The following is a 57,671-nucleotide window of genomic DNA, read 5'->3' as shown; positions in this document are numbered from 1 at the left end:
ATGCCATGGGGATTCAAAGCGTGGGCGGCAGTATTTGTTGTTGCTTGGATTGGTCAGTTTATTGGTCATAAAATCGAAGGCAAAAAACCCTCGTTTTTTAAAGATTTACAGTTTTTATTAATCGGTCCAGCATGGGTCGCCAACAGTTTGATGCAACGTAAATAATCATTAAATTGTCGCATCAGTTCTGCAAATATCCAATGTAGCTTTGCTGTCTTTACCCTTTATTCATAAAAAAACGCCACCCGATGCTTGGGTGGCGTTTTTTATGTGGCATATATTTTATTTAGGATACTTCCTAAAATAAAGCAATAGGCTACTTATCTTAAGCACCAAACACTTTCATACGCTCATCAAGTGGCTTGAATTCTTTATCACCTGCTGGCTGCTCAATCTTACCAAATACCAGTTGCGCTTTTAGTTCCCAATCTGCATCGATGTTCCAAGTGCTCGCGACTTTTTGATCGATCACTGGATTGTAATGCTGCAAGTTTGCACCGACATCAATGCTTGCTAGCGCCGTCCAGATGACGTACTGATGCATCGCGTTGGTCTGAGTTGCCCAAATTGGGAAATTATCAGCATATAAAGGCGCCGCTTCTTGCATGCCTCTTATCACTGCTTGGTCTTCAAAGAATAGTACGGTGCCAGCACCCGCTCTAAACCCAGCAATTTTGTCTTTAGTAGATTTAAACGCTTCTTCGTCACCGACGATGACGCGTAAGGTCTCTTCAGTCATATCCCACAGTTTGCGGTGCTCATCACCGAACAATACAACGACACGTGTGGATTGTGAGTTGAATGATGATGGCGTATGCAATATTGCATGCTCAACTACCTTGACGACTTCATCATTCGATACTGGCAGTTGGTCGCTAAGTGCGTAGATAGAACGGCGCTTTTCTGCTAATTGCTGTAAGCCTTTTAGTTCTGACATGGTACTTCTCCATATTGTTGTAGGAATGATTTGCTCTGGGTTGATAGACCTTGTCGATCTTGTGATCAACAAGTCGTTATAAAACAGTTTATTTATGTGGGCTATTATCGGAACAATTTACCTGAAACCCCATGTATTTTTTGTAAAAAAACTTAACGATGATGATTACCTTTGAAAAATAGATTAATAAATTTTTCGTGTTGATAATTAGCCTTTGAAGCCTTTGGGTAGTTCTGGTGCCACCAGACGCTGCATATTAGAATCCACTTCACCAAAACGCTCATGACCATTGTTCCAATCAATGACCGATTGCTTGAGCTCCTCTTTGTTGTCAGCGACAAAATTCCACCACAGTAATACTTGGTTGCTTAGAGGCTCCCCACCAATGAACATCAAACGTGTGCCCTTGTTTGCGACCAGCGTTATCGTTGTATCGTTAGAAACGTCTGTACGATGAAAACGTAATAACTGGTCTTTCTTGTATACTTGACCTTCAGACTCTAGCGCACCGACAACCACTAAAATACCGTACTCAAAGCTCGCCTCCAAATTCAGCGTGACGTCTCCATCTTCTAAAAAATGTACATCGATACCAACTATCTTTGAGTACTGCAACGTTGGCGCTTGATGGTGCTCACCAGATGCTGATTGATAACTACCCGTGGTCAGAATCAGCTCGACGTTGCCCTCAGTCCATGCTGGCAGCTCTGGGTAATGATGAAAACTGCGTTCAATCTGCTGGTCAGTGGGTAAAGCTATCCATAGCTGTATCATATTGATACTACGTGCAGCGACGCTTGAGTGAGCAACATCTGAGTCAGCATTGTCCAAAAAAACGCTTTGTTCTGTGTGGCTAATACCTTGCATCAGCCCAGTACCTGCGGTCATGAGGTTGACTTGGTTTTTGGCAATGACTTGCTCGCTACCCAAGCTGTCCTTATGTAAAATCTCACCATCAATCATCCAGCTAAACGTCTGTAGATTGGTATGGGGGTGGCGACCAACTTGAACCCCTAAATCATCTTGAGTAAACTCAGCTGGCCCTGCGTGATCCAAAAAGCACCATGCGCCAATCGGTTGTTTGCCTTTATTGGGTAATAGCCGTGCGATAGGAACACCACCAACCTCCGTTGATCGTGGCTCTAGAGTTCTAATCGTCATGTGGCACCTCTTGATCTGTATGCGGTTAGTCGAGCGAACGAACGATGCTACGGCGCTCATCCGTGATCTACATAGAAAGCGGCACTTCCATCACTAATACTGTTGCCGCCTCTTTCACTTCCATAGTGACGTCCTTAGTATCCCAAACCCCAAGGCCATCTCGAGTAGACAAAATGTTACCGTCTATCACGACTGTTCCTGCAATCACAAAAATATAAACACCATTATTAGGATTGTTTAGTTGGTAGGTCTGCGTCACGCCTTCATCAAACTCTCCCATACTGAACCAAGCATCTTGATGAATCCAAACCCCTGCATCATCTGCATTTGGTGATAGAACCTGATTGAATTCATTGGGCGTCATGATGGTTCCCATGTGCACTTGCTGATAGCGAGGAGCAACACTCATTTTATTTGGCATGACCCAGATCTGTAAAAATCTCACAGCTTCTTCACGACTGCCATTCATTTCACTATGAGTGATGCCTGTGCCCGCTGACATGACTTGGATCTCACCCGTCTCAATCATGCCCTCATTACCGATGCTATCGCCATGCGCAAGTTTGCCAGCTAGAGGAATGCTGATAATTTCCATATCACGGTGCGAGTGCTTGCCGAACCCTTGACCACCAATGACAAAATCATCATTGATGACACGTAACACCCCGAAGCCCATACGCTCAGGATTATAGTAATTGGCAAAACTAAAGGTATGACGGCTTTTTAGCCAGCCGTGATTGGCATCGCCGCGGGAGTCTGCTGCATGATAGATCGTTTTCATTATTTATCCTTAACTGTCCATACGTTTATTATCTATATATTTGTTATTAATTCACGTGATTGAACAATGTATCTATTATAATTGTTGACTATATAGAGATAAACAGACATAAGTGCAAATAACTATTCTTTTTATTAGAACAATAATGAGGCATCGATAATGGGACAGTTAGAAGACATGGCAATGTTTGTACGCATTGTCGAGGCAGGCAGCATCACTAAAGCCGCCGAACAATTAAATATTGCAAAGTCAGCCGTCAGCCGCCGCCTAAAAGACTTGGAGGCACGCCTAGGCACTCAGTTGATCAGCCGTACGACGCGCCACTCTCACTTGACACAAGCAGGTGAGCAGTATTATCAGCAGGTCAACAGTATCTTAAACGCGGTTGATGCCTTGAACGAGACTACCAATGATACGCCAACGCGCATTGGGGGTACGCTAAAGATGACCGCGCCATTATCGTTTGGTCTTATGCATCTGACTGATGTGATTGATGAATACGCCAATCAGCATCCAAACCTGAAGTTTGAATTGGATTTTTCTGATCGGCATGTTGATCTGATTGAAGAAGGATATGAGCTGGCTATTCGAATCAGAGAGCTACGAGATTCTAGTTATCAAGCAAAGCCGCTGGCACGGATTCGTTGCGTCATCTGCGCCAGCCCCGACTATTTAAAAAAAATGGGCACACCTGATACATTAGAAGATTTGGAGGAGCATGAGTTTTTGCAATACAGTCTTGGTCAAACAAACAATATAGAGCTGATTGACGCCCAAGGAAAAAAACATTATCACGCGATGAACGCCAAAATTAAAGCCACCAATGGTGAGTTTTTAACGGATTTGGCAGTAAAAGGACATGGCATTACCGTCATTCCAACTTTCATCGCTTATAAAAAGCTGGCGCGTGGCGAGCTAGTACCGATTTTGCAGCAGTATCAATTGCCAATACTAAACGCTTATGCCGTCTATCCAAAAAATCGGTTTTTATCGCAGCGTTGTCGTTATTTGATTGACTTCATTGCTGAGCGCTTTGGTGATCATCCGTATTGGGATGATTTTTGATAAGATTTGATTAAGCAAGGTTAGGGCGTGTTGAACATTCGACCATGGCACTGACAGCGACTATTTTTTAGGCGATTCGATGTTAAAAATAATAAGTTTAGTCATTCTAAGCGCTTATTTTTAACGATGAAGCGGCAAAAAAGAGTCCTGTCCCCTGCTTTTATCGTTGGGGCTGATGCTAAAATTGCCCCATACTGCGTTACAAATCTCGCTAAGGCATCTGCATTATCGTCGCTTTGTGCCTTGTCTGGAACCATTTTAGCGATCAGCAGTGCCTATTTGCGAATGTTCAACACGCCCTAATCTTTTACAAAGTATAGCGTTGCAGCTACTCTAAGAAACGATCTACTAGCAATAATTTCACGTTACTCGGTAATAGATGAGATTTCACCAATCAGCTTCTTAGTCTTATATCTTGCTTCTGCTAATGCCATCTTGCCTTGTGCCACAACGGTCAATACACATGGTTTGCCGATATAGTCTGTTTTGACAAATAGCATATTGCCAGACGTGGCTTCAACGATTGTGATATCGCACTTACCTTGTTTCATCTGGGCAGCTGATGAGTCGCTGAGCGCTGATAGCGTACTGCTCATCGCCGCAAACTTGTCAGATTGGTTGCTCAACTCTTTGATCGAGAAGCAGCTAATAGGAAAACCATCTGTGGTGCATAAGCTGACCAATACGATTTCTCTATTGGCCTCACACAACGCTTTCATGTGACCCAAAAGTGCTATTTTTGCAGGTGATTTTTCGTTTTGTGTAGTCATATCTAACATCAACCTTGATTGTTCAGGGTATTAAATAATGATAATAGAGACACAGCGGACTCTTTGTTTCTTGGATCTACATTGATCACAGGCGCGACTATATCGTGTTCCATCAGCATGACTCTGATCTCTTGTCCGAGCACAGCCACGCTTTGTTTATCGGCATCTTCGCAGTGAGTAATACCAACGATACAGGTCGTCTGCTTTTTTGCTGGTGCAAAAAAGTGTAGCAGTTTATCTAAATTTGCATAATCAGGCGTCTCGCCATGCTTGATTAAGATGAGCAAGCCCCACAAAGAGGAGTTGACAAATTCCCACAAAAAAGAAAAACGCTCTTGACCTGGAGCTCCATAGATACCTAGTGCCATATCATCAGATAAAGTAATTCTGCCATAATCAATACCGACAGTCGTGTACTCTTTACCAATATCGATACTCGATCTTGCCTCTGTCTCAAAAGGGCTGATTTCACTCAACGTCTTAACCATTCGAGTTTTTCCAGCGCCTACTTCACCAATGATAGCTAACTTCTGATAATTCAATTTTTTACCTCATTCCTAAGAATTTCTTGATCGCGCCATAAAACTTATTAGGCTTTTTTTCATTAACCTTTGGCTCGTCTAACGGCTGTGTCTCTGTCACGCTCAGTATACCTGATTGATCAAACCCATTGATTATTTCTGTGACTTGAGGAGAAGATCCAAACTCACCACTAGCGACCAATGTATCAAACGGATAAGGTTTTTTTGTCAGTTTGACACATAAATCCATAATCATTTGAGGATTACTGACATGATTTAGGTCAGGCCAAGCCAATAATTTGAGACTTTTACCTTTATAATCCTTTTGGGAGGCGGTCTTAGACTTGTGTATATCAAAAAATGGCTGAATACGTTTTGTTTGCTGCTCATCGAAACTGTTTAAGACAACGCTATTTTTTTCAATAAAATCATCAAAAAAAGTGCCTTGATCCACAAAGTCGAACACGCTGATGCCCCAATTACGAAAGCTACGTTCAGTTACACTTTTATTCAGAAAAACCCAGATATTTTCATGCCTAGTATCAGATGATATCTTAGCCATCAGTCTATCTACTTCAATATCAGGACCTTCCAGCACCTGAAGATACTGCCCTTCACGATAGGATATGATGCCTGTGATGTGTGACTGTGGATTGTGTTTACTAGAGACGCTAATAATGTCTGATAATCCACTAGGCATACGAATACTGCGATCTTTGATAGGCACTCTGCTGACGTATGCAATACATTTCATTTTGCCACCATTTGATAGAACATCTAAAATTTAATTAAGTTCTTATAACTATGTATAAATTAATAATTCGTTATATACATACTGTATATAACGAATTTGACCTTATTGTGTATCCTAGGTAATACATCAGATGTAATAAAGCAGAATCAATAAACTATAGTAGAACCTCAATAAAATTGATACAGCATAGGAAATGCGCTCGATTAAACGCTACTTTTCTTGCTTGCTGTGACTGCGTCTCCAGAGGCTGCGAAAAATAGCGTTTAATCTTGCTATACCATTTTATAATGGTTTCACTATAGTGACTGGCTCAATTGATTTTGGTCAAATTATATTTCTAGTTTGCTTTCGATTGACTGTACTTTACGGCGTGCCAATGCAAGGTTCGCTTTTGATTTATCAAGTACTAAGTAGATAAATAAATCTTCATGACTGGCTGTCGGACGAATGATGTGTAGCTGAGACTCTAGTGTGATCAACATATCTTCGATTTCACCTTTGATATCGAGTGATTTCATCGTTGCTACTTTTGCCTTTACAACTTGTGAGTTACCGGCAGCAGCCAGCTCAAGATCGACACCGCCACCAATCGTGCCTAACACCATACCTGACATATAATCCACAATGCAGGCACCCATCGCACCATCAAGATCCATTAACTCTTGTAAAGACTCATTGATATTTGACATACTTTTTCCTATTTTTCTGTGTTGAGATAATTCTCGATTAGAGACACTTGCACAATCGAGCAATATCAAATTATGTTAAGCTGAATTGACTATATAAACATTAGTATAACTTAAATATGCTTACTTGCACTTAAGGAATTATGATAATTGAATACGAATAATTAAATGTATTTTTAGGTACAGAAACTATAGCGTAATCGTAAACAAATTTCCGTAGTGACTGTTATTATATTCTATATACGGGGTCAGGTCACATTTCTACTCGACCATTCAAGGAGAAATAACGACCACTAGGTAGGAAAAATCATAATAATTGATAATGATTATATTTTAGAGCCTAGAAACTATGTTTTTGACGTTAAATGGTAATCACCCCAAAAAAATAATAACACTTAAAAGTAGAAGCTAACTGCTAAAATACCAGCAGGAGTTTTGATATGAGCAAACGAATGATTGAGACCCAAATAGTATCCATATTAAAAGAAGAAGACGCTGGGATACCTGCTAAAAAGCTGTGTCGTAAATACGGGATTGCTAGCTCGACTTTTATAATGAGGAACGTTACTAAAACAGTCTGGGAGACTGTTTTAGTAACGCAAGACGAAGCGATAGCGAAGTTAGATCCAAGTATGGCGGTATGGAAGCCTCTGATGTCAAACGACTAAAAGAGCTTGAAGAAGAAAACCGTAGGCTTAAACAGATGTATGCTGATTTAAGCCTTAAAGCGCAAATGCCCGAAGAGATCATAAAAAAGCTATAGCGCCTGTACCCGAGCGCAAAGTCTGGGCGCAAGAATTACAGGCGCAGTATGATGTCAGCATTGCAGTGAGTTGTCAGGTTGTCTGCATAAGTCGAACCGCTTACTACTATAAGCCTAAGCTATCTGATGATAGTGAGATTATTGATGTCTTAAACAAGCTTACTGACAAGCACAATCGTTGGGGTTTCCCAAAGTGCTTTAAACGCATACGTAAGCTTGGCTATTCTTGGAATCACAAGCGCGTACACCGTGTTTATACCGCGTTAAACTTAAACCTACGCCGTAAGTCTAAAAGACGGCTACCAGCACGTAACCCCCAGCCGTTAAGTGTGCCAAACGCATTGGGTCATACTTGGTCTATGGACTTTATGAGCGACAGACTACACAACAATATTCGCTTTCGAACCTTTAATGTGATTGATGATTACAACCGTGAAGTATAGTTGATCCAATTTGAGAGTGGTACAAGGCAGCCGAGTGCAGATGTATCTGTCATACTTCAAGCAAGGTTAACGCTGTAACGCTTTTATAGTGGATTGACTATATTAGGCATTGATATTGGTACCAGTATGCCTTCACTCCGAGTAATTCGTTACCTTGATCAACTAGCTGAGTGGCATGGCTATCCTAAGCAAATTCGTGTGGATAACGGCAGTGAGTTTACATCTAGCGTATTCACTGATTGGGCATCAGCTCATGGCATCTATATTGATTATATCGAGCCTGGCTGTCCTTATCAGAATGCTTTATTGAACGGTTTAATCGCAGTTACCGCAATGAGGTTTTAGACTGTTATCTTTTTAGTAATTTAAACGAGGTTAGTAAGCTGACTGAAGACTGGATCAAGGTTTATAACAACGAAAGACCCCATGATTCACTTAATGATATGACACCTGCTGAGTACAGGCAGGTGGCTTAATTATTCTACGATGATATTGTGTTAAGAATGGGGTATTTACAAAAGTACTCAAGTATTTAAGTTGATACGCCTAGTGCATAGCACCCATGACAGCTATTGCTATATTCTCTTCTTTCCATAGAGCGTCGATCTGTCCTTTATCTTCCATTATTTATCTAAAAAGTAGCGCTAAGTCGGATTTTACGCATAAAAAAAAGCCTCACTATAAAGTGAGGCTTTTTGCGCTTTTTCAAGCCATATTTGGAGCGGGAAAAGAGATTCGAACTCTCGACCCCAACCTTGGCAAGGTTATGCTCTACCACTGAGCTATTCCCGCTTATTATCGAATCATCGTGTTGTTAACAACCACTCCGTCTCGATAGGCTGGCTATTTTAGCAAATATTCTGTGGGTGTCAACACCTTTTTTAAAAATTATGGCTGATATTTCCAGTCCAGACCTTCGTTTTTGAGAAAATACCACATAAGCAATTGATTTAAAAACGGAATTTCTTTTAGAAAAATATAAATTATTTCATATTAATAATAGCACTTTGAGGTTTATCCTCTGACATTGATACCTACTACTTCGGTTAAACCCTATCAGTCCACAGTTTACCTTACGTCACGTTTGTAAAAGATTATAAATTTTTTTGCTATCACTAAAAGCAAAACGTTACTTCATTATGAACAATGTCTATTACACTTACAATCATACGCTCTATTGTTACTTTTCCTATCTTGGTTTTACTTGGTTAACATTATTATACTTATTTACAATGATAGCTTAAACAGGCTTTTACTGTCTTAGTAGGTGATTGGGCGTCGATAAAGAGCCATAAAAAATAGCGCCATTACTTGCTGCAACGCGATTTACTTTGTTTGATTTTTCTTTTTACCATTTATCGAGAGGATGCTTTTTATGAAAAAACTATTGACCACTGGTGTGATGGCGGCTTCATTGTCCGCGCTAACATTGACTGGTTGTACCAGTACGACCAATACTGGTGCCGTCGGCGTCGATCGTCAGCAGTTATTGTTGGTTTCTAGCGAGCAAGTACTGCAGTTATCTGCACAGAGCTACGCGAAGACACTGCAAGATGCAAGATCAAAAGGTGTATTAGATACCAATACCGCCCAATTGAATCGCTTGAAAAAAATTGCTAATCGTTTGGTTGGTCAAGTGGGTGTTTATCGTGCAGATGCAGCAAAATGGAAATGGGAAGTACACACGATCAAATCTGATCAGTTGAATGCTTTTGTTATGCCAGGTGGTAAGGTTATGTTTTACTCAGGCATTATTGACCGTCTGAACTTAACTGATGATGAGATTGCTGCGATCATGGGTCATGAAATCTCTCACGCATTACGTGAGCACTCACGTGAACGCATCTCACGCGAATACGCGACCCAAACAGGTATCGGTGTTGCTGCTAGTATCTTTGGTCTATCACAAGGTCAAGCGCAGCTAGCAAGCGTTGCTGGCGATCTAGGCTTGAGCCGTCCGCACAGTCGTACCCAAGAGAGCGAAGCCGATCAAATTGGTCTTGAGTTAATGGCGCGCGCAGGTTATAACCCGCAGGCCGCTATTACTTTATGGCGAAAAATGCAGCGTGCGAGCCAAGGCGAGCCGCCTCAATTCCTAAGCACTCACCCAACGAGCAGCAGCCGTATCGCGGAGCTACAATCATTGATGCCAAAAGTAATGCCACTGTATCAAAAGGCGCGTCGTTAACACGTGACTTAGCGTATTAAGCTACGACTCATGAAGTGCGCAAATACCAAAAAGCAAAGTACAGACTCTGAGCTGCGCTTTGCTTTTTTACTTTTATTATTTATGGTTGTCACAATTTAAGAGGTCTTAAAACGCGCGCTATACTGGTTTCTATGTCTGCTATAATGCCGATAGATATCATTTGCAGATTGCCTAATAGAATTGCGCAATATACATTGAAGGATTGTTATGAGCACTACACCTACCGCCGATGCACTTCATGCCAAGCTACAGGCTCTAGAGCCGCAGCACATTGAACTAATCAATGAGTCGATGGTCCATGCTGGCTATTTCGAAGGTAAAGAAAGCCACTTTAAGCTCACTATTGTCAGTGAGGCATTCGAGGGCAAGCGACTGGTCGGGCGTCATCAGCTAATATATGGATTGGTCACGCCTTTATTGACGTCACAAGGCGGTCAAGTACATGCCTTAGCCATTCATGCTTATACACCGACAGAGTGGCAAGGTCAAAGCCCTGACAGTCCATTATGCGCGGGTCAAAATAAATAGCTGACAATAAAATGTTTTAAATAAGCCCATATAATGCAGTTCTAGCAGGAGCAATATTCGATGAAACATCTACACATGCTGATGGCAGTACTGACCATTGTGCTGTTCTTATATCAGAGCTACTTAGTGCTCAGCGCAAATAGACGCGCGCCACGCGTGGTCAAAATCGCCACTCATATTATATATGCATTACTGATCGTATCAGGTGCGATCATGCTCATGCAACTGATGAGTGTTAATGCGCCTGTACAGTGGGTATTTGCCAAAATCATCTTACTTATCGCAGCGATTAGCTCAAGCATCAAAGCCTTTAATGCCCTTGCGACACCCACTCAGAGCAAAACAGGTATCCTAATTGCAGCTATCGCATATGTTGGCATTGTAATACTCGCCTTTGTCAAACCCGCCAACCTATTTTGATAAGGAATTGTCGTTGTAGCAGCGCTTTAATATTTTGAGTAAATATCGTATTGCTATCGCATAAGCAGGCGTTAAGACCGTAAAATATTTAACCATTTATATTTTTTCAATATCTTAAACATGCTATTTTTGCTATCTTAAATAGATATAAATGCAATTACTTAGCTTAATGGAGCCACTATGAAAACGTTTACCAAAGCGACACTACTGGCAACAGTTGGCGTTTTTGCGCTCTCAGGCTGTGCCTCTACGGGCAATGTCACGCCGCAATATGTGCCGCCCAGCACTTATCAAAACTATGATTGCCAAGCATTGAGCCAAGAATACAATCGCGTCAACCGTTATGTCGAAGCGGCGCGCAATGAGCAATCTACTTTTGCAGCGTCCGGCGTGGGCGTGGGGATTTCTGCAGGACGCTGGGGTATCTCTCCCAATATTAGCTTTGGGGTTGGCAAAAGCAATAATACCAAAGCGCGTGACGCAAAGTTATCGCGGCTCTATGGTGAGCGCGATGCGATTGTCCAATCTGCCCGTATTCAACGTTGTAGCTTTGCCAATGGCATCAAGATTTATGGTGAATAAGATTTAGCGATCTGCACTCTCGTTAAGATAGAATCGTGGCATAACAAAAAAGCCAATACGCGCTCAGCATATTGGCTTTTTATGGCTATAACTTTGATGAGTCATAATCTAATCTGAGTAATACTACTTTACTAAGCCCTACGCCTGCAGGCTTTGCACCCACTGGATGATTTGATTGCTTGGTAGTGCGCCTGACTGACGCGCGACTTCCTTACCATTTCTAAAGGCAACCATCGTCGGTAAGCTTCGGATATTATAAGGGGCTGCCGCTTGCTCGTATTTATCCGTCTGTACTTTGGCAAACACTACCTGCGGCAATTGACCAGCAGCCGTCTTGAACTCTGGTGCCATCATAATGCACGGCTGGCACCAGCTCGCCCAAAAATCTACGATGGTCAATACGTCGTTTTTTTGGATAACCTTATTGGCCGTTTGTGCATTAAGCTCATGCGGGCTTGCGGTCAATAATGATTGACTACATTTACCGCATTTCGGTGCAGCGCTTAGCCGTGCAGCCGGAACACGGTTGGTGGCCTGGCAATGCAGGCATACTAAATGAAAACTGTGTTCACTCATTATCTGTGTCCTATTTTAATTGTTCTGGAGTGTCTCGATCGGTTTGTATCAATAATTTTAGCATAGTCATTTATAGATAAGTGCCTACCCTACAGCGCGATGCGATATATCACATTTTTTAGTCATGACACGCTTTGATTTATTCACCAAGGACATTGATAGGTACTTTTAGATAGCGCGTACCGTTGTCCTCTGGCGCGGGAAAGTTCCCCGCATCAATATTCACTTGTACCGCTGGTATAATCAGACGCGGCATGTCCAAGGTTGCATCGCGGCGCTCACGCATTTGCACAAACTCTGCTTCGTTGATACTGTCTTTGACATGGATATTTTCTAATTTTTGGGCAGCAACGGTAGTCGTTGGGCAGTGCTGGCGACTCTCACGCGGATAGTCATGGCACAGATACATCACAGTATCTTCAGGGAGTGCGAGCAGTTTTTGAATAGAGCGATAAAGCGTCTTTGCGTCACCACCTGGGAAATCACAGCGAGCCGTGCCCACATCAGGGGCAAATAACGTATCGCCGACGAACACCACTGTTTTCTCATTATCAGCCGCCACATAGGCCATATCAGCACGAGTATGACCTGGCACATACATGGCTGTGATTGTAATACTGCCGAGCGCTAACGTCTCACCATCGTCTGTCAAAATATCAAACTGACTGGCATCGGTGCGGAAACTGGTATCAAAGTTAAAGATTTGCTTAAATATTTTTTGTACTTCAGTGATGTGCTGACCGATGACCAATTGTCCACCCAGGCTTTCTTTGACATGGATCGCCGCCGATAAATGATCCGCATGAGCGTGCGTCTCAATAATGTATTTCAGCGCCCAACCGCGCTCACGTACGAACTCAATGACCTCGTCAACGCTGCTTGTGCTCGTCCTACCTGATTTTGCATCAAAGTTTAATACTGGATCAATCATGGCACATAGCTGCTGCTCGACATCAGCCAGTACATGTGTGTAGGTTTCTGTGTCTCTATCTAAGAAAGAATGAACTTGCATGGCTGCCTCTTTGTCTATTTATGAGTGTTTGAGTGTTATGGCAATGTGGTTTTTATATTCAATTAACGCTTAAGTATGATATTGAGTCGTATATAATGATTGCTTATCATTACGATTTTTTTGTTATTACTAATATAGCAACTGCAATACATTTTATCAATTTATATAATGTAAATAATTATATCTTGCTATGTGGCGCGATATCATTGATAATCAACCCTATGTTATTGAAAATAATATGGCAGTGACTGCCCTATTATATAAGGAGCTTATTCTGGCTACTTCTATTTCATCAATGAGTACATCTACTCATAGCGCTAACCATGATACGTCCTCTGATAGCGCCGACTTTTCATCTATTGATCTTGCCAAACAAATGCAACAAGCATCGATGCAGGCCAGCCAATTACTAAAGTCGCTCTCTCATCCTGATCGCCTACTTTTACTTTGTCAGTTGACACAAGGTGAGTACTGCGTCGGTGAGCTTGAGGGGTTGGTTGGTGTTGGACAGCCAAGCTTGTCGCAGCAACTGGGTATCTTGCGTAAGGATGAGCTGGTTGCCACTCGCCGTGAGGGCAAGCAAATTTACTATCGTATCGCAAGTGATGATGCTTTAGCCGTATTAGATCTGCTTTATCAGAGATTTTGTGCCAAAACCGAATAATGCCGTACTCGCCTGACTGTTTTATACTGCTTTCTATCTTGGTGATGTATTGATATGTCTTCTATCGCTGCACGTCTGATTCCTACTTGGCTGCGCCAATACCAGCTCACAGCATTACCGACTGATCTGGTCGCAGGACTGGTGGTGGGCGTACTGGTGATACCACAAAGCCTAGGTTATGCGGTACTTGCTGGTCTGCCGCCCGTGTATGGTCTGTATTCTGCGATCGTGCCTGTACTCGTCTATGCTTGGCTTGGTTCTAGCAACGTACAAGCTGTTGGGCCCGTTGCAATCACTGCCATCATGACGGCCAGTGGTCTACTGCCTTATGCTGAGCAAGGCACAGAGCAGTATGCCCTGATGGCGAGTTTATTGGCATTAATGGTAGGGGCATTACTGTGGATTGCAGGGCGGCTAAAGCTTGGCTGGATTATGCAGTTTATCAGTCGCGGCGTCTCAGCAGGGTTTGTGAGCGGCGCGGCAGTGCTTATCTTTGTCAGTCAGCTGAAGTATCTGATGGCGATACCTATCGCTGGTAGCAGCTTGGTTGGCTATTTATCTACCATGCAGCGCTATGCCAGTCAGGTGCATCCGCTGACCTTAGTGATTGGTATTATCGCGTTTGTACTTTTGGTCGCTAACCGCTACGCGAGTCAATGGGTATGGCGAACATGGCTGTCATCATCGTATGCCAAATGGGCCGAACGTTTATTTCCATTGGTTTTACTGGGTATTGCTATCGTTCTAAGTATTCTATTGCACTGGAATTCGTTAGGGGTTGCGACCATTGGTCGTATCCCGCATGGTCTACCCAGCTTTACACTACCGCATATGACCGACCTACAAGAAGCGCTCAAACTCTTGCCGACCGCAGGATTGATGGCACTAATTGTTTTTGTCTCTAGCAGTTCCGTTGCCAGTACTTACGCACGCTTGCGCGGTGAGAGCTTCGATGCCAACCATGAGCTGACGGGTCTTGGTCTTGCCAATCTATCTGGCGGACTGTTCCAGAGCTTTGCGGTCGCAGGTGGCTTTTCACGCACGGCGATCAATGCAGATTCTGGAGCAAAGACACCCCTTGCCAGCCTTGTGACGGTGCTGGTAATGATTGCCGCGCTGATTGCCTTTAGTAATGCACTTGCACCCTTGCCTTATGCGTTACTCGGTGCAACCATCATGGCCTCTATCATTGGTCTGATAGATATTGCGACTTTAAAGTCTGCTTGGCAACGCGATCGCTTGGATGGAGCTAGCTTTTTGGCAGCGTTCGTCGGTGTGCTCATATTTGGGCTAAATACGGGTTTGGTTATTGGGCTAATGGTGTCATTCGCCAGTCTCATCTGGCAATCAAGTAAGCCACATGTCGCCATCGTGGGACAGCTGGGCGGTACCGGACACTTTCGCAATATCAATCGTCACGATGTGGTGACTTTTGACAATTTATTGATGCTGCGTATCGATGAGAGTCTGTTTTTTGGCAATAGTGAATCGGTACACCGCCGTATTCTAAATGCAATGCAGCAATATCCAGCAGCGCAGGAAATTATTTTGATCATGGCCGCGGTCAATCATATTGATCTGACAGCACAAGAGATGCTCAGTACCTTAAATAAAGAGCTTGCGCTGCAAAACAAGCGCTTACATTTTAGTTTTATTAAGGGCCCTGTCATGGATATCATCGGGCAGACCCCGCTCATTAGTGAGCTGTCAGGGCAGGTATATCTCAGTACGTTAGATGCCGTCGATGCCTTGAAAGACATTTAGCTGCGTCATTATTTTTGTACCGCGCTTTTAATCGCTACTGTCGTCTATCGTACAATATCGCTATGATAGAGCCTGTGTTATGCTAGATTGACTGAACATAGGCTAATGGTACATAAACACATATCACCCGTCGTTTCAGTCTCAACAATGCATGACCTTATTTTTATCATCTCTGCCACGAGCTCAATAATAAATATATATTAATAACGATAACTGAAGCTATTTATGACCAATGACCTAACGATTTATAAGCAAATTTATCCAAGCCAATGTATCAAAATTGCCGAGCTTGGCTATCGCTCAGTACTCAATATACGTCCAGACGCTGAGATCGAAACACAGCCTAACAGCTGTGATTTGGCAACTGCTACAAAAGAAGCAAACTTAACCTATCATCATCTACCATTCGATGATGAGCGCTTGAGTATGCTGACCGTAGAGCAGTTTGCTGAGTTTTATCATGCGATGCCAAAGCCCATATTGATGTTTTGCGGTACGGGCGCACGCGCCAAACTGCTGTATCAAAGCGCATTGATGCAGGGCTTGCTATAGTCATATTGCTCGCTTTGGCTCAATCATAAATGTATTTTACACCACCAACTCAACCAATAAAAAAGGAGCTCCTATGAGCCATGAAGTTAGCTTTACCGGACAGATCACCCCTGACCAAGTCCCTATGATTGCCGAAAATGGCTTTAAAACCATTATCAACAACCGTCCTGACGGTGAAGAACCAAATCAGCCAACCAGCGCAGAGATTGAAGCCGCTGCTAAGGAAGCAGGACTTGCTTATAAAGAGATTTCATTCTCAGGTAATGGCTTGACTCAGCACCATGTCGAAGCATTTGCAGATTTCTTTAACCAAGCTGAGCAGCCAATGCTTATCTTTTGCCGTACGGGTAACCGCTCAAACGGTATCTATGAAGCCGCCAAGCAAATGGATTTGTTAGACGACTAGCCTGTTATTAAGCTAATAAAACTTGCTAGCGCTAAAAATAAAAATGCCCATCCAGATTTTGGATGGGCATTTTTTGGGATATCATTTGAATGATAGAGATATCACGCAAGTTATAGACTGGTTAATTTTTGACATTGAGTACACAATCAGAAGTCACTGTGATCGTTGAATAGGATTTAAAAATGCAAAAACCACTACTGATTATCGGCAATAAAAACTACTCCTCTTGGTCGCTACGGGCATGGTTACTCTTAAAAGCGTTCAATGTTGACTTTGACGAGCAGCTGATTGAATTGTTTGATCCCTCAGCACGCCCAATACTTGAGGCGCATTCACCAACAGGAAAAGTCCCTGTATTGGTCTACGGTGAAGGCAATGAAAAAGTCACTGTTTGGGATACGTTAGCCATTGCGATACATATTGATGAGTACTTTACGGATATCAATATTTGGACAGGCATCAATAAGCCTGACACTAACGCTCAAACTGACCATCAAAATAGAATCAACAGCGCCTATTGCCAAAGCATCATTGCTGAGATGCATTCAGGATTATCAGGTATTCGTAATGAGATGCCGATGAATATCAGAGCAACTGCTAAAATACAACCGAGCAGTGCGTGCTTATCTGATATTGCTCGTATTGAGGCTATCTTTGCCGATTGCTTAAAAGGACGTTCGACGAACAGTTATTTGTTTGGACATTTCACAGCAGCTGATGTCTTTTTTGCCCCAGTGGTGTTGCGATTACAGACCTATGCTGATACGTCTAATATCACTTTGCAACCACTGACTAAGCAGTATTGCCAGACCATGCTGAATAACCCGCATATCAAGGCTTGGATTCAAGCAGCACTGCAAGAGACACGGATTATCGAAGAAGATGAAGCGGGTGAGGTTGTCTCGTTATCGGGTATATTGTCGGCTAAATAACACTTTCCACAAAAAAACCACTTTAGCCAAGCTAAAGTGGTTTTTTATTTGATAAGACTTCGAGTATAACGTTTTACTGTTTTTGCTCTAATGCCTCTTTTACTGCTTTTTTGCCCCATGCACTCAGATCGAGATCTAATTTCTCATACTCTTGCGCATCGAATAACGGCTCTTTGACGCCTGATTTTAATTGACGGGCAAAGTCGTCAAGTAAGCGCTTGGCACGCGGGAACAGCATAATCAAGGCCAATAAGTTGGCAAGTGCCAGTACGCCCATCAATGGATCGGCGAAGAAGAACACGGTGGTAGCTGCTGGAGCGACTGCGCCCAAGAACAAGATCGCAATCACCACAACACGCAACACGAAGGTTGCCGTTTTAGTATTCTTCTTAACCAAGAAGTTAATCGCATTTTCGCCCATGTAGTAGTTATACATGATCGAGCTTAATGCAAACAATAGTAGCGAGATGGTCAACACATACTGAGACCAATTACCCAGCTGCGCGGTGAGCGCTTGCTGCGCCAGTACAATACCATCAACTTCGGCACCTGGCTGATAAACGCCGCTTAGCAAAATCATAAATGCCGTGGCACTACAGACAACGATGGTATCGATAAATACTGATAGTGACTGCGAGATACCTTGACTGACTGGATGCGTGGCATAAGCAGTGGCGGCAATGTTAGGCGCAGAACCCAAACCTGCCTCATTAGAGAACAGGCCGCGCTTCATGCCTTGCTCAATCGCCACACCGATACCGCCACCGACAACAGATTCAATACCAAATGCATTTTTGACAATCATTGCCATCAGTGCAGGCAGATCGGCGATATTCAACACGATGATAATTAGTGCCATCCCAATGTAAATCAGCGCCATTACAGGAATCACAACGTCAGCGACTTTTGCAATACGCTGGATACCACCAAAGACGATAAATCCACCCGCAATCACCAGTACCGCACCTGATATCCAGCGATCAATCCCGAAGCTTTCAAGCGCGGAACCTGCTACTGTATTACCTTGGAATGCGATAAATCCAATGGAAAAAGACAGTAGTAAAGCAATAGCATAAATGACAGCGAGCCAACGATAATCTTTACCTAAACCGTGTAAAATATAAGTTGCAGGGCCGCCGCGAAAGTTACCATCATTATCTCTGCGCTTGTAAAGCTGAGCCAAGCTACATTCAACAATACTGGTCATCATGCCGATGAGTGCCACAACCCACATCCAAAAAACTGCACCGGGACCACCTAAAGAGATTGCAACGGCAACACCAGCAATGTTACCACCGCCAACACGTCCGCCGATCGACACGAGCAACGCCTGACGGGCAGAAATGCCGTCGTCTCCTACTTCGTCCGTCTTAAACACACGGAACATACGTTTAAAATATGTAAACTGAGCGAACCTGCCCACAATGGTAAATAATAAACCAAAAATAATTAACATAGGCACGAGTGCCCAGCCCCATGTTAGATCCCCGACTAGGGCAAAAAAAGATTCTATATATTCTATATATTCCATGCCTATTTTCCTTATAGTTCGTGACGCTATGATAGGTTTTATTGGGCTTATTATCGCATCTAAGACCCGTATTTGTAACGAAAATGGCGCATTTGTAACGTAGATGATGACATTTTTCAAGAGAAATTGCTTTGTTCACTCATCAAAATGACTGGTTTTTAAACTTTAGGCGCTATTCTATAGAAAAATTCCTATAAAAACGCAAAAAAAAGCCACCTCAATTAAGGTGGCTTTTTCTTCTAAGACTAATTCTGATACTAAAACTTACTGCATAACCAAATATTCAAATGCTGCCAATGCTGCTTTACTACCCTCACCCATTGCAATATTAATCTGCTTAAATGGTACGGTGGTCACATCACCGCAAGCAAAAATACCTTTGCGATCGGTGCGGCAGCGCTCATCAATCTCAATCTCACCAAAGCGGTTTAAATCGACAAAGCCTTTGACAAATTCAGTGTTTGGTACGAGACCGATTTGTACAAACACACCTGATAAATCACGCTCATGTGTCTCGCCTGTGCTGCGATCTTGATAGACGATGGACGATACTTTGCCATCAGTCGCCTTGATCTCTTGGGTTGCAGCACCAGTGATGAATTCAATATTGGATTTTTCTTTGGCTTTATTGATCAATACCTGGTCTGCTTTTAACTCATCAGCGAACTCTAATACAGTGACGTGCTTAACAATGCCTGCCAGATCTAACGCAGCCTCAACGCCTGAGTTACCACCGCCGATCACTGAGATGTCTTTACCTTTGAAGAATGGACCATCACAGTGGGCACAAAACGCCACGCCTTTACCGATATTTTCTTCTTCGCCCGGTACGCCAAGCTTACGCCATTGGGCACCTGTCGCCAAGATAATACTACGAGTTTCAAACGTCTCGCCTGTATTTAGATTGATACTGTAGTTTTCTTCTTCTGTCTCGCCGATATCTTTCACACTGACATGCTCTCTTAGCGTGATATTGTACTCAGCCAAGTGCTTAACGAAATTAGTCGACAAATCAGTACCATTGGTTAAAGGTACAGAGATCAAGTTTTCGATATCTTGCGTGTCTTTGACCTGTCCACCGATACGATCAGCGACAATGGTGACTTTTAAGCCTTTACGCGCGGTATAAATAGCTGCTGCAACGCCTGCAGGACCTGCACCAATGACAGTGACATCTTGCTGCTCTAGTTGCTCAGCATCATCTTCCACATCTGACAACAGATCAGGAAACTGCTCTTGTAATTTTCCAATCAGTTTGGCAGTGTCAATCAGACCATTGGCAAATGGTTTACCGTTCAAGAATACGGCCGGTACACCTTGAATTTTGTTTGCTTCTACTTGCTCTTGGAAGAGCGCACCATCGATCATCTCATTGCTGATACCATCGTTTAGTAGCGCAAATTGATTCAACGCCTGAACCACTTCTGGGCAGTTATGGCATGATAGTGACACGTAGGACTGAAACTGTAGCGGCTTGTTGAAGCGTTTGATTAGCTTTTGGATACCTTCATCCAATTTCAGCGTATGACCACCCGCTTGCAAAATGGCTAGGATCAATGAGGTAAACTCATGACCACCAGGAATACCACTAAATACGATACCTGTATCAGCAGTCTCTCCATCAACATGACTGACTACTTTAAAACTAATCGCGCTTGGCAAACTGTCATCGATAACCTGCTCATCGAAATTGATTTTGTCAGTCGTACCCGCAATCTTGCTCAAAAAGTCGATCAATTCAGCGCGCTTATCGTGCTCACCGCTACCCAATACAAAAGTAATCGGGCGCGTCATGTTTTCGCTATATGTCTTAACTGCGTCTAATAAATTTTGATCTATCATGTTAGTTCCTCATTATGACTGAATATGTAACGGCAACTGTCATGCTGCACGCCTAAATATGAAATTCTTACACTTAATAATTTTATAAAAAACCTTGTATATATCGAGCTTTCGCTCTTGAATGACCCTATTATCAGGTGTTCGCAGTATTTGGGCAAGCTGAGAAACTCAAACTTTACGTTTTATAAAATCAATCGTTAATAGGTTTAATTAATTAAATACAAATATACTGGTAGATAATAGCCATAGTATCTAGGCTATTTTTTCGCTACAATCGAGACGCTACAATCGATAATAGTTCTTAAGTTAAGCCGTCTTTTTAACACCATACGCGATTGCTTATGACAAGCTTGCGTTTCATGACAAGGATGAACACATGAGAAAAACACATACTTTCCACGATAATAGAGATATTGTTGCCGAACTGAAGCTCAAAGACAGTCATTTTGCGAGTATTTTTGATGAGCATGCCGAGCTTGATCAAAAAATCAATTATCTCGAAAAAGATCTAGTCAAGCATGCCAGCCGTGAAGAAGAAATAGAACAAATGAAACGGCGTAAATTACATCTCAAAGACGAGATTTATAAGATTATTGATAAAAATAAAGAACGATCTCGCGCCTGATATAGTCAATCTTAAATAAAACAAATACATTATATATCAAGGTCGAACTGGTCTAAATTTTCCTTGCGTGCTGTGGCTATGCAGACAGAGGCTGCGAAAAATTTATCCCAGTCCCACTGTATCGTTTTTATACTGAATTCACTATATAGTCAATCAATATTAAAAGTGGTACGAGGCAGACGAGTGCAAGTACTACAGTAGTAGGCTAAACGAGTCTAACGCTGTAACACTTTAATAGTGGTTCGAATATACTACGCCTACTACGCTTATGATCAATAAATAAGACTCATAAGATTGTAGCTAGCGTCATAAAAAAACCCCATCAACATCAGTTAATGGGGTCTTTATTTGTAGAACTGATTCACACTAAAAGTATAAAAGTCAGCGCTACTTTATCTAAGGGATGAAATAGCTATTTAGATTTTACCGACTAGGTCAAGACTTGGCTTAAGTGTATCGCCGCCTTGCTCCCAAGCTGCTGGGCAAACTTCGCCATCGTTCTCACGAACGTACTGAGCGGCTTTTACTTTACGTAGCATATCTTTTGCGCTACGGCCGATACCGCCAGCATGAATTTCTGCTACTTGGATCAGACCATCAGGATCTACTAGGAACGTACCACGCTCTGCTAAACCTGCTTCTTCAATCATGACATTGAAGCCGCGAGTGATTTTACCAGTAGGATCGCCGATCATTGGATACTGTACTTTGCCGATCGCTTCTGAAGAATCATGCCATGCTTTGTGCGTGAAATGCGTGTCAGTTGATACTGAGTATACTTCAACACCCAAACCTTTTAGCTCGTCGTAATGAGCGGCCATGTCTTCTAGTTCAGTTGGGCAAACAAAGGTAAAATCAGCTGGGTAAAATAGGAAGATCGCCCAATTGCCTTTTACGTCTTCTGAGGTGATGGTTTTGAACTCACCGTTTACATAGGCATCGGCTGAAAATTCTGGGATTGCTTGATTGATAATAGACGCCATGATTGGCTCCTCTCTTGTTAAGTAAATTAAAATTATTTATAGGGATTTTTTAACTAGCCCTTTAGCTTTCTGGGCTACCCGACAAACTATACGCGAATTCTACGGTTAATCCAGTTAAAAGTTTTTAATGTGATGTTTTGTTTTATTAAACTTGTTAAACTATGCTTTCTATATCCTATCATTGGTACATAACTGGTAATTTGCTGCCTTATAGAGGCTTACTGACAGGATAAATTACATTAAAAACCCATTAAAAGAGAGGTTTTATGATTACTTTACGACAACTTGAGTTTGCCCTAGCCGTCGCCAAACATCGTCACTTCAAACGTGCTGCCGAAGATTGTAATATTTCGCAGTCTGCCCTGAGCTTGGGTATCGCAGAATTAGAAAAACAGCTAGATACACAGATTTTTGAGCGCAATAACAAGCAAGTACTGATTACGCCTATCGGTCAAGAAATCCTCACAAGGGCACAGCGCGTGTTCTCTGAAGTGAGCGATTTGACCACACGCGCCCATAGCCATCAGACGCCGCTGGCGTATCCGATGACCGTCGGTATCATTCCCACAATTGCGCCTTACTTGCTACCAAAGGTTCTACCTGCGCTGCGTGCTCAGTATCCAGAGTTCCGCATGACGATCGTTGAGCAGCAAACCGAGCGGTTGCTTGAGCAAGTGCGCTACGGTCATATCGATACGGCTATCATTGCGCTGCCATATGCTGTAGATGGCCTGCACAGTTTTGAGTTTTGGAGTGAAGACTTCTTTGCCGTCTTCCCAAAAGACGATGTACATGCCAAGCTTGATACCATCAGCGCTGACGAGCTAGCTACTGCCAATCTTATGCTCCTTGGTGAAGGCCACTGCCTAACCGATCAGACGCTATCTGTCTGTCATTTTGACCGTGCACAGATGAAATCAAGCTTCTCGGATGCCAGTCTAAACACGCTGATTCAAATGGCGCTTGCCAACATGGGCACGACCCTAGTGCCTGAAATGGCACTCGATCAGTTGCACTTGCAAAATCAAAATGCTGTCGCTGTACCTCTAGCTGAAGAAGGACCACACCGCCATATTGCTTTTGTCACCCGCTTAAATTATGCCCGTGTCGATGATATCAGCTTGCTCGGAGAAGTATTTAATAAGGCATTTAAAGATGCGGCTAATACAAAATAAATGGCAAGTGACAAAGGTTAATTATGAATGAATTGCCACCTATAAATATGGAGCTGGGCAATCATTTTTACTTATGCTTGTCTGCTCTCAATAGTGATGTGACACCAGACGACGCACAAGCCCTCTGGCAAGATATCTCTGTGCGCTACGGTGAACCACAACGAGCTTATCATACCCTGAGTCATATTGAGCAGTTATTGGTACAGTTTGAAAGCATTAAACACCATCTAACTGCTCCGTATATCGTGGTGTTGGCACTGTATTATCATGATGTGATATACGACCCAACACGCGTAGATAATGAGCAAAAAAGCGCTGAATATGCCGTAGGCGCGTTGAGTTCTTATCTACGCCCAGAGCAGTGCCAAGACATCTACGCATTCATCATGATGACGGCCAATCATCAGGTAGATGAGTCGATAGATAGTGTTAAATACAGTGATGCGGCATATCTGCTAGATATGGATTTGAGTATTTTGGGTGCGCCTTGGTCTACCTATCAGCAGTATGCACAAGCGATACGTCAAGAATATGCACACGTCGCAGATGACAACTACCGTGATGGGCGCACTGCGGTATTACAAGGATTACTAGCGCATCCCAAACTCTATTTGACTGATTATTACTATAGCCAATTAGAAGCGCAAGCTCGGGACAATATCAAGCGCGAGCTCATTTCGCTCGCAGCTTTATAAATAACTCACTACCTTGCCGTGCTGGATGTGAATTATAGCTAGGTTCCATAATATCAATACCAAAATGGCTTTGAAAACGCTGCTGGTACTCTTCTTTAGTGCCACCAAATGGTGGTTCCTCTCGTCCAAAGTCAGTATCAAATAACAAACCAACCAGTTTGCCTTGTGGTTTTAGTAACCTTGCCATCTGCTGCACATACTCATCACGGCGCACTGGATTAATCGCACAAAAAAACGTCTGCTCCAGTATCCAATCAAATTGATACTGCTCAGCTGATAAGTTAAAAAAGTCCGCACAAATTAACTGCTCAGATGGGAAGTCGGGATAACGCGCCGCAAAGGCTTCAATCGGGGCTGGCGCAAAATCGACCAACGTGACATTGGTAAATCCTTGCTCATATAGATAGCCTACCTCGTAAGCATTACCAGCACCTGGTACGAGTATTGCCTCATCCTTGGCACTTTCGAGTAGCTGGTCAATGTAAGCTTTGAGCGGTGGTGATACTTGTCCCATATCCCAGCCAGTACTGTTTTTCTCATAGCGCTCCTGCCAAAACTCAGCTTGATTGACGTTTTCCATCTGCCATCCTTGTATATAAAATTTGATTTAAACGACACGATTTGTACCGTTATTTCTTATCATATCAGTCTTATCAACATGTGTCGCCGTTTTAAATAGGATGAAAAAAGGGAGACAAATGACTCTCACACAGTGAAAGTCATTTAGATGGGAAAGTCGCTCAAAGAATTAATGAACTCAATATATGGATCTCTCAATCCAACTGCCCTCTCTTGCCTGCCAGTATATTATGCCATTGCCGATAATCTGGCATGGCACTCGCCACCGTTTGCCAAAATGCAGGGCTATGATTGGCATGATGCAAATGGCACAGTTCATGGACGATGACGTATTCGGTGCATTCGATAGGATAGGCAGGAAGATAAACGGACAGCCAGATTCGCTTCGCGCGCGTGTTACAGCTGCCCCAGCGTGTGTGCATTTTTTTTACTCGTATCTCATTGGCGTAAGTGCCAACGATTGGCTGCCATTTCTCAAATAGCGACGGCATGACATCGGAGAGCTGCTGGCGATAGTAGGCAACTTTTTCACCATGACTTAAGGTAAGTGGCTGTACTTTACCCCATAGATAAATAGGCTGGTCAGCAGTTGTAAGGTCTGATGGTGCGCCTTGTTTGCGTTGATGCTGTTCTAGCACTTGTGGATGGTGGTTAATCGCCCAAGACACTCGCCGCGCCACCGCGTCAGCAGCTTGTGAATCACTAATATGCAGTGGTACAGAAACCATCAAGACATGCGGCTTTAAACGAAAATTGATGTTTTTGACACGCTTTTTGCTGATATGTAGCTCAATATCTGCCTGTGCGAGCTGCTGTCTAATAGCATCTAAACGGATTTCCAAGCTAATGTTTTATCTCCTCAATGACAGTAACTGTGCCAATGGCTACGTATTATAACGCTTGCAAATGGTTATCAAAGGACATCATATGCAACTGGCTGTCTGTACTAATATGCTTATCATCTTTACCATTCAATTTTGAATCTGACGAAACACTCACTCTTAACGCGGTCAATTGCCCTTGCCCATCACTCACAATAAATCCTGATGACTCGATAGGATCGTCGACTTTGTTCGTTGATCTATTGGCACTGGATAAGACGGATGCCCCTGCACAATCTGGCAAGCTCACATCATCAATCAACTTTCGAGTATGTAAGTCATAAATTGCCGCACAGCCACCAATCGGAGTGGTCACACAAAGCAAATTACGGTCGCTATCAACGGCGACGCTCGCAATATATTGATGAAAGCGTTGCCATTGATTGTTTGGCATAGTCAGTGGCGTAAAGCTAACATCACCGCGCTGGTGAGTCAGTACTAACGGTACATTGATATGCTTTTCGCCTTGGAACTGAATACCGATCATGACAGTGCCATCATTGTGCATCGCTAAATGACGTATGCTCATCTGATTGTGCTCAGGCACCACTTGCTCAAGCAGTGTGCCATCATGACGATTGAGGTAGACTAGCGATGGTCGCATAGTATCTAAATTTAGCTCTTCACGTGAGGCCTGCTCAGTCTTAATGCCACCGTTTGCAATGACTAATGTCTCTCCATCGGGATGCATAATCAGCTCATGCGGGCCGATGCCATAAGAGTTAAATTCTGCTACTTTTTTATAAGCGTCGTTAGTATCATAAACACCGATTTTACCTGCCAGACTGACGGTGTCATTTTCAGTCACATACAGCAGCTCACCATCTAAGCTATAGCAAGCATGACCATAAAAGTGACGATGTAAATCCGCTTTGATCGCATGTTGTACTTGTCCATTTGAGGCATCAAGCACCCAGAATTTTTCACTTGGACGACGACCCATGACGACGACATCGCGCCTTTGGTCGACATTGCTATCCTGAACTTGAGATTCAGATACATTTGTAGGCTGAACAACGATGTCATGGACACGCTCAGGCATGGTCGTCTGCCAAACGATTTGTCTATCGGCATCAATACCTACCACGCCAAAGTCATGCTCATTTTGATTCAATGACGCGTTATTTTTTGGCATAGAGGCAACGCCGCTGACCCAGCGAACAGGCCGTGCGAGCATGGTCGTCGTATGCACAGCAGTAAGATCAAGCACGTTACTCTCATCATCTATCGCTTGATGATAAGCCTGCTGCCATGTCACCGCTGCTTGCTGACAAGCATAGCGAAAGCTTTTAAGGTTTGGCGTTGACCCAACGCCCGACTGTAATGCTTGTAACTGCGCTCGCATACCCGCCACATAATCTTGTAAACTGGCATCAGGATGCTGCTGCTTACGATAATGATGGTGAATACCGACCAGAGCCGCGGTGCCGACTGCCGTGAGCATTGACGTCGTCAAAAGCTCACGGCTTATTGAACTGGCTTTTGGCTCATCTGATCTGTCATGACGCTCATCTTCTGACATCGTATTGCCTTTAGTAATAAACATCCCTTAATCGCCATCGGTGCTATTAAAGCCTACGCGGATACCGAGTGTTGGAATCAGCTCGCGTTTAATCAAGCGAGTGACGGTAGTGAGATGGTCATATAACGCTTGTTGATCGTCTTTGTCTGCGGCTGATAAATCTTCTGGCATTTGTGCCAATAAAGTGGTCGTTTCAGCCAATGCCGTCGATAGATTATTAGCGACTGTGCTCTCATCATTGCTATTAAGTATCGCCGTCAATACGGGATCTGTCATGGCTTTATTGATGGCATCTAGTTTTGCATTGATAATAGCGCGGCTTTGACCAGCCGTAGCCGCTGGCAAATGACCTTTTGCTTTACCCGTCAGACCGAGCGGCTGGTCAATAGCATTAGACTTCATGGTCTCAACTAATGACAATAGCGAGTTAAACCATTGGTTCAAGCCTTGATCGCTCTCAGCAGACTTGTCTATCGCCAATAACTCAGTCGCGTTTTGCTGCCAGTTTTTCTCGATGTCCTTTAGGCGTGTGCTCAAGGCACCACTGGCGCTAATGACGTAGGCGCATTGACCAGCATTTAAGCTCTCATTGGCAAACAAGGCTTCTTCTAGTCCTGGTACACCTTGTACGATAGCGCTTTCGCCCGCGAACTGCTCTGGCGTGAGTGTTGGATTGGCAGCAATCAAATCAGACACACCGCTATGTACCAAGCCGCGCTCATCAGGATAATAGTTGATGTACAGATTGCTCATGCTGGCAGTCGCAGGACCGAAATTAATCATCTCAGCACTCGACCACGCTTGTGCCAATACTAACCACTGCGCGCGTAATGCCTGTAGCTCAGCGCCGCTGACGGGTGCTTGCTGACAATGTCTCTGCGCCAATTCATTTAATAGATCACTTTGCTTTGCGGCATTAGCATACGCAGGAAGGACAATGTCCTCTGCCACATGCGTCAAATACGTTTTTTGAGTCTCAGGGCTGATATCTACCGCAACGATCTGCTCAGTGCTTTCCTTGCTGCTTTCTGCTGAGCTGTCAGTAGCTGTATTGTCTTTTGCAACTTCTTGACTATCCACTTCTGCAGATTTGTTGTCGTCGGCAGGTTTAACACAGCTAATCAGCAGACCGGCACTCAATGCAGATAGCGCCATCGCCAAAGCGTGATTTATTTTCATAGATTTCTCGGTAATGTTATAGGTAATAATTTATAGCGTTTTTATGCTGATTTTATAATAGTGACTGTATTACAGTGACCTTATTATAGCGACTTTAAGAACGCATTTAGCTCGGCGCGACCTTGCTTGTCTAATTTCAATACTTGTTGCTGTTGCTTTTCGGCTTCTCCGCCGTGCCAAAGAACCGCTTCCATCAGCGTACGAGCGCGTCCATCATGCAAAAACGTCGCTTGTGGATCAACCGTTTGCGCAAGTCCCACGCCCCAAAGTGCGGGCGTGCGCCATTCATAAGAATTGGCTAAAAACTCAACTTGAGCGTCTTTGGATGGTAGCTTACCCGCGATAGTACGATCAGCAAGGTCATCTCCCATGTCATGTAGCAATAAATCGGTGTAAGGATAAATCACTTGTCTATGCTGCTCAAGATGATCGTCGTCAGTTTTTGGCAGCTGATATCTTGGTGTATGGCAGCTTTGACAGCCCATGTCATAAAAACGCTTTTTACCCGCCAGCACAAGCTTATCATCCGCATTACGGCGGTGCGGCACTGCCAAATTACGGGTATAAAACTCCACAAACTTGGCAACATCGTCGTTCACTTCAACGGGCGGTTTGCCATTGCCTTGCTCATCAACACCTGTTGTCGCATTTAAGCAGACGGTCTGGGTCGGCATGCAGGACTCATGAGGACGAATATTTGATGTCAAACCCATGTCTTCGTTAAAAGCACTTTGATTTTGGGTAATCAGTTTGGTTTGACCGGCTTTCCAGCCAAAACGTCCAAGCGCACGTTTGCCAGTCTGTGGATCCATCACCCAATTGAACTTACCACTGATGTCGCTATTACCCTTATGGCTTGCTTGTTTTTTAATATCATCCTCAGGTATTTGCTCTAGCAGCCCAAGCCCAATCATAGGCAGTGCCACTCGTGGTGATACCATCATCGCCTCATCAAAAGCGCCATAACCGGGGTTGGTCAGATTAAAGGTTGGCGCACGTAGCGTCTCAATATGCCCATCAGCGAAAGTGACTGGCTTATCTGTCCACTGTACTGCAATTCTGGCCTCAGCAGGGACACCTTGGATACCCCGATCTTGCAATTGTCCACCATACATAGGGTGAACGACCTTTTCAATCAGCGAGTCCTGTAACTGCTGACGCTGCTCATCCGTCGTTGCTGGCATAGAGAGACGAAGCAATAAACTGTCCGCATCATCATCGGCAGTCATGGGCGCATGACCACGGCCGTCTTTGATATGGCAAGATTGACAAGCCGCCACATTGAATAGCGCACCAAGCCCATCTCGACTGTCGGTACTGGCAGGAGCGACGACCCAAGGCTGCTTAAAGAATGCATTACCGATAAAAAACGAACCCTTACGCGACGCTGTCAGGTTCGATGAAGGCTTAGAGTAGCTTTCAGCACTGGTAATACTGATACCAGAGTCCCCACCCTGCTTGATCTCTTGCGGATCAAAACTGACCAGTTGCTGCATCGGCACGCCAGCCAGTGCTTCGATGTTATCCACACGCTCAGAGGTGAGCGGATGCTCGTCTTCACTGGCATTTGCGGCATGCTCACTATTTGAGGCGTCGTTAGACACGCTATCGGCTGGCTGACAAGCGCTTAGCGCCGCTGCACCCATCATAAGCAGTGCAAGCTTGGATGGCAAATTTTGTATTATGGCAGAAGGAAGAAGAAAAACAGAATACTTTGGATAGATGGCTTTCATAAACATCAAGCGCCTTAGTTTTGAGAGTAGAATCATCAAGTCGATATCGATCACGTTGTCATTGGTATCGATAGTCTGGTTCAGAATATAGCCTTATTGGCCTATTTTGAAACGGATAAATAGACGTTGCCAACCATCGTTGATAACGTCTATTTACCCAACTGATCATTTTATCAAGGTACGTCTTATACAGATAATAAGCACCTTTTAGCTACTTGGTGTCTACTTAAAACTGCGACCCTGCATCTGCATCAAGATTATCAATACCAACGGCTTTTGCGGCATTTTCGATACCAGCGGTCAGCTCTTGCAAGCTATTAATACCCGCTTCTACCCAGCCGCGACGGATATTCTGCTCTTCAGCAGAAACGCCTTCTTGACTTGCTTGACCAACCGTTGCAATCATTTGGTCAATTTTGATGCCTTCTTTCTCGCCCTTTTCAACCATGACGTTGAATGCACCTTCGACTTTACTAAAGTCAGCGGCCAGTTTATCAGCTTCCTCTACATGACTGCTGTCAACGAGATAGTCTTTAACACCATAGCCACCGACTGTTTTACCAGCGACTGTCTGGTAGCTACCATTAAAGACATTTTGGATACCGCGGACATTATTGGCATAGCTCAGATGCGTCAAGTCACTAAAGCACTCATGCTCATCTTCGGTAGACCCTGTGACAAAAGCGACCTGCATACGCTCAGAAGCCAACTCACCCAGTGCTAAACTACCCATTTGGTACATAATCTGACGCAGGCCATTGTCGTATTTACGCGCCATCAAATCACTGCGTAAGGTATTTTCGGTATCAGGCTGCCACTGAGCTTCCATCGCCGTCAAATCATCCACCAGTAGTTGAGTAGCGGCTTTTAAAAACTCACCGCGACGCTCACAAATACTGGCATCTTCATTGACCGTATCACCGCTGGTACATTGTCCAGCTTCCGTCACATAATCAGTGACCGGGCGATTACCCGCGCCCTCTTTTACGCCATTGGTATCTTGACCCCATAACATAAACTCAATCGCATGATAGCCCGTTGTGACATTAGCCTCACTACCGCCAATCTCGTTCATGTCGGCAAGCAGCTCAGGTGTAATTGTACTGGTATCTTGCTTGGTACTACCGACCGTAATGCTATCGCTATTGATGATATTTTCTTGACTGTTGTACTCACCTTCATAGTCATCACTGACATAATCGATCAGCGCCTCATCTAGCGGCCAAGCGTTGATTTGACCTTCCCAGCTATCGACGCTTTTGATCGCGCGCTTATCATTTGCCGTCACAAACCCTTCATCAAAACGGAAAATTTCCGTCTGTGAGTACGGCTGACGAGCCGCTTTGTACGCAGCTTTGGCAGCATCAAGGTTGGCTTGTGTCGGTGTTGCCACAAACGTATTTACCGCTGTCTGGAGTTTTTCGGCTGTCTCTAGCGAATCCTTGTAGGCTGCATGGGCCATATTTGCGTAGCTGATGACTAACCTATCAATATGTGCTTTTTCGGCAGCTGATATTTCTGTATTGTCGCCTGTTTCTGTGCTTACAACCTCTGTCTGCGTCTCAGTAGCAGCAGTGTCTTCTTCGGTTTTTTTGGTACAGCCCGATACCATTAACAATCCTGCAAGTGCAACAGCTAAAGTAGTTGGTAAAATCTTACGGCGTGTTTCTGTGGTAATCGTCATACAAATCCTCAAAGAGATAGCAAAATTCGTTTTGGTTAAATGGCTTCCATCATATCGATTATCAAATCACGCCTTAATCAGCTGATTTGATCTCGTATATTTATGCTTATCGCATATTATCAAGCTTGTAACTATTCAGTAATAAAACACTAACAAATTATAGTGTTATTGATAATCGTTATCAATACTTAATTTTATGTTAATAATCATTAATCTTTATGATCCTTTTATAAAATGTCATCAAATACTAAACGAGCACTATTCTATTTTGGACAGCAGATATTATACCTGCGCTATCCTAACTATCGAGTTTGTTCAATCAAAATTTAGCGCATAAAAAAAGAGCCAACATATCGCTGACTCTTTTTGCTAGATAAGTGCGTGAAAATCATTTGCACCTATCAAATAGCTATATAGAACTGTCGATTAGTTGACGCTTTGTGGTGCATTAACCGTTAGCTCAACACGGCGGTTTTGCTGACGACCAGATTCAGTGTTGTTAGTAGCAACTGGACGTGACTCGCCATAAGCAACTACATTGATACGGTTAGAAGCAATACCGCGAGCCGTTAGATAGTTGGCAACTGAGTAAGCACGGTCGCGTGACAGACCCATGTTGTAAGATGCTGAACCTTGGCTATCAGTGTGACCAGCGATCGTGATTGTGTTCTGGTTATACTGGTTCATGGTTGAAGCAAGCTTGTCTAGCGTTGGCTTGAATGATGAGTTAAGTGTTGCACTATCAAACGAGAAAGTGATGCTACCTGGCATAACAAGATCAATGTTACCCGTGGTTGGGTTTTGGTTAACAGTCACGCCTGTACCAGCCATTTGCTGCTCAAGCTGACGAGCCTGACGCTCCATGTAATAACCAACGCCAGCACCCAGTGCCGCACCGATAGCAGCATCACGACCAGTCTTTTCGCCGCCTGTTGCTTTTGAGATAGTTGCGCCACCTGCTGCACCAACTAGGCCGCCCAATGCAGCTTTATTCAAACGTTGCTGCCCAGTGTTTGGATCAGTCGTACAACCGCTAAGTGCTAGACCTGATGCTACTGCTGCAATTAATAATGTATTACGCATGATATTTCCTCTATAAGTTTAAAATATTATAAATCGTGCTTTATCAAGATTGTCCGTTAATCTTATTAAGTACTTATTTACTTTCGTCATTATTATGGCAATTACAATCTAACTCTGTGTAATATTTTGTCACACCTATGTATGAGAAGTGCAGATTAACTTTACGGTATTTCTTAGCATCTAAACTATCCAATACCTGTTCCTTGTTATCACTAGTCACGTTTACACTCGTACACTGCGAAACGTTTCTGCTAAAATTATGTGGCCAAATTTCTCATCGTCAAATGACCGCTGTATCAGGAATTAACCAGCAACGCTTCTATGATTAGCGCTTAGTCCACTGGATTATTGGTCATCAATCGTATGAGCAGTTTTGGCAATATCTAAAACATCGACTTGTGAAATATATGGCTTACTTATTAATTAAACTGAACCAAGAGGATTAAGCATGCGACTGACATCTACCATTCGAAAACTGCACAAACGCACGCCCAAACTGGGTAAGGCGGTTTCATTAGCGACAGCAGCAAGCGTTATCACTGCCAATAGCTTTGGTGGTAGTATTCCTTTGTGGTTGATGGGTGTCAGCAAAGTCATCACGGGTGCACCTATTGCAGATAAAGCGGTCATCAAAATCGCGACTTACTGGATCAGCAGCAACAGTGCACTAATCGATGACATGCTGCCTCGCAAAGATTGGCGTATCAGCCTACCAGATGATATTCGCATCGATGGTAAATACCTTCTGGTCAGCAACCACCAATCTTGGGTCGATACCAGCATCGTGCAATACATTGGCGAAAAGCGCCTGCCATTGACGCGCTTTTTTACTAAATTTGAGCTGATCTATATTCCCATCGTTGGGCAAGCTTTTTATTTTTTAGATTTCCCCATGATGCGCAGGCATTCCAAAGAAGCCATCGCCAAAAACCCAGCACTTAAAGGTAAAGATATCGAAGAGGCCAAGCGTGCCTGTGCCCTTTTAAAAGACAAGCCGTTCACCTTGCTAAACTATCTAGAAGGTACGCGCTTTACCAAGGCCAAACATGCCAAACAGCAGTCTCCTTATACGCACTTGCTAAAACCACGAGCAGGCGGCTTATCCCTTGCGATTAACGCCCTAGGCGAGGATATCGATGGCATACTGGATATGACCATCGTCTATCCTGATGGCGTACCAAGCTATAGCGATCTGTGGAAAGGCAATATCAAACGTTTGGGCGTGGATCTAAGATATATTGATATACCAGATGCGTTGTTTGAGGGAATTAAGCAAGGCGGCTATGAAAATGATGAGGCAATAAAAGCACAGATGTTTGACTGGGTTGAACACATCTGGCGTCAAAAAGATCAGCGCATCACTGACATGCTGGCTGATTTTGAGACAGCCCCTGAAACTCAAGTGGCTCAATAAATGACTCACTTACGCCGTAAGTCATCACATACCTTTTAAAAGACGCAGCACTCATAGTCCGATAACGGACAAAATCTAGTCATACTGCCATAAGCGCTTGAGTAATCAATAACGCAGGGGCTAATGATGATACGTGAGCACTGTACTGATGATAGTCGCGTTGCAAATGATCATTATTACTTTATAAGTGGCTATGCATGATTTTTAATCATAGATGGGTTGTTTTTTGGCCTTATTCATTGATAATGTGATTAATCATGTACGCATCGATTTTTGATGGTTATTTTTAATAGCCGTCAAAAATTTACTCATTTCTTTGTGCCATTTATCATTTATAAGGTATGACTGTGCCCGCCTCTCCTACTACCAGCCCGCCTATTGCAACTGCACCGGTGTCGCCTCATCTTGCAAATAGTGAGCCGCCAAGGCCAAACCGTCCAAAACCCAGTCGTTTAAAGCTCACTTATGATATCGTGATGCTTATCGCTATCAGTATTGACCTTCTGCTGATCAGTCTGGATGCTGTATTGATGAGCGACTTTAGTGCCAATGCTGCACAATGGCTGTCAGTCAGCGAGGGACTCAACTGGTATCAGGCGACGTTGCATGAGCCGTTGCGTACCGCTGGTGGGTTTTTTACCATATTTTTGGTTGCTGAATTACTATTACGCTGGGCAATCGCAATCAAAGAAAAAGTCTATTATCGCTGGTTTTTCTTCCCTTTTGTCCACTGGTACGAAGTCTTAGGCTGTTTTCCGCAGCTACGTTTGTTACGGTTATTTAGAGCCGTTGTTATCGGACGCCGATTGTACCAGCTTGGCTACCAAGTACTCCCGCAGCCATGGATCAATCGTATTAAGTTCTATATTGACCTATTATTAGAAGAGCTCTCTGATCGTGTCATCCTGACGACCATCCAAAATTTTAGGCAGGAATTGACCAACCCTGAAACGCACAAATCTTTTATCGAGTCAGCCATCACGCGCAACCGTGCTGAGATTGAAGCGGCTGTATTATCCATTCTGCGCTCAGAGCTTGCACCAAAATTGCAGGAGCTGACTGTCTCATCAGGTGGGGGCAGTCTATTGGCCAGCGAAATGGGCAACGCTATTGAAGAAGGTCTAGCCAATACTCCTGAGCTGCGACGCTATTTGCGCATGATTCCTATCGCGGGTAGCCTGATCGAATCACAACTGCAGCATGTCGGACACAACATCGGTGAAAACGTTGTTTATGCCTTAAATAAGCGCCTGCTTGATCCAGCGCGGCTTGACTCATTGATGGTCGCTATCGCCCGTGGTATCGCGCAAATAGACACCGATAATAGTGCACTTGATACTCTGATTTCGAGTATCATTGATGACAGTTTGACTGCATTTGAAGCACAAGTAAAAGTACAACAGTGGAAGCATCAAGACATGCTAAATCTATAGCAGAGCTGGCTATGAGCATGACACAATAATAACAATGACACCGTGAATACAGCGACAGAATTATTTTTAAGGGTTTATATATGACAGTTTCAGACAACAATAGCCAAACTACAAACACGGCGCCGGCATTGGCCTTATATGGCAAAATGCTGACCTTTTCGCGTTTACAGTTTAGTACCAGCGATCTGGGCGCTATTGAAGCCCAGCTTACTGAGACACTGAGCAATAAATCAAGCAACATTCCTATCTTGATCGATAGCGACGTCGAGCAAGATTTATCTGCCTTAGTAGAGCTACTATGGTCATGGGGACTACAGCCGATCGGTGTGGTGACAGGCCTACTTGATGATCAAGCGCGTGAGCAGCGCTTGGCCATCTTTCCTGCAGATGGTAAACGCATTGAACGTATCGTACCTAGCAAAACAGCCCCTACACCGTCCAATAAACCTAAAGAAGATAATCGCACAGAATCAGCCAACGATACTAGCACCGAGAGTGCGGCAAATATACCTGCCACTGAAACCACCATCTCCAGTCTTCCAGATGAGACATTGTTAAGTGCTCAGCATATTACCAGCCTCATCTACGACCAGATGCTACGCTCAGGCCAAAGCTTAAACCATGTCGGCGGCGATTTGATTTTGACAAACAGTGTGAATAGCGGTGCTGAAGCCATCACTGACAACAGCTTACATGTCTATGGACGTGCGCAAGGCCGCTTGGTTGCAGGCGCAACAGGCGACAAAGATGCCCGCATTTTTTGCCAAGTTTTCAATCCTTCTCTGGTTTCTGTAGCAGGCACTTACTGCTTACGAGACAATCTGCCAGAGCATGTGATTGATAAACCTGTACAAGTCAAGTTTGTAGAAGGTGAAGGATTGGTGTTTACCGTTATGGATGAAGCTTAATTATTACTCAGTTAAAAATAATAAACGGTTAGGTGATTGTCTAGTAAAGTAAACTGGGTAAGGTAAGCTGTAATTATATAAGCTGCTGTGTCAGATAAATAAAACAAGATATATTAAATTAATCGTTACAATTGAGCTATTATTAAGTGTTGGTTCTAACGTTATTTGCCGTATATTTAAATAGCTATCATACGGCTAAAAATTATCGCCATTAACTGTAAAATTTATAAGCAAAAGCCCTTTATAGCTCATATCTCAGTTGTTTTTCTGCTTTAATATAGACTTGCTATAAATATCTATATATTTATGCTAGGCTATCTTCGCAGATAGTACATATATAGTTAGTAGATAAATACCATGCAATTGTGCTATTTATATAAAAGATATCCCATTGATTCATAGGAGTGTGCCATTGTGGCGAAGATAGTTGTAATCACTTCAGGTAAAGGCGGTGTAGGCAAAACCACGACTAGCGCCTCTTTTGCCGCTGGTTTAGCATTGCGTGGCTATAAAACGGTTGTAATTGATTTTGATGTAGGTCTACGTAATCTAGACTTGATCATGGGTTGTGAAAACCGAATTGTTTATGATTTCGTTGATGTCATTACCGGTAGCGCACGCTTGTCGCAAGCACTTGTCAAAGACAAACAGCTTGAAAACCTGTATATCCTTCCTGCTAGTCAGACGCGTGATAAAGACGCATTGACGGACGAAGGTGTCGCAGAGGTCATGACTGAGCTGTCTAAACAGTTTGACTATATCATCTGTGACTCACCTGCTGGTATCGAGCGCGGTGCACAGTTGGCCATGTATCACGCTGACGAAGCCATCATTGTTACCAACCCTGAGATCTCTTCAGTACGTGACTCGGATCGCATCATCGGTATTTTGCAAAGTCAAACGAAAAAGGTTGAAGAAAACCTAGGCTCTGTACGTGAGCACTTGGTTATCACTCGTTACAATGCAGAACGTGCTGCTGCGAACGAGATGATGGACATCGACACTATCTCAAATGACATCTTAAAAGTACCATTGCTCGGCGTTGTGCCTGAGAGCCATTCTGTGCTCGAAGCATCGAACCACGGTGAGCCTGTTATTCATTATACCGACTCTGTTGCTGGTCAATGTTATGATGATATCGTCGCCCGTTTCTTAGGCGAAGAGCGTCCACTACGTCATATTGATGTGAAGAAAAAGAGTTTACTACAGCGCTGGTTTGGGGGTTAATGATGACTAAGAAAAAAGGATTTTGGAGTAGCCTATTCGGTACTGACGATGGCAGTAGTGCAGGCAGTGCCAATCTAGCTACCGAACGCCTCAAGGTTATCGTTGCTAGCGAAAATCGTCTAAATAACCGCCTAACGGTTGATCGTATCGAAAAAATGAAACGTGAAATCTTAGAAGTGGTTAACAAATATGTGAATGGCGTGCAGATTGATGATGTCAATATCAATCATCGCTCAGAAGATAGCTTAGATGTGTTAGAGATGAACATTAATTTACCTGAACACAAAAAGTAAATTTGTAATCAGACCTTTAGACAGCAAGCACTCTCATTTATCACTTAAAAAGCCCTAAGTAATATACTTAGGGCTTTTTTGCATCTTTAAGTTTACTGGTACGGCATGCTGTATACAGCATCCGAGCATTGATCAGTAGCAGATCATTTCATACGTGATATTAAATTGTCTTTTTTGATAAACTGATGATACAAGGCAGCACCAATATGCAGCGCTGTAAAGCCAATAATCATCGGCCAAATAATATCGGTATGTAAATCATTATAAAAGCGTGCCAAACTCCTATCAGGAGTCACAAACACGGGTATTTGGAATAAACCAAAGATATCGACAGGACGACCACCATATACCGTCATCAATAAACCAGCAAGCGGCATGGCGATTAAAATAGCATAGAGAGCAAAATGCGACAACTTAGAGATCAGCGATTGCCATTTTGGCATTGGTATAGACGGTGGCGCTTTGGTAAAGATGCGGTTGATAACTCGCGCAATCATCCAAAACAACAAACTTACCCCAAACGCTTTGTGAAATCCGATATAGAGATTGCTATCGAGATTTTCATGCAGCAGTATCATCACCCATGTGATCAATAATAAAACTGCGCTGATCCAATGAAATATACGACTGCTGAGCGACCATTTTGATACGTTAGAATTATTCATGAGCGGCTCTATAGTTTTTATTAAACGTTATTTATAATTGATATTATATATAGGGCAGCAACTCATTCAATAACAAAAAGTAATCAGCATTGCTCGGGTACTACCTATGAGGTGAAGCATAACTGAAACTTAGACGAGAATCTAATCATCTAAATTCACCAAATGATGCGCAATTTTGTCCAAGTCTGGCACCAAATAAACATTGTCGTCAATCATAACGGTTTGATACAGATAAGAGAGCACAACGTTTTCGTCAGACTGCCCTTCTATTTTATCAACGCTAGTATCCGCAAACTGCTCGGGAAGCTCTGTATCTTTGACGTCGGAAATACGGGCTTGTAATTGGCGCAGCTCACCTGCCGTTTGCAAAGCAAATCGATGCTCGGTGGTATTGCCCTCTAGTATGATGACTTTCTCTGGTGTTCTATCTTGCGGTAACAAGTGAAAGACAGCAAGATTTTGCTCTTGCCACTGATACTTGGATATACGCTCTTGATAATCGTCGACGCTCAAAATCAAACTGCTCGGAATAATCCAATCGGGTTGGTTAGATGCTGGCACGATAGTCACATCGAGCATACCATTGTTCGTGGTCAGTAAACTTACCGCTTCAAACGAGTGTTTCAAAATTTGTTTCATACGTCGCTCACAATCAGTTAGCGTGAATGGCTTGCTGCCCTTTCACCAATATAATCAGTCAGTTTTTTTGCCAAATCTGTCGGACTACCAACGAAACCACAATACCCTGAGTCAATAATAGCCTGAGGTTGACTCGGACATGCACTCAGACTAGGGTCTTGCGCCCACAACTGGCTGTTGTTGTCTTGAACCATATCCAAATACTGAGAGCCATCATTGCCCATACCCGAAAATATAATATTGATTAGATCGCTACCATAAACATCACTGGTGTTTTTTAGAATCTGACCAATAGCAGGCTTATATTCACCGCTCCAAGCTTGATCTAACAAGATGACCCTACCAGCTGAATCACAGACTATTTGCTTATCAATAGGGGCTATGAGGCAATGCCCTGCTCGCAAACGCTGCGAGGACGCGATAACCTCACAGCGCCAATCATTATGGCGATTGAGTATCCGTGGTAACGTACCAATCATGGTCTGATTGAAATGATGCGCCAATAAAATACACACTGGCAGTGTCGCTGGCACATTGTCTAAAAATTCTTTTACCGCACTAGGGCCTCCCATAGACGCGCCCAGAAACACGACATACTGCCAGCTTCTTTCAGTGTCATCGCCCTTGTATTCGGGAGTATCGATCAGGGCTGGTAGTGCTAAAAGCTTTGCAAGTTTACGTTTTAACTTACGCTGCCATTTACCATATTGCTGTGCCTCATTGAGATACGGTGCTTGGCTAAAGCCCACCAAGACAGCCGCTGATTTTGACGCGATTGTTGCGGTTGCTACACTGTCGTCGTAATCACTATCTATCAGCCAAATATCAATATCTACATTAGACAGCTCACTTTTTGCTTGCCACTGTGCTCTTGACACACAACCTACAAGGGTAAAGCCGCAACTACGTACGGTATCTGAAAAAGCCAAGCGCTGGCGATGATCCTCTGCCATCACCAGCACTTTGATATCATGATTGCTTTTTTGTCGCAGTGCTAAAACACGTGCATTATCCGTCATTAGTTAGGCTAACCTCTTCACCTAGTAGTCTTTGAATTTTTTCAAGAAGCTCTTTTTCTTGGAATGGTTTACCCATATAGTCGTTCACCCCAATCTCTAGAGCACGCTCACGATGTTTTTCTCCAGTACGTGAGGTAATCATAATAATTGGGATATGCTGTAATCGACTATTGAATCTGACCTGAGACGCCACCTCGAATCCATCCATACGCGGCATTTCGATATCTAACAAGATCATATCTGGTGTTGTATCTTGTAGTATCTCGATTGCATCAATGCCATCTTTTGCAACCGCCACATTAAATCCTTGACGCTCCAAGAAGCGAGAGGTCACTTTACGTACGGTCACGGAGTCATCGACTACTAACACCGTCGATTTGGACTCTATACGTCCTCGCTTGGTACTCGCAGATTTTGAGATGTTTTTGACCAGCTGTGCATTACGCATTAATGCAATTAAGTCTAGGATGAGCATTACCGAGCCATCACCCATGATAGTAGCCGCTGAAATACCCGGTATATTCGATAATTGCTGGCCTAGAGGTTTAACAACCACTTCGATACGTGATCCTGCAATCTGATCAACTTGCAGTGCAATATTTTGCCCTGTGCGGTTTTTAATAATAATCAGCGGCAGACTGGTGTTGGTATTAACCACCAGCTCGTTCAGTTTATTACCAGATAAGATCTCGTTGAGATAGCGTACACGATATTCCGTGTCTTCAAAGTTCAATGTAGCATCATCTGAATGATAATAGTCATAGAGCTTTTCTGGGTTAACCCGTACCACGCGCTCAATCTGTACCAATGGTATTGCATAGTAACGATCTGCGGCGCGCACAACCAGCGCATCAGAAACAGCAACAGTCAATGGCAAGCGCATCGTAAAATTAGAGCCTTCTCCAAGCTCGGAGACAACAGAGACCGCACCGCCTAACTGACGAATTTCACTAATAACAACGTCCATGCCAACGCCGCGTCCAGAGATCTGTGTCACCTGCTTACTAGTACTCAGCCCAGCATTAAAGATATATTGCATAATATCAAGATCAGAGAGACTGTCATCGTCTGCATCAATAAGACCTTGAGAGATCGCTTTATTTCTTACCGCTTCTACATCGATACCACGGCCATCATCTGATAGTTGGATGACAATCTCACTACCTTCACGATGTACCTCAAGCGTAATATTACCATTACGCTCTTTACCTGCTTTTAGACGTGCTGATGTGGTTTCGATACCGTGATCGACAGCATTTCGTAGCATATGCTCAAGCGGTGAGGTAATCCGCTCTAGGATGGTTCTGTCCATCTCATCATCAGCGTTGATGATGGTCAGCTCAACCGATTTATTCAACTCATTAGCCGTCTGCCGAACAATACGCTCAAGACGCGGTGTCAGACGCGTGAATGGTACCATACGCGAATTCATCAGCCCATCTTGCAACTCAGTCTGTGTCCGCGATAGCTGTAGCAACAGGCTTTCACTATCACGAGTCTTTTCTAATAAAGTATGGTTAATATCCACCAAATCCGAGGCAGATTCTGTCAATGATTTTGATAATTGATTCAGTGAAGAATACTGATCCATCTCGAGAGGATCGAAATCCTCATTATCAATCAGCTCATCATCTATTTGTGACAAAATCTGAGCTTCAAGCTCAATCTCCATACGGCGTAACTGATCTGCCAGTCGCTGTACCGTTGTACCCATCTCTTCGATACTGTTGGTCAAGCTACTAATACCCATATCAATACGGGCGCGGTTAATCGCTGACTCACCAGATAGATTAATCATATGCTCAATCAGACCACCTGAGATACGAATCATTTCATTACTACTAGTGCTGTCGTCCTCCTTATTGGTATTACTGAACATAGATGGCATCTCGCTAATATCTTTTGCAAGATAGTGAGAGTCTTGGTTTTCTTTGGCAATCAAAATTGCTTCGCGCTGAGACTGTAGGGATTCTTTAGGAACTTGTTTGAGACTATCAGGATTTCTCCCAAACTGCTCTAACGCCTCGATCAATAGTGCAGGCGTTGGTGGATTGACATGTTGCTGAAGAATAAATACGGCATCAGCAAGCCAATCATGACTGGCAACTAGCAATTCTAATACTTTCTGAGTAGGGGGACGACGGTTACTCACAAAATCCGTATAAACCGACTCCATTTCATGAGCCAAATCAGCGATACCGGACGCAGTCACCATTCGGGCACCGCCCTTAATCGTATGCAGATCTCGCTGAAGTGCTTGTAATGCTGTGGTATTATTTGTGTCGTTCAAGAACAAATGCAGGTATTTATTACGATTGGTAAGCTCCTCCGCCTCTTCTAAGAACACCGATAATATGTCTGGATCAGGCAACCCATTAGCCCATGATTGCTTAATCATGGTATCTAGGCTGAGCAATTCTGATGTTTCGGTATTGCTAATGGCCTCATCCGCCACTACGTTTTGAATGTCTGGTTCAAAATAGTTTTTCGGTACTGGTATGATCAGCTCTACCGTTTCTGGTAAGGTTTTTTCTTTTTCAAACGTTCTTAGTTGCTCAATCAGCTCTGAGGTGAAAAAGGATTTTTTATGATTCACGATATGCATCACTTGTTGCGACATCGTGTCTTGCACCATTTGCATAATCTCAAGCCACTGTGTCGTCGGCTCTCGTCTGTTTTCTACAAAAGACTCATAAACACTTTCTGCTTCGTGAGTTAGATCACCAATACTACGAATGCCAGCCATCCGTGCGCCACCTTTAATGGTGTGCAAATGACGCTGTAATACTTTTAGCGAGTTGATATTAGTAATATCGTCACGCCATTTATTGAAACTCTCATCTAGGGCGTTATCAAGTTCTTGAGCTTCTTCTAAGAAAATCTCTAATAGCTCAATATCCGTATCAATCGTTTCAAATTGGATTTCAGGTGCTGAAATAGCTCGAACGACAAAGCCTTCGTCGTTATCGTCAAGGTTATCATTTTGATAGATACCTTGTAGCTCACTCATTACCTGCTGGTCTATTTTCAATGACGTACTACCAGCTAGGGCATCGAATAGCCCAATCAACTGGGCATGACCTGATAGCAGAATAGATTGAATATCTCTATCTCTCGCTTTATCAATATTATCACTCAGGTAACTATAGGCATTACCTAGCTCATTCAGAACGGTAATGAATTTTGGAAATGCTTGAGCTTTATCTATTAAACAGGTGATTTGTGAAATTTGCTGCGCGATATAGTCTTGACTGTGTTCTTTTTCAGCATGACCGAGCGCCTTCTCTAACTCCCACTCAGCATCTAACAACGTGTCGATATTATTATCTAATAGCTCTTCTATCGTTGGTTTGCTATTAGTAACAACGGTCGCATCAGCATCACTAATGACATACTGCTCAGCCAGCATTGCTTGCAATGACGCTATGTCTTGCTCTTGCTGACTGTGTGAATCTTCTACTATGACACTACGCTGCTGAATATTTTGTTTGTAGCTACTTAAATAACCATTTATCAGCTTGGCAGATTGCGCTAAAGCCTCTAGATGTTGGGCACTCATCGCTATATCTTGCTGATGCAATAGCTCCAAACTGTGCTCTATCGCTGCGCTAACTTCGCTGATAGCAGCCAAAGCACTGGAGCCAGATGCGGCTCGTAATGTATGAAATGCACGTACTATTCCATCCGTTATCTCAATCAGTTGCTGATCTTGATTGTCGGTGACAAATTGATCAATGTGATGAAGTAACTCTTCTGCTTCATCAATAAATATCTTACAAAATGCTTTTTCTTCTTCGTTTTGAGGCGCTAAAACAACAGTTGCCTCTGCCATTTTTTCGTTGACAGAATGGAAGGTCTGTAGCGTCATGTCTATCGCTTCATTAGTCTCATCATAGGTAGGATTGTCTTCGTCTATGCTAGTTATCAATACGGGCTCTTGCGCGGCGTCAGCTTCAGAATGGCTTGTTGCTTGCTCATATAAGCGAGAGTAACTAAACGCATCACCCTGTTGCTTACTATAGGCATTGGCGCAGGCAATCCATAAGGGCACTAAAGCTGGGTAATCTTGGCTGTTATTTTCAAATGCTACTAACATTTCAGGATAAGCGGCCAATACATCTGACATCAGCTGACACATATCGCTTGAGACAACAACACTATGATCCAATACGCGATTAAGCATATTCTCTATCGCCCATGCTAGCTCGGCGGTGTAGTTAGCGCCCACCATGCGACCAGAGCCTTTTAGGGTATGAAAACCGCGACGGATATCTTTTAGAGCGGCAAGGTCAGTCGATACTAGCTGCCAACCTTCATATAAAGGTACGATTTCGGCAAGTACTTCCTCGGCCTCTTCTATAAATATCTCTTTAATATCAGGATCTCCATCATTCGCATCGGCTGCTAATTGCTCGGTTTCTTGCATAAACGGGATAAGTACTGCTGGAATCTCTAAACCAGATAGCGATTCTGGTATATTTGTATTATTGCTTTCAGAATCTGCTCCTTCAGCACCATCAACGCTCGAAAGTAATGTTTCTAACGATACATCATCCATTGAATCAGAGTCATTGATACCTAACGCTACTTCAGCTGATGTTTCAGTGATTCCAGTCTCAAACGTATCTAAACCAGCATTGACAGGCTGCTGCGTCATTAGGTTACGACTTTTCAGAATAGTAATAGCAGGATCAGAGCTTGGTAATTGTTGTGCGGCAAAATCTGTCAGTAGCACTGGCAAACGTTCCGCCGTCTCTATTACCAGACGTACGACATCGTCTGTTACAGGGAGTGTCTTATCCAACAGACGGTTAAGTAGGTTTTCTATTGACCACGCCATCTCACTGATGCTAAAGGCACCAACCATGCGGCCTGAGCCTTTTAAGGTATGAAAGCTTCTACGGACTTCGGTCAAGGGTGTTAGATTTTGTGAATCCTGCTGCCAAATAGGAAGAAAATCTTCTAAATCAGTAATGACGTCGTTCACTTCTTCGATAAAAATATCACGAATCTCTTCATCAACTTCAAAGTTGTCAGGCTTGAGTTGTTCACGAGCACGCAGCAATGCATCACTCTCTACATTAGGATTAGTATCAGGGGTATCTTGCGTTGCTATCACCGTTTCAGTATCTGAGCTGGTCACAGGTGCGACCTCACCACTATCATCATAACGAAGCACATTCATCGCGACTGGCTTTTGCGTCAGCCATGTATCGTGAGTTGTTTCTGGTGATTTCGCATACGCATTAAGAAGCTGTGATGCTTTCGCTGCATACTCATTTGCCTGCGTCAATAAGTTTTGATCAAAGACTTGCTGCGCAAGATAGTCGAGTAACAATTCAATCGAGGTCAGACTCTCTGCCAAGGCTTGGGTCACATCCCAGCTAAGTACAGCAACCTCATGAGTGAGTAGTTGTGTGAATATACTACCTATATTTTCTATCGTCTCACTAATGACTGGCAGTCCCATATCATCAAAAGCATGGGCAATCTTGTCAAAGTCAGCAATGACTGGTAAAGACTGGATATCTTGACGTTGTATATACTCGTTAAAGCTTTCCTTGATCTCTTCAACGGCAATACGTAGCTCACGTAAGTCACTGTCAGTAGAAACTGACTCATGTCTATCTTTATCCTTTACATCACTGCTATCAAACGCTTCAGGTATAATAGCAAAAGAAGAAGAAGCGCCAATTTTGAGTGATATTGCCTGCTCGGTATCGTAAATAGCACTATATAGCTCTTGTAACTTGCGCTCTATGTGCCATTGCTGCTGCGTAAACTCTGTCTCTGATAAGCGTGCTTGCTCTAAATCTGTAAGGATCGATTCAACTTGCGACGCATATTGCACCCAACCTCGACTCTCAAGCTGGCTCTTTATATATCGTAGAGGATTTATTAGCGTATCTGGCTTATCTAGATCGAAGATAAGAGCCTCAATCTCACTGAGCAGTCGCGTTAAAAAACGTAAGGTCGCAGGCTCACGCTGTGATATCTCATTAAGGGTAGATTGAGTTCGCTCGCTACTATTCTCCAGGTAGATGAGCTGAATATAGACACTGTTGATTAAGCCTTTAACAAGGCTCGAAGATAAGTGCGTGGGCTGAGTAGCAGATTCTATGACGCGATCAAGCTGACCTAATAGTGGCGCATAATATTCAGGTGATGGCGCTTCATTATGGGCAAGAACACTCAGCCACAACTCGCTCAAATACCATAGACGCTGTAAATCATTGTCTTGAGTATTCTGCCATAGATATTGACTAACTTTTTCTAAAATTTGTAGAACAGGTGCCTGATTCATATTGGCAACCAGCAATTTTTGTACTTGCTGTCGCCACACCAGTAACATCTGCTGATAGTGTTGATCTTCTAAATTGGTCGTAACATTACTCGTGGGTACTGCGATCTGAATGCTATTGACAATATCTTCATGAACCATATCTTCATGAGTATCATCATTGTTTAGATGCGCATGCTGGGTATCAGTAGCATCTATAAATGCATCTGCTTCCACACCTCGTTGCGATAGTATCTGGGCAAGCTCATTAGTAGCCTTATTTATTAGAGCACGGTTGTATTTGCCTAGATGCGTATATTGATTGAGCGCATGTTGCAATAACTTATGAGAAAACTTGCCTATTTGACAGTCTCTAGCAGACAGATTGTGACTAGCCCCCAAGCTCGCCATAAAACTCAACTTATTGGCAAGATCTGCTAGTAGAGGCAAGCGAATCATAGTCAGCGCACCACTAACTTGATAGTAGTGCGATGTCATCTGTTGATAACTGTCGATATCAGCACCTGATTGCCAGCCATCAGATATCTGTGATAATTGCTGATTGAGCAGTGGCGACAACCACTCAAGCGTCACTATGTCATTGGGCTGCTTTTTCATAGGTTTATCCTAACTCGTCTAGGCACTAATTTAGGCACTAATTTTTTGCCACACATTCACTTGTGGGTGCGCAATACGGCGCATATTCGAAGGGCGCCAAAACAACGCCTCACCTGGAGCCAATATAATATATCCCTCTACTTCACACTGCTCTGATAGCCATGCCAAAATATCACGCTGATCAAACTTGCGAAAATACAGCAGCATGTTTTGGCAGATAATCACATTTTGGAGATGCGAAGTGGGTGATTTTTGTTCAATAACATTGTGTAGAGCAAAGCTAACATAAGGTCGTAAAGCTGGCGCTACTTGCCAGTCAAACTGAGTATTGATAGACCTTTCTACTTTACTAGAAGTATCAGCCATACTCAGCTCATTACCTGCATTCTTGGTGATCAAAGGGTAAACAAACTGCTGACAATTTTGAGGAATTAATGAATACTGCCGTTGATCATATTGTCCTAATCGCGCGTTTGTAATCGCTTGCTCGCTCACATCTGTTCCCAGTATCACATGATTGGATAACTGCGCTGCTGTCAGACTCATGGCCAGTGACCAAGTCTCGTGCCCACTTGCACAACCAACGCTCCAAATGCGAAAGGGCTTACTCCTGTCATCTGCACACTTGTCTATTGCATATCGTGTGATGAAATCGATAGAAGGTTTATGACGAAAAAAGCGACTCTCATGAATGAGCACTTTGTCTAATAGCTGCTGACGAATCTCATTATTCTTTGGTAATTGATACCAGAGCTGCTGAGTAGTGAGTCCATTTAATGTTGCTGTGTGGTCAATGGCATTGGTCAACCACTGCAGCTGTGTATTTGGCAATATAAAGCCAATCTCTTGTTCTATATATCTCTGCCATTGCTGTAAATTAGCACTATCGCCCTGTATCATCTCATCACCCCATACAGGTTCAAATGTATTAGATAGAGCCTTTTCTACTTGTATATGATTGTTCACGTCGCCTGCTATTATTAATGCTGCACGGCGTCAGAACCTATACAGCATTTTAATTAAAATCTTATACAAAAAGACGTATCGATACCGATTCAATATTCAAGCTAAAAGGTTAGACAATTTCTGATAAAGTTTGTTCAGAGTTAATCATTTCATCATCTAACAATTCATCATCATTGGATACTTTAAAGCCAGTAACCGACTCTTGTAGTGCGGCAGCCATTTCACTCAACTCACCAATAGAACGTGCTGTGGCCAACGTACCAGATGAGGTTTGTGAAGTAATATCTTGAATGATATTCATAGTATGAGAAATATGGCCAGCAGATTCAGCCTGCTGTAATGCAGCATTTGAGATGTTCTGAATCAAGTCAGCCAACGTGTTAGAAACGCTCTGGACCTCTTCTAGTGCTTCACCAGCATCTTTTGCCAAACGAGCACCACGTACTACTTCAGATGTCGTCGATTCCATCGACATAACCGCTTCGTTGGTATCCGCCTGAATGGTTTTTACCAATGTTTCAATCTGTTTGGTCGCATTCGCTGAACGCTCAGCCAGACGCTGAACCTCATCAGCAACAACTGCAAAGCCTCGACCAGCCTCACCTGCCATCGATGCCTGAATGGCGGCGTTCAATGCCAGAACGTTGGTTTGGTCTGCAATATCGTTAATCAAGCCAACGATATCACCAATCTCTTGAGAAGACTCACCAAGGCGCTTGATACGTTTCGATGTCTCTTGAATCTGATCACGAATAACGTTCATACCTTCAATCGAACGCTGTACAACTTCTGCCCCATTATAGGCAATGGCAACTGAACGCTGAGCAACCGTCGCAGACTCTGACGCATTATTCGAAACTTGGTCAATTGACACGGTCATCTCATTAATAGCGGCTGATACACCAGCAATTTCTTGCGCTTGATGTTCAGAAGCTTCAGCAAGCTCAACAGCGTTCATCTGCGTTTGATCTGAAGACTGTGCAACTCGGTCGGCAGTACTGTTAATAACCAAAACTAATTGACGTAATTGGTCAATTGCGAAGTTTACTGAGTCAGCAATTGCCCCTGTAAAGTCTTCTGACACGGTAGCATTGACCGTCAAATCACCTTCTGCCAAATCCCCTAACTCATCAAGTAGGCGTAGAATAGCGATCTGGTTACGTTCATTTTCTTCTTGAATTTGACGAGCTCGTTCAGACTCTGCTTCTGCTTCTTGACGGCGGCGTAAGGTTTCTTTTTCAATCAGCAAACGCTCCGATCCCCCACGTTGCTTAAGCAATTGATACGAGGCAAACATAATACCCAAAGCACCGATAGCAAAGACAAGTGCTGGTAAAACAATTGTTTGGTTAAAATTAGTAAAGTCTTGACTCACCGATAACACTGCGTTAGCCAACCAAACGACACAGACCACACTCAGCAGAATAAAAAATCCTAATAATAGCTTCCACGTATTATTGGTCTCTTTGCCTTCTACAGTTGTGTTGCCTGTACCAGCTACAGGTTTTCTTTTAACATCACTCATCTTGCGTATCCCTTTCAAACAATCGTCAAAGTCTTATCGTGACTGACTTTGACAATCTTGTTGTTATCAAAACAATGATTAGCAAAGCCTGTATAAACTGACATCCCACTGTATCGTGTCAGCCGCTATTAATCTGTCGTTACCGAATAAATAGATGTTTTATTATCGATTACTATATCGCAGCATCTGAATACTGCAGATCTTGTGCCAGCAAGCTTGGCATGAAAACGTACCACTCCTGCTCGTCTTTCAAAAACTTACCATGGTTATAAGGTGCAAATGGTGAATTGGAATCAATCGCTTCTGGGCGGTAATGTTCCTGAGTGAACTGTTCGATACCAAGCACTTGATCGACCAGTAGCCCTGAAAAGTTATTATCGTGATCGATCACAATAACTTTGCGCTGGCTTAGCTGTGGCAAGCGGCTTGGCACTTGTAAAAAGCGTGACAAATCCGTCAGAGGTAGTAGTCGTCCGCGAATATTGGCAATACCTAGCATCCAAGGCTTTACTAGAGGTAAGCTAGTGTATTCTGGCATGGATAACACCTCTGATACCTGACCCATAGGGGCAACTAAGCGCTGACCACCAATCTCAAATACCACTCCTTGCCAATCAAACTCTTGACCACCGCGGCGACCGCTTTTGCGCGCACGTGCCAAATCTGCTAGACGCAGAAGCTCAATGAATCCTCTAGAGGCCACAAGTTACTCCATCACTTTGCGAATCATATTGACCAATACGTTTTCATCGACTGGCTTATTCATATACTCTTTGGCACCTTGACGCTTGCCCCACACTCTATCGGTTTCTTGATTTTTGGTACTGATCATAATGACAGGTATATGAGCGGTGGTTTTGCCGCGAGTGATTTTTCGCGTAGCCTGAAAACCGTTCATTTCTGGCATTACTACATCCATTAAAATGACATCTGGCAGATGATCAGCTGCCATCTGACAGCCCTGCTCGCCATTTGATGCTTCTAGTACTTGAAAGTTATTTTTAGAAAGCATGTCGCGAAATTTCGCCATTTCTGATGGTGAGTCGTCAATGACTAAAACGGTAGCCATAGGATTTTCCTTTATTTTCTAAAATATCTATGAGGATATATTGTTGATAAAACGACTGAAAATAATGGCCAACAACTTATTCGTGATTTATTTTTATGCTAGTCACTTAGTATGTTAGTCACTTAAATAGTGAGTCATTATTTTTAATCTTAGCAATCACTATATTTGAGTCTATAGAGCTGATTAACGGTACTGGTTAATCGCATCAAAAAGCTCATCTTTACTAAATGGTTTGGTCAAATACTCATCAGATCCGACGATGCGGCCACGGGCTTTATCAAATAAGCCATCTTTAGATGACAACATAATCACGGGTTTATTAGCATAATCAGGGTTATTTTTTATGAGTGCACAAGTCTGATAGCCATCTAAGCGCGGCATCATGATGTCGACAAAAATAATATCTGGGTTGTTATCAACAATTTTTGCTAAGGCATCGAAGCCATCTATAGCGGTTACGACTTCACAACCCGCTTTTTGTAGCAAGGTTTCTGCGGTACGGCGAATGGTTTTTGAATCATCAATCACCATTACTTTCAAACCTTCAAAATTATTTTCCATTATCATTATCCTATGAACGACTATTTATTCGTAACGCTCTCTGTCTATATAAAGCTCTAACACTCATCTTAAGTCATGATATCAGTCAATATGAGACCAATACAAAAGACTGAGACTTCATTAGACCTTTTATGACAGTGAATACCTTTTATCAGTGTCTGCCCATCAAACACAGCGTCAACATGAGTTACTATACGCACTTTGCTCGTAATAAGCTCATAAAATTGAGTGCGATTTTTAGCTTTTTAGGCCTAATATTTTACTTCTATAACCATCAAGCAAAGTCGTATTATCTCTTAAAACACTCAAAAGTTTTTGAACTCATTTACTGTCAGTGACAACGTCATTTAAACAACGAGGCAACCAACTTTATGATATCCCTGCATTATATAGAATCAATAACCACATTGCTGAATAATTTTCTTTTGTGATAAAAATGTATCACAGTATTTCGTTATGTTTGTTTTAGCACAGTTATTGATGCTTTTCCAGTCATTAGCGAATTAATGTTCTAACTAATGAGTATCATAAACCGCTGTTCTTATTTAATAAGTCGGCAACCTCATCTATTTTCTTATGACAAACGCTTACGCATCTAAGATTAGTAAGTGTGGCGCAATTGTTCCACCGCGTATCTATTCACTATATAATGAAACGACGACTATAACGGTGACTGCTATGACAGCCTTTAAACATTCCAAAAAAAGCCTCTACTTGCTCAGCGTTTTATTGCTTGCTGCTTGTCAACCCTCACCATCTGAGAATGAATCAGTCGCTCCTGAAAACACGGCAACGGCAGACTCCCCCGTTGTCATTACCAGTGATAGTGTCACGATCACACCAGAACACATACTCAGTATAAAGTCTTCCCGTTATCAGCCAAGTCTAGGGCTGCAAGGTAGCATCGAGCCTATCAAACAAACCAAATTTTTTGCAGTACATCCCGTCAATATAGAAAAAACGTTCGTTAGCGAAGGTCAATGGGTAGAAAAAGGTACGCCTTTACTAGTTGTCAGGCGTTTGGCGGCGGTGAGTGATCCTACCGTAAAATCAGACACATCTACAGAAGCCAACTCTTCTAAAGAAGAGATAGTGACAAGCACTACCAATAATAAGAAACCAGAGAATACACCAAGTATTGACGACAATTCTGACTCTAGCTCTACTAAGGCTTTATCTGTTGATAATGATGCTAATGTAAATAATACTAACAATGATAAAAAAGAGTCGTCAGCAGCAAACCTTGTGACAGATAATAGTGATAACGCCGATAGTAATGGTATAAAAACTGCTACTAAAAAACCGAACCCACAATATAATTTGGTGACGATAACTGCTAGCTTTTCAGGTCGTGTAGAAAACCTATATGCCACAACTGGTGAAAAAATGGCGGCGCGCACGCCCCTATTAGAAATTAGTGACGAGACCAAATTGCACTTTGCGGCGACACTACCCATTCAAGCGGAGCCTCAGCTTTCAGTTGGTCAGACTGTCAATTTTACGACCGAAGGTATCACTGACAAGTTTACAGGTCAGGTCAGTAAGCTTGTGCCTACCAGCCAGCCAAAAAAACTGTTGGTGTATGTTAACGTCATTGACAATGAAGCCAGCCGTGACAAGCTACAACCAGAAATAAAGGTCACGGGGCGAGTCAATTATGGACAAATAGACGTAGGTACTATCGTGCCCAAGCGCGCCTTACATGATGTTGACTTAACAGAGTTACAAAAACCGCCTTATATGCCGCTTAAACCGTTGACCGCCAATGTCTGGATTATTGGCCAAGACCAGCGTTTGACACGCCAGCCTATTGAGGTTGTTGAGTATGATCCGACCACGCAACAATATTTGATTGCTGGTGTGAGTAACGATAGTTTAATTTGCTTGGCTGACTTACCTATTGACTCTGAAGGCAAAAAAGTCATCGTGTCATAGCCATTCACGCTGACAGTTACATTTGGTAGAAACATTAACAAAGCCTATCTTGTTTTGTAACAGCATCATTAGGCAATATAGTCGTACTATATATAGCACTATCCGAGTATTTAGGACTATCTTTATCACTACGTATTTTTATCATCATGATAGTTCAGTACTCTAAAACACCTGAAAACTTAGAGGCTCAGAGGTTTAATGGCATAGAATGTAAAAACTATTGATACTTCTATCATAGTTATCATAGTTAAGCGACTAGCACACATTAGACCTTTGGCAAATTATAAGAACAATTAGAGGATATCCCATGAGCAAGCAGATTTTATTGATTGAAGATGATCCAGATTTAGCAGAGCTGATCAGTGATTATTTGACCATGAATTACTATGACGTCCATCATGCAGGTTTGGGTCAAGAAGGCCTTGATCTGTTAGATACCAAAGAGCGTGATATCGATTTGGTCGTACTTGATTTGATGCTACCTGACATGGATGGCATGCAAGTATGTCAAAAAATTCGTGGCAACAAGAATAATATGACCAATAAAGTACCTATTATTATGCTGACCGCAAAAGGGGATACAACTGATCGCGTGTTAGGTTTGGAGATGGGTGCTGATGACTATATCGCAAAGCCTTTCGAGCCGCGTGAGCTTCTCGCCCGTATCCGTGCTGTTATCCGCCGTCATGAGCAGCCAAACCAAGCAGATAGCCAGTCAGATAGCTTAACCTTTGGTCGTTTGAGTGTGTTCCCTGACAGTCACGAAGTTACTATCGATGATGAGCCTGTACGTTTAACGACACATCAGTTCCAATTACTACACTATTTTGCTACCCATTCTGGCAAAGTGCTAAATCGCGAGCAGCTTTGGCAGGCAATGCCAAACGACGACAGCTCAGACAACATCGATCGTGCCATTGACGTGCATATTTCACGTTTGCGTGCTTTGATCGAAGACAACCCACGTCAACCAAAACGCATTATCACGGTGCGCGGTGTTGGTTATCAATTTGCCACTGATCAGGTTTGATCATAAAAGACGGATTAATCGATAGAGAGCATATTAAGCTCAGTCGATATTAGTGTCCAATAACAGAGATTGTTTAATGCAGCAATTGGGTTTTCGTTCCGTATTTGCCAAACTATTTGCCAGCGTTATGCTGGCACTTATTTTATTTGCAGTTGCTATGGTGCTATTGACCCAATTGGTGCATGACAAGGACGCAGGAATCCGATCAGAGATATTGGCCACGCAGATTTTGGGTCAGATTGATCCCTTTCTGCATGAGCTAAATATCTCTATCAGCAAGGACAATCACCTACAATCACGATTTATGCTAGCTGTTGTCAAAAAAAGCTTTGATATTTTTGATGAGTCTTTGCAGGCGAAAATGGGGTTGTACGACAGCGAAGGTCGGTTGTTGATGCAAACTGACAATAGCGACTTGCCACTAGAGCTACCACCTACGCCTTCATTGTTTTCACGTGTATTCCCCTCTCTTGCCGATACGTCTCCGACCAAGCAAGCTCAAGTGTATAGCAGCACAGGCTATACCTTGCTGTATGAGTCACGCCTACCACCCAAAAAACCGGTTCTCTCTGCCGCCCTTAATCTGTTTACAGGTACGTTGCTGCTGCTCATTATTATGGCAGGAGTGTTGTGGCTGATTGCCCGTACAATGACGTGGCGTATTGATCAATTAAGCCAGCAAATGGCGCAGTTGGGTGATGGTGATTTTACGGTACGAGTGAACGCTCGTGGTAACGATGAAATTGCCTCGCTGGCCAAAGGGTTCAACCAAGCAGCACAAAAAATTGAACATCTTGTCGATGCCAATAATCTACTACTGGCGCACGCCTCTCATGAACTACGCACGCCGATTACTCGTATTCGCTTGCAGATTGAGATGATGGATATGTTGGCAAGCGGGCTGCCAGCAGATACCAAGTCCAAGTTTGATAAACGCGCTCATGCCATCACTCGCGATCTGTCAGGTCTCAATGATTTGGTCGAAAGTATATTGTTGGTCAGCCGTCTAGACGCAGGTCATGCCTTGCAGCAAATTGAAAACTTGGATTTATACGATTTGGTCAATCAAGAACGTCAGCACTATCCTGAAGCCACGTTGATTGGTGAGCACATCATGATTGATGGTCAATCATCAATGTTGACTCATCTCATTCGCAATCTACTGACCAATGCCATGCTTCATGGCAAGCCGCCCGTTACCGTGTTACTGTACGGCGTTCAGACTATCGAAGATGCTGGCACTGTTCCTGATTACCTATTGCAGACCGTGCTCTCTAGCAGTTTCACCGATTATAATAGCTTGTTGGATTTTGACTCTTATGAAGGGTCGCTTGATACCAATAGTGATGAGCAGGAGTCTGCTTCACTCGAAAATGCCGACTCTACTCTGAGCAATAAAGACAAAATTGATTCAGTCGAGCCAATAGCTGTCTTGCCAGCACCGCCAATCTACAAGAATGGCGAAAATCTAACAGTCGATGAAGATGTAAATGCTGATCTTAACTTTATTAAAAACACCCCAAGCTCTGTAAAACCTAATGCTCATATTGCTAGCACCGATTTAGATAAAGTGATTTGGAAGGCCGTTCCTGATTCTAAAGACACTCTAGACTCTAATAAAGGCGTACATGATAATCTTATCGAATCTACAGATGGAACAATCGACAATCGTGCGCATGCTCTTGAAAACGATAGCAATAGAAAAACTGACAAAGTAGCAACTGATACAACTATCCACAAAAATGGCAGCAAAGATAAAGCGAAAAACAGTGCTAAAGCCAACACCCCAAATAATAACGAAGCCGCAGCCACACCGCGCAAAGAAGGCTTATTTGCTAAGCATCTCAAAAAGGCAAAAGCCGAGCCTGTACGTCCCCTACCAAAATATGCAGTACTAGCGGTGATTGATGAAGGCACAGGTATTCCTGAAGAAAAACGCGAAGAAGTGTTTAGTCCCTTCGTACGGTTACAGCAAAAGAATAAAGGGTCAGGGTTGGGGCTTTCTTTGGTTTCTCAGATTGTCACCGCGCATCAAGGGCGGATCACTACTGATACGCTAAACGGTCATACTCGCTTTTTAGTCGCCATACCCGTTGAACATGACCCTCATTACAATCAGCATGACTGATCAGCCATGCTAAAAACATCTGATTTTTCTCGTATCACGCATTCTACCCCTCTCCCCCCTTTCACATACCCTCTCCTTAATAGCTATTCATCATAAGTCAGTCACGGATGTGCATATCCAAAGTGACTGATAATATGCTATATTACCGCCCCTTATTATACGGTTATTGACTATTGTCGTTTTGATGGGCTTCTTATCTAGTAATAGAAGCATAACGACACACGATGACCATTAAAAAATTTATTGAATTTTGAGCCCTCCATGAATGACATGATTGTCTTAAACGATGTGACCAAAAGGTTTTTAAGCGACCGATCAATCAAAGACAAAGACGGCAAACCACATTGGTTTACTGCTGTTGAGCCGACATCTCTGACTATCAAACAAGGCGAGATTTTTGGTCTAATGGGCTATTCAGGCGCAGGTAAATCTACCTTGTTGCGCTTGATTAACATGCTTGAGCGTCCAGATTCAGGCCAAGTGGTGATAGACGGTACTGACTTGACCACGCTATCTGCCAGTGAACTGCGTATTGCTCGTCATAATATCGGTATGATTTTTCAGCAGTTTAATCTCATGACTAATCAAACCGTTTTTGACAATGTGGCGTTCAATCTAAAAATCTCAGGCTATCCTAGCCGCGATATTCATAAACGCGTTATGGAATGTCTTGAGATTGTCGATTTAACTGATCGCGCTGGACATTATCCTGCGCAGCTATCCGGTGGGCAAAAGCAACGTGTCGGTATTGCACGCGCGATTGCCCCGAGTCCAAAAGTATTGCTGGCCGATGAGCCAACCAGTGCGCTTGACCCTGCAACGACTCGCAGTTTGCTGACTTGTTTGCGCGATATCAATGAGCAACTTGGTGTGACCATCGTCATCGTAACCCATGAGATGAGCGTCATTCGCAGACTCTGTGA

53 protein-coding genes, 1 tRNA gene and 2 pseudogenes (2 of these 56 cut by a window edge) are annotated in these 57,671 nt (G+C 43.2%); 27 read left to right on the top strand and 29 right to left on the bottom strand.

The window, feature by feature from the left end; translation table 11 throughout:
- Window positions 1–165 carry the 3' end of an Mpo1 family 2-hydroxy fatty acid dioxygenase gene (locus GYK50_RS02505; RefSeq protein WP_212564198.1) on the top strand. Its footprint begins 270 nt before the window's first position, so 165 of the gene's 435 nt are visible here — the last part of the coding sequence; the start codon falls outside the window, past its left edge; the stop codon is at window positions 163–165.
- A 160-nt stretch (window positions 166–325) separates the two neighbouring features.
- Here GYK50_RS02505 and GYK50_RS02500 read toward each other — a convergent pair whose 3' ends face one another.
- From GYK50_RS02500 to GYK50_RS02490, 3 genes are all read right to left on the bottom strand, one after another.
- Window positions 326–937: a nitroreductase family protein gene (locus GYK50_RS02500; RefSeq protein WP_212564197.1), complete on the bottom strand. Its 612-nt coding sequence runs from the start codon at window positions 935–937 to the stop codon at window positions 326–328.
- A 207-nt stretch (window positions 938–1,144) separates the two neighbouring features.
- Entirely contained in the window at window positions 1,145–2,098 is a 954-nt protein-coding gene (locus GYK50_RS02495) for a pirin family protein (protein ID WP_212564196.1), read from the bottom strand.
- Window positions 2,099–2,165: 67 nt separating this feature from the next.
- Entirely contained in the window at window positions 2,166–2,879 is a 714-nt protein-coding gene (locus GYK50_RS02490; protein WP_212564195.1) for a pirin family protein, read from the bottom strand.
- 159 nt (window positions 2,880–3,038) lie between these two features.
- Here GYK50_RS02490 and GYK50_RS02485 point away from each other — a divergent pair, with 159 nt between their 5' ends.
- Window positions 3,039–3,944, top strand: coding sequence for a LysR family transcriptional regulator (locus tag GYK50_RS02485; protein ID WP_212564194.1), 906 nt, complete (start codon window positions 3,039–3,041; stop codon window positions 3,942–3,944).
- A gap of 365 nt (window positions 3,945–4,309) precedes the next feature.
- Here GYK50_RS02485 and GYK50_RS02480 read toward each other — a convergent pair whose 3' ends face one another.
- From GYK50_RS02480 to GYK50_RS02465, 4 genes are all read right to left on the bottom strand, one after another.
- On the bottom strand, window positions 4,310–4,714 hold the full coding sequence (locus tag GYK50_RS02480; protein ID WP_212564193.1) for a roadblock/LC7 domain-containing protein: 405 nt from the start codon (window positions 4,712–4,714) through the stop codon (window positions 4,310–4,312).
- 8 nt (window positions 4,715–4,722) lie between these two features.
- Window positions 4,723–5,256 carry a GTP-binding protein gene (locus tag GYK50_RS02475; RefSeq protein ID WP_212564192.1) on the bottom strand — a complete coding sequence of 178 codons (534 nt, stop codon included), beginning with the start codon at window positions 5,254–5,256 and terminating at the stop codon, window positions 4,723–4,725.
- A 4-nt stretch (window positions 5,257–5,260) separates the two neighbouring features.
- Window positions 5,261–5,989: a BLUF domain-containing protein gene (locus GYK50_RS02470; protein WP_212564191.1), complete on the bottom strand. Its 729-nt coding sequence runs from the start codon at window positions 5,987–5,989 to the stop codon at window positions 5,261–5,263.
- A 329-nt stretch (window positions 5,990–6,318) separates the two neighbouring features.
- Window positions 6,319–6,678 carry a hypothetical protein gene (locus tag GYK50_RS02465; RefSeq protein ID WP_071003016.1) on the bottom strand — a complete coding sequence of 120 codons (360 nt, stop codon included), beginning with the start codon at window positions 6,676–6,678 and terminating at the stop codon, window positions 6,319–6,321.
- Window positions 6,679–7,252: 574 nt separating this feature from the next.
- Between GYK50_RS02465 and GYK50_RS12795 the strand changes: the two genes are divergently transcribed.
- From GYK50_RS12795 to GYK50_RS12780, 4 genes and pseudogenes are all read left to right on the top strand, one after another.
- Window positions 7,253–7,438, top strand: coding sequence for a transposase (locus GYK50_RS12795; protein ID WP_420070482.1), 186 nt, complete (start codon window positions 7,253–7,255; stop codon window positions 7,436–7,438).
- Between the two features lie 65 nt (window positions 7,439–7,503).
- Complete coding sequence (locus GYK50_RS12790) at window positions 7,504–7,881, top strand: IS3 family transposase (RefSeq protein WP_420070468.1); 378 nt, start codon at window positions 7,504–7,506, stop codon at window positions 7,879–7,881.
- Between the two features lie 102 nt (window positions 7,882–7,983).
- Window positions 7,984–8,226: pseudogene (locus GYK50_RS12785) on the top strand (DDE-type integrase/transposase/recombinase); the annotation flags it as partial.
- Window positions 8,166–8,357: an integrase core domain-containing protein gene (locus tag GYK50_RS12780; RefSeq protein WP_420070481.1), complete on the top strand. Its 192-nt coding sequence runs from the start codon at window positions 8,166–8,168 to the stop codon at window positions 8,355–8,357. The pseudogene GYK50_RS12785 and the gene GYK50_RS12780, both read left to right, overlap by 61 nt.
- Before the next feature lie 241 nt (window positions 8,358–8,598).
- Here GYK50_RS12780 and GYK50_RS02455 read toward each other — a convergent pair.
- Window positions 8,599–8,673 (bottom strand) — tRNA-Gly (locus tag GYK50_RS02455).
- A gap of 583 nt (window positions 8,674–9,256) precedes the next feature.
- Here GYK50_RS02455 and GYK50_RS02450 point away from each other — a divergent pair.
- The 4 genes from GYK50_RS02450 to GYK50_RS02435 all read left to right on the top strand — a co-directional run bounded on the left by GYK50_RS02450 (window position 9,257) and on the right by GYK50_RS02435 (window position 11,620).
- Window positions 9,257–10,069, top strand: coding sequence for a M48 family metallopeptidase (locus GYK50_RS02450; protein WP_212564190.1), 813 nt, complete (start codon window positions 9,257–9,259; stop codon window positions 10,067–10,069).
- 228 nt (window positions 10,070–10,297) lie between these two features.
- Window positions 10,298–10,618, top strand: a complete 321-nt coding sequence (locus GYK50_RS02445; RefSeq protein WP_212564189.1) for a BolA family protein — start codon at window positions 10,298–10,300, stop codon at window positions 10,616–10,618.
- 60 nt (window positions 10,619–10,678) lie between these two features.
- The gene (locus GYK50_RS02440) at window positions 10,679–11,038 is read left to right on the top strand and encodes a SirB2 family protein (RefSeq protein WP_212564188.1); all 360 of its coding nucleotides are present in this window, start codon (window positions 10,679–10,681) and stop codon (window positions 11,036–11,038) included.
- A 180-nt stretch (window positions 11,039–11,218) separates the two neighbouring features.
- On the top strand, window positions 11,219–11,620 hold the full coding sequence (locus tag GYK50_RS02435; protein ID WP_071003013.1) for a hypothetical protein: 402 nt from the start codon (window positions 11,219–11,221) through the stop codon (window positions 11,618–11,620).
- 138 nt (window positions 11,621–11,758) lie between these two features.
- Here GYK50_RS02435 and trxA read toward each other — a convergent pair whose 3' ends face one another.
- The gene (gene trxA, locus GYK50_RS02430; protein ID WP_212564187.1) at window positions 11,759–12,196 is read right to left on the bottom strand and encodes a thioredoxin; all 438 of its coding nucleotides are present in this window, start codon (window positions 12,194–12,196) and stop codon (window positions 11,759–11,761) included.
- A 139-nt stretch (window positions 12,197–12,335) separates the two neighbouring features.
- Window positions 12,336–13,208 (bottom strand): MBL fold metallo-hydrolase, encoded by an 873-nt coding sequence (locus tag GYK50_RS02425; RefSeq protein WP_071003011.1) that lies wholly within the window; start codon window positions 13,206–13,208, stop codon window positions 12,336–12,338.
- 238 nt (window positions 13,209–13,446) lie between these two features.
- Between GYK50_RS02425 and GYK50_RS02420 the strand changes: the two genes are divergently transcribed.
- The 5 genes from GYK50_RS02420 (at window position 13,447) to GYK50_RS02400 (ending at window position 17,526) form a co-directional block, all read left to right on the top strand.
- Complete coding sequence (locus tag GYK50_RS02420) at window positions 13,447–13,872, top strand: ArsR/SmtB family transcription factor (protein WP_228724536.1); 426 nt, start codon at window positions 13,447–13,449, stop codon at window positions 13,870–13,872.
- A gap of 54 nt (window positions 13,873–13,926) precedes the next feature.
- Entirely contained in the window at window positions 13,927–15,636 is a 1,710-nt protein-coding gene (locus GYK50_RS02415; protein WP_212564186.1) for a SulP family inorganic anion transporter, read from the top strand.
- Between the two features lie 225 nt (window positions 15,637–15,861).
- Entirely contained in the window at window positions 15,862–16,188 is a 327-nt protein-coding gene (locus tag GYK50_RS02410) for a protein tyrosine phosphatase family protein (protein WP_093069340.1), read from the top strand.
- 73 nt (window positions 16,189–16,261) lie between these two features.
- The gene (locus tag GYK50_RS02405; RefSeq protein ID WP_212564185.1) at window positions 16,262–16,594 is read left to right on the top strand and encodes a protein tyrosine phosphatase family protein; all 333 of its coding nucleotides are present in this window, start codon (window positions 16,262–16,264) and stop codon (window positions 16,592–16,594) included.
- A gap of 182 nt (window positions 16,595–16,776) precedes the next feature.
- Entirely contained in the window at window positions 16,777–17,526 is a 750-nt protein-coding gene (locus GYK50_RS02400) for a glutathione S-transferase family protein (protein ID WP_093069338.1), read from the top strand.
- Window positions 17,527–17,599: 73 nt separating this feature from the next.
- Here GYK50_RS02400 and GYK50_RS02395 read toward each other — a convergent pair whose 3' ends face one another.
- Window positions 17,600–19,057: an alanine/glycine:cation symporter family protein gene (locus GYK50_RS02395; RefSeq protein WP_340050022.1), complete on the bottom strand. Its 1,458-nt coding sequence runs from the start codon at window positions 19,055–19,057 to the stop codon at window positions 17,600–17,602.
- Between the two features lie 264 nt (window positions 19,058–19,321).
- Window positions 19,322–20,899, bottom strand: coding sequence for an alkyl hydroperoxide reductase subunit F (gene ahpF, locus GYK50_RS02390; RefSeq protein ID WP_212564184.1), 1,578 nt, complete (start codon window positions 20,897–20,899; stop codon window positions 19,322–19,324).
- A 376-nt stretch (window positions 20,900–21,275) separates the two neighbouring features.
- Between ahpF and GYK50_RS02385 the strand changes: the two genes are divergently transcribed.
- The gene (locus GYK50_RS02385; protein WP_093069331.1) at window positions 21,276–21,524 is read left to right on the top strand and encodes an HP1242/YdcH family protein; all 249 of its coding nucleotides are present in this window, start codon (window positions 21,276–21,278) and stop codon (window positions 21,522–21,524) included.
- A gap of 416 nt (window positions 21,525–21,940) precedes the next feature.
- On the opposite strand, the gene ahpC is transcribed toward GYK50_RS02385, so the two are convergent.
- A complete protein-coding gene (ahpC, locus tag GYK50_RS02380) occupies window positions 21,941–22,507 on the bottom strand; it encodes an alkyl hydroperoxide reductase subunit C (RefSeq protein WP_058025494.1) in 567 nt (188 codons plus the stop codon).
- A gap of 266 nt (window positions 22,508–22,773) precedes the next feature.
- Between ahpC and GYK50_RS02375 the strand changes: the two genes are divergently transcribed.
- Both GYK50_RS02375 and GYK50_RS02370 read left to right on the top strand, forming a co-directional pair.
- Window positions 22,774–23,682: a hydrogen peroxide-inducible genes activator gene (locus GYK50_RS02375; RefSeq protein WP_058025493.1), complete on the top strand. Its 909-nt coding sequence runs from the start codon at window positions 22,774–22,776 to the stop codon at window positions 23,680–23,682.
- A gap of 23 nt (window positions 23,683–23,705) precedes the next feature.
- On the top strand, window positions 23,706–24,377 hold the full coding sequence (locus GYK50_RS02370) for an HD domain-containing protein (RefSeq protein ID WP_186473666.1): 672 nt from the start codon (window positions 23,706–23,708) through the stop codon (window positions 24,375–24,377).
- Here the strand turns inward: GYK50_RS02370 and GYK50_RS02365 are convergent.
- From GYK50_RS02365 to GYK50_RS02335, 7 genes are all read right to left on the bottom strand, one after another.
- Complete coding sequence (locus GYK50_RS02365) at window positions 24,355–24,957, bottom strand: methyltransferase domain-containing protein (protein WP_186473665.1); 603 nt, start codon at window positions 24,955–24,957, stop codon at window positions 24,355–24,357. The genes GYK50_RS02370 and GYK50_RS02365 overlap by 23 nt on opposite strands.
- Before the next feature lie 193 nt (window positions 24,958–25,150).
- Window positions 25,151–25,798, bottom strand: a complete 648-nt coding sequence (locus GYK50_RS02360) for a M48 family metallopeptidase (protein ID WP_228724535.1) — start codon at window positions 25,796–25,798, stop codon at window positions 25,151–25,153.
- Between the two features lie 49 nt (window positions 25,799–25,847).
- Complete coding sequence (locus GYK50_RS02355; protein ID WP_186473664.1) at window positions 25,848–27,383, bottom strand: DUF1513 domain-containing protein; 1,536 nt, start codon at window positions 27,381–27,383, stop codon at window positions 25,848–25,850.
- 3 nt (window positions 27,384–27,386) lie between these two features.
- The gene (locus GYK50_RS02350) at window positions 27,387–28,538 is read right to left on the bottom strand and encodes an imelysin family protein (protein WP_071002999.1); all 1,152 of its coding nucleotides are present in this window, start codon (window positions 28,536–28,538) and stop codon (window positions 27,387–27,389) included.
- A gap of 83 nt (window positions 28,539–28,621) precedes the next feature.
- On the bottom strand, window positions 28,622–30,271 hold the full coding sequence (locus GYK50_RS02345) for a di-heme oxidoreductase family protein (protein ID WP_071003764.1): 1,650 nt from the start codon (window positions 30,269–30,271) through the stop codon (window positions 28,622–28,624).
- 226 nt (window positions 30,272–30,497) lie between these two features.
- Window positions 30,498–31,955 (bottom strand): imelysin family protein, encoded by a 1,458-nt coding sequence (locus tag GYK50_RS02340; RefSeq protein WP_212564183.1) that lies wholly within the window; start codon window positions 31,953–31,955, stop codon window positions 30,498–30,500.
- A 426-nt stretch (window positions 31,956–32,381) separates the two neighbouring features.
- Window positions 32,382–33,038 carry a YiaD family glycine zipper/OmpA-like lipoprotein gene (locus GYK50_RS02335; RefSeq protein ID WP_212564182.1) on the bottom strand — a complete coding sequence of 219 codons (657 nt, stop codon included), beginning with the start codon at window positions 33,036–33,038 and terminating at the stop codon, window positions 32,382–32,384.
- A 448-nt stretch (window positions 33,039–33,486) separates the two neighbouring features.
- Here GYK50_RS02335 and GYK50_RS02330 point away from each other — a divergent pair, with 448 nt between their 5' ends.
- The 5 genes from GYK50_RS02330 (at window position 33,487) to minE (ending at window position 38,313) form a co-directional block, all read left to right on the top strand.
- Window positions 33,487–34,452, top strand: coding sequence for an acyltransferase (locus GYK50_RS02330; RefSeq protein WP_212564181.1), 966 nt, complete (start codon window positions 33,487–33,489; stop codon window positions 34,450–34,452).
- A 341-nt stretch (window positions 34,453–34,793) separates the two neighbouring features.
- Entirely contained in the window at window positions 34,794–35,885 is a 1,092-nt protein-coding gene (locus tag GYK50_RS02325) for a hypothetical protein (protein ID WP_420070467.1), read from the top strand.
- An 80-nt stretch (window positions 35,886–35,965) separates the two neighbouring features.
- The gene (gene minC / locus GYK50_RS02320) at window positions 35,966–36,793 is read left to right on the top strand and encodes a septum site-determining protein MinC (RefSeq protein WP_186473656.1); all 828 of its coding nucleotides are present in this window, start codon (window positions 35,966–35,968) and stop codon (window positions 36,791–36,793) included.
- A gap of 414 nt (window positions 36,794–37,207) precedes the next feature.
- On the top strand, window positions 37,208–38,020 hold the full coding sequence (minD, locus tag GYK50_RS02315) for a septum site-determining protein MinD (protein WP_058025481.1): 813 nt from the start codon (window positions 37,208–37,210) through the stop codon (window positions 38,018–38,020).
- Window positions 38,021–38,022: 2 nt separating this feature from the next.
- Entirely contained in the window at window positions 38,023–38,313 is a 291-nt protein-coding gene (gene minE, locus GYK50_RS02310) for a cell division topological specificity factor MinE (protein WP_071003763.1), read from the top strand.
- 143 nt (window positions 38,314–38,456) lie between these two features.
- Here minE and GYK50_RS02305 read toward each other — a convergent pair whose 3' ends face one another.
- The 9 genes and pseudogenes from GYK50_RS02305 to pilG form a co-directional block, all read right to left on the bottom strand.
- Window positions 38,457–38,978, bottom strand: coding sequence for a cytochrome b (locus tag GYK50_RS02305; RefSeq protein WP_186473654.1), 522 nt, complete (start codon window positions 38,976–38,978; stop codon window positions 38,457–38,459).
- Window positions 38,979–39,119: 141 nt separating this feature from the next.
- Entirely contained in the window at window positions 39,120–39,617 is a 498-nt protein-coding gene (locus GYK50_RS02300; RefSeq protein ID WP_058025479.1) for a hypothetical protein, read from the bottom strand.
- Window positions 39,618–39,634: 17 nt separating this feature from the next.
- Entirely contained in the window at window positions 39,635–40,636 is a 1,002-nt protein-coding gene (locus GYK50_RS02295) for a chemotaxis protein CheB (protein ID WP_058025478.1), read from the bottom strand.
- Window positions 40,626–47,534 (bottom strand): Hpt domain-containing protein, encoded by a 6,909-nt coding sequence (locus GYK50_RS02290; RefSeq protein ID WP_212564179.1) that lies wholly within the window; start codon window positions 47,532–47,534, stop codon window positions 40,626–40,628. Before GYK50_RS02290 ends, GYK50_RS02295 begins: the two co-directional genes overlap by 11 nt.
- A 30-nt stretch (window positions 47,535–47,564) precedes the next feature.
- On the bottom strand, window positions 47,565–48,500 hold the full coding sequence (locus GYK50_RS02285) for a CheR family methyltransferase (protein ID WP_420070466.1): 936 nt from the start codon (window positions 48,498–48,500) through the stop codon (window positions 47,565–47,567).
- Between the two features lie 109 nt (window positions 48,501–48,609).
- Window positions 48,610–49,683: pseudogene (locus GYK50_RS02280) on the bottom strand (methyl-accepting chemotaxis protein); the annotation flags it as partial.
- Window positions 49,684–50,197: 514 nt separating this feature from the next.
- A complete protein-coding gene (locus GYK50_RS02275) occupies window positions 50,198–50,728 on the bottom strand; it encodes a chemotaxis protein CheW (protein ID WP_071002987.1) in 531 nt (176 codons plus the stop codon).
- A 3-nt stretch (window positions 50,729–50,731) separates the two neighbouring features.
- The gene (locus GYK50_RS02270; protein WP_071002986.1) at window positions 50,732–51,094 is read right to left on the bottom strand and encodes a response regulator; all 363 of its coding nucleotides are present in this window, start codon (window positions 51,092–51,094) and stop codon (window positions 50,732–50,734) included.
- Window positions 51,095–51,277: 183 nt separating this feature from the next.
- Window positions 51,278–51,655: a twitching motility response regulator PilG gene (gene pilG / locus GYK50_RS02265; protein ID WP_057761576.1), complete on the bottom strand. Its 378-nt coding sequence runs from the start codon at window positions 51,653–51,655 to the stop codon at window positions 51,278–51,280.
- Between the two features lie 678 nt (window positions 51,656–52,333).
- On the opposite strand from pilG, the gene GYK50_RS02260 reads away from it, so the two are divergent.
- The 4 genes from GYK50_RS02260 to GYK50_RS02245 form a co-directional block, all read left to right on the top strand.
- Window positions 52,334–53,590 (top strand): efflux RND transporter periplasmic adaptor subunit, encoded by a 1,257-nt coding sequence (locus GYK50_RS02260; RefSeq protein ID WP_212564178.1) that lies wholly within the window; start codon window positions 52,334–52,336, stop codon window positions 53,588–53,590.
- Window positions 53,591–53,897: 307 nt separating this feature from the next.
- Window positions 53,898–54,620 carry a response regulator transcription factor gene (locus GYK50_RS02255; RefSeq protein ID WP_058025471.1) on the top strand — a complete coding sequence of 241 codons (723 nt, stop codon included), beginning with the start codon at window positions 53,898–53,900 and terminating at the stop codon, window positions 54,618–54,620.
- A gap of 76 nt (window positions 54,621–54,696) precedes the next feature.
- Window positions 54,697–56,748, top strand: a complete 2,052-nt coding sequence (locus GYK50_RS02250) for an ATP-binding protein (RefSeq protein ID WP_212564177.1) — start codon at window positions 54,697–54,699, stop codon at window positions 56,746–56,748.
- A 261-nt stretch (window positions 56,749–57,009) separates the two neighbouring features.
- Window positions 57,010–57,671, top strand: partial view of a methionine ABC transporter ATP-binding protein gene (locus GYK50_RS02245; RefSeq protein WP_071002983.1) — the 5' portion only. 109 nt of this gene lie beyond the right edge of the window; 662 of the gene's 771 nt are visible here — the first part of the coding sequence; the start codon lies at window positions 57,010–57,012; its stop codon lies off the right edge, out of view.

Source organism: Psychrobacter pacificensis (genome assembly GCF_018336615.1).
Lineage (GTDB): Bacteria > Pseudomonadota > Gammaproteobacteria > Pseudomonadales > Moraxellaceae > Psychrobacter > Psychrobacter pacificensis.
This window is presented reverse-complemented; position numbering and strand designations above follow the sequence as displayed.

Coding starts and splice junctions, on each gene's coding strand:
- GYK50_RS02500 (WP_212564197.1), bottom strand. CDS start 937: ATGTCAGAACTAAAAGGCTTACAGCAATTAGCAGAAAAGCGCCGTTCT.
- GYK50_RS02450 (WP_212564190.1), top strand. CDS start 9,257: ATGAAAAAACTATTGACCACTGGTGTGATGGCGGCTTCATTGTCCGCG.
- GYK50_RS02325 (WP_420070467.1), top strand. CDS start 34,794: ATGACTGTGCCCGCCTCTCCTACTACCAGCCCGCCTATTGCAACTGCA.
- GYK50_RS02480 (WP_212564193.1), bottom strand. CDS start 4,714: ATGACTACACAAAACGAAAAATCACCTGCAAAAATAGCACTTTTGGGT.
- GYK50_RS02290 (WP_212564179.1), bottom strand. CDS start 47,534: ATGAAAAAGCAGCCCAATGACATAGTGACGCTTGAGTGGTTGTCGCCA.
- GYK50_RS02350 (WP_071002999.1), bottom strand. CDS start 28,538: ATGAAAATAAATCACGCTTTGGCGATGGCGCTATCTGCATTGAGTGCC.
- GYK50_RS02395 (WP_340050022.1), bottom strand. CDS start 19,057: ATGGAATATATAGAATATATAGAATCTTTTTTTGCCCTAGTCGGGGAT.
- GYK50_RS02255 (WP_058025471.1), top strand. CDS start 53,898: ATGAGCAAGCAGATTTTATTGATTGAAGATGATCCAGATTTAGCAGAG.
- GYK50_RS02385 (WP_093069331.1), top strand. CDS start 21,276: ATGAGAAAAACACATACTTTCCACGATAATAGAGATATTGTTGCCGAA.
- GYK50_RS02305 (WP_186473654.1), bottom strand. CDS start 38,978: ATGAATAATTCTAACGTATCAAAATGGTCGCTCAGCAGTCGTATATTT.
- GYK50_RS02340 (WP_212564183.1), bottom strand. CDS start 31,955: ATGACGATTACCACAGAAACACGCCGTAAGATTTTACCAACTACTTTA.
- GYK50_RS02490 (WP_212564195.1), bottom strand. CDS start 2,879: ATGAAAACGATCTATCATGCAGCAGACTCCCGCGGCGATGCCAATCAC.
- GYK50_RS02425 (WP_071003011.1), bottom strand. CDS start 13,208: ATGCAAGTTCATTCTTTCTTAGATAGAGACACAGAAACCTACACACAT.
- GYK50_RS02250 (WP_212564177.1), top strand. CDS start 54,697: ATGCAGCAATTGGGTTTTCGTTCCGTATTTGCCAAACTATTTGCCAGC.
- GYK50_RS02485 (WP_212564194.1), top strand. CDS start 3,039: ATGGGACAGTTAGAAGACATGGCAATGTTTGTACGCATTGTCGAGGCA.
- GYK50_RS02370 (WP_186473666.1), top strand. CDS start 23,706: ATGAATGAATTGCCACCTATAAATATGGAGCTGGGCAATCATTTTTAC.
- GYK50_RS02465 (WP_071003016.1), bottom strand. CDS start 6,678: ATGTCAAATATCAATGAGTCTTTACAAGAGTTAATGGATCTTGATGGT.
- GYK50_RS02410 (WP_093069340.1), top strand. CDS start 15,862: ATGACCAATGACCTAACGATTTATAAGCAAATTTATCCAAGCCAATGT.
- GYK50_RS02470 (WP_212564191.1), bottom strand. CDS start 5,989: ATGAAATGTATTGCATACGTCAGCAGAGTGCCTATCAAAGATCGCAGT.
- GYK50_RS02345 (WP_071003764.1), bottom strand. CDS start 30,271: ATGAAAGCCATCTATCCAAAGTATTCTGTTTTTCTTCTTCCTTCTGCC.
- GYK50_RS02405 (WP_212564185.1), top strand. CDS start 16,262: ATGAGCCATGAAGTTAGCTTTACCGGACAGATCACCCCTGACCAAGTC.
- pilG (WP_057761576.1), bottom strand. CDS start 51,655: ATGGAAAATAATTTTGAAGGTTTGAAAGTAATGGTGATTGATGATTCA.
- GYK50_RS02445 (WP_212564189.1), top strand. CDS start 10,298: ATGAGCACTACACCTACCGCCGATGCACTTCATGCCAAGCTACAGGCT.
- GYK50_RS02355 (WP_186473664.1), bottom strand. CDS start 27,383: ATGTTTATTACTAAAGGCAATACGATGTCAGAAGATGAGCGTCATGAC.
- GYK50_RS02365 (WP_186473665.1), bottom strand. CDS start 24,957: ATGGAAAACGTCAATCAAGCTGAGTTTTGGCAGGAGCGCTATGAGAAA.
- GYK50_RS02415 (WP_212564186.1), top strand. CDS start 13,927: ATGTCTTCTATCGCTGCACGTCTGATTCCTACTTGGCTGCGCCAATAC.
- ahpC (WP_058025494.1), bottom strand. CDS start 22,507: ATGGCGTCTATTATCAATCAAGCAATCCCAGAATTTTCAGCCGATGCC.
- GYK50_RS02440 (WP_212564188.1), top strand. CDS start 10,679: ATGAAACATCTACACATGCTGATGGCAGTACTGACCATTGTGCTGTTC.
- ahpF (WP_212564184.1), bottom strand. CDS start 20,899: ATGATAGATCAAAATTTATTAGACGCAGTTAAGACATATAGCGAAAAC.
- GYK50_RS02495 (WP_212564196.1), bottom strand. CDS start 2,098: ATGACGATTAGAACTCTAGAGCCACGATCAACGGAGGTTGGTGGTGTT.
- minC (WP_186473656.1), top strand. CDS start 35,966: ATGACAGTTTCAGACAACAATAGCCAAACTACAAACACGGCGCCGGCA.
- GYK50_RS02435 (WP_071003013.1), top strand. CDS start 11,219: ATGAAAACGTTTACCAAAGCGACACTACTGGCAACAGTTGGCGTTTTT.
- GYK50_RS02260 (WP_212564178.1), top strand. CDS start 52,334: ATGACAGCCTTTAAACATTCCAAAAAAAGCCTCTACTTGCTCAGCGTT.
- GYK50_RS02375 (WP_058025493.1), top strand. CDS start 22,774: ATGATTACTTTACGACAACTTGAGTTTGCCCTAGCCGTCGCCAAACAT.
- GYK50_RS02335 (WP_212564182.1), bottom strand. CDS start 33,038: ATGCGTAATACATTATTAATTGCAGCAGTAGCATCAGGTCTAGCACTT.
- trxA (WP_212564187.1), bottom strand. CDS start 12,196: ATGAGTGAACACAGTTTTCATTTAGTATGCCTGCATTGCCAGGCCACC.
- minE (WP_071003763.1), top strand. CDS start 38,023: ATGACTAAGAAAAAAGGATTTTGGAGTAGCCTATTCGGTACTGACGAT.
- GYK50_RS02400 (WP_093069338.1), top strand. CDS start 16,777: ATGCAAAAACCACTACTGATTATCGGCAATAAAAACTACTCCTCTTGG.
- GYK50_RS02295 (WP_058025478.1), bottom strand. CDS start 40,636: ATGACGGATAATGCACGTGTTTTAGCACTGCGACAAAAAAGCAATCAT.
- GYK50_RS02330 (WP_212564181.1), top strand. CDS start 33,487: ATGCGACTGACATCTACCATTCGAAAACTGCACAAACGCACGCCCAAA.
- GYK50_RS02270 (WP_071002986.1), bottom strand. CDS start 51,094: ATGGCTACCGTTTTAGTCATTGACGACTCACCATCAGAAATGGCGAAA.
- GYK50_RS02300 (WP_058025479.1), bottom strand. CDS start 39,617: ATGAAACAAATTTTGAAACACTCGTTTGAAGCGGTAAGTTTACTGACC.
- GYK50_RS02420 (WP_228724536.1), top strand. CDS start 13,447: ATGGCAGTGACTGCCCTATTATATAAGGAGCTTATTCTGGCTACTTCT.